This window comes from Enterococcus massiliensis (assembly GCF_001050095.1).
Lineage (GTDB): Bacteria > Bacillota > Bacilli > Lactobacillales > Enterococcaceae > Enterococcus_C > Enterococcus_C songbeiensis.
This window is the reverse complement of record NZ_CVRN01000007.1, coordinates 1,209,492-1,255,494: the sequence shown is the minus strand read 5'-3', so window position 1 is coordinate 1,255,494 and position 46,003 is coordinate 1,209,492. Positions and strand designations below refer to the sequence as shown.

Here is a 46,003-nt window from a genome sequence, read left to right as displayed (position 1 = left end):
AATTTTGCTCATTGAAAACTGGATAATTGAAGTAAAGAATCAAAACAAACCGAGAACACCGCGTTGAAAAGAGTTTTTTAAGAAAGTTTTTTCAAAGCTTTATCTTGAGGACGCCTCTATCGCTAGAGAAACGACTCAAAACCCAACCGTAAGGTTGTAAGGTTAAGTGAATAAGGGCGCACGGTGGATGCCTTGGCACTAGGAGCCGATGAAGGACGGGACTAACTCCGATATGCTTTGGGGAGCTGTAAGTAAGCTATGATCCAGAGATTTCCGAATGGGGAAACCCAGCATCTTTGATAGGATGTTACGATTAGGTGAATACATAGCCTAATCGAGGTAGACGCAGAGAACTGAAACATCTAAGTACCTGCAGGAAGAGAAAGAAAATTCGATTCCCTGAGTAGCGGCGAGCGAAACGGGAAAAGCCCAAACCAAGATGCTTGCATCTTGGGGTTGTAGGACTCCGATCTGGTAGTTCGTTCAGATAGTCGAAGGACTTGGAAAAGTCCGTCAAAGAGGGTAAAAACCCCGTAGACGAAATTTGGACAGCACCTAGGAGGATCCTGAGTACGGCGGAACACGAGGAATTCCGTCGGAATCCGGGAGGACCATCTCCCAAGGCTAAATACTCCCTAGTGACCGATAGTGAACCAGTACCGTGAGGGAAAGGTGAAAAGCACCCCGGAAGGGGAGTGAAATAGAACCTGAAACCGTGTGCCTACAACAAGTTAGAGCCCGTTAATGGGTGATAGCGTGCCTTTTGTAGAATGAACCGGCGAGTTACGATTGCATGCGAGGTTAAGTGGAAGAAACGGAGCCGCAGCGAAAGCGAGTCTGAATAGGGCGAATGAGTATGTAGTCGTAGACCCGAAACCATGTGATCTACCCATGTCCAGGTTGAAGGTGCGGTAAAACGCACTGGAGGACCGAACCCACGTACGTTGAAAAGTGCGGGGATGAGGTGTGGGTAGCGGAGAAATTCCAAACGAACTTGGAGATAGCTGGTTCTCTCCGAAATAGCTTTAGGGCTAGCCTCGGAAAGTAAGAATGATGGAGGTAGAGCACTGTTTGGACTAGGGGCCCATCTCGGGTTACCGAATTCAGATAAACTCCGAATGCCATACATTCATATCCGGGAGTCAGACTGTGAGTGATAAGATCCATAGTCGAAAGGGAAACAGCCCAGACCACCAGCTAAGGTCCCAAAATGTATGTTAAGTGGAAAAGGATGTGGGGTTGCACAGACAACTAGGATGTTGGCTCAGAAGCAGCCACCATTTAAAGAGTGCGTAATAGCTCACTAGTCGAGTGACCCTGCGCCGAAAATGTACCGGGGCTAAACATACTACCGAAGCTGTGGATTGTACCAATAGGTACAATGGTAGGAGAGCGTTCTAAGGGCGTTGAAGGCAGATCGTGAGGACTGCTGGAGCGCTTAGAAGTGAGAATGCCGGTATGAGTAGCGAAAGACAGGTGAGAATCCTGTCCACCGAATGACTAAGGTTTCCTGGGGAAGGCTCGTCCGCCCAGGGTTAGTCGGGACCTAAGCCGAGGCCGAAAGGCGTAGGCGATGGACAACAGGTTGATATTCCTGTACCCGTTGAATTTGTTTGAGCAATGGAGGGACGCAGGAGGCTAAGAAGTGCAGACTGATGGATATGTCTGTTCAAGCAGTGAGTCTGAGGGTGAGTGAAATGCTTACTCTTGTTAAGGACAAGCTGTGATGAGGAGGGAAATTTAAGTACCGAAGCTTCTGATGTCACACTGCCAAGAAAAGCTTCTAGTGAGAATTGAACGGCCCGTACCGCAAACCGACACAGGTAGTCGAGGAGAGAATCCTAAGGTGAGCGAGAGAACTCTCGTTAAGGAACTCGGCAAAATGACCCCGTAACTTCGGGAGAAGGGGTGCTGCTCTAACGAGCAGCCGCAGTGAATAGGCCCAAGCGACTGTTTATCAAAAACACAGGTCTCTGCAAAATCGAAAGATGACGTATAGGGGCTGACGCCTGCCCGGTGCTGGAAGGTTAAGAGGAGTGCTTAGCGTAAGCGAAGGTACGAATTGAAGCCCCAGTAAACGGCGGCCGTAACTATAACGGTCCTAAGGTAGCGAAATTCCTTGTCGGGTAAGTTCCGACCCGCACGAAAGGCGTAACGATTTGGGCACTGTCTCAACGAGAGACTCGGTGAAATTTTAGTACCTGTGAAGATGCAGGTTACCCGCGACAGGACGGAAAGACCCCATGGAGCTTTACTGTAGTTTGATATTGAGTGTCTGTACCGCATGTACAGGATAGGTAGGAGCCGTAGAAGTCGGAACGCTAGTTTCGATGGAGGCGCTGGTGGGATACTACCCCTGCGTTATGGCCACTCTAACCCGCACCACTAAGCGTGGTGGGAGACAGTGTCAGATGGGCAGTTTGACTGGGGCGGTCGCCTCCTAAAGAGTAACGGAGGCGCCCAAAGGTTCCCTCAGAATGGTTGGAAATCATTCGCAGAGTGTAAAGGCAGAAGGGAGCTTGACTGCGAGACTTACAAGTCGAGCAGGGACGAAAGTCGGGCTTAGTGATCCGGTGGTTCCGCATGGAAGGGCCATCGCTCAACGGATAAAAGCTACCCTGGGGATAACAGGCTTATCTCCCCCAAGAGTCCACATCGACGGGGAGGTTTGGCACCTCGATGTCGGCTCGTCGCATCCTGGGGCTGTAGTCGGTCCCAAGGGTTGGGCTGTTCGCCCATTAAAGCGGCACGCGAGCTGGGTTCAGAACGTCGTGAGACAGTTCGGTCCCTATCCGTCGCGGGCGTTGGAAATTTGAGAGGAGCTGTCCTTAGTACGAGAGGACCGGGATGGACTTACCGCTGGTGTACCAGTTGTCTCGCCAGAGGCATCGCTGGGTAGCTATGTAGGGAAGGGATAAACGCTGAAAGCATCTAAGTGTGAAGCCCACCTCAAGATGAGATTTCCCATTTCTAAAAGAAAGTAAGATCCCTGAGAGAAGATCAGGTAGATAGGTCAGAAGTGGAAGACCAGTGATGGTTGGAGCGGACTGATACTAATCGATCGAGGACTTAACCAAAAGAAACTCGGAAGAGTTTTGAGGAATTACTTCAAATCCAGTTTTGAGTGAGCAAGACTTACTCAGAAAAAAATAGTGTGGTGGCGATAGCAGGAAGGATACACCTGTAACCATGCCGAACACAGAAGTTAAGCTTCTTAGCGCCGATTGTAGTGAGGGGTTGCCCCTTGTGAGAGTAGGACGTCGCCACGCGATTAAAAGATCAAGACATTTGTCTTGGTCTTTTTTTATATGTTGGCTTTTCATTTCGATGTTAAAAAGTGCAAATCGGATTGTTGTTTCATACAATTTTGTAATAAGTTAAATTTTTTTGATGTTCTTAAATAAAGTATTAATCTTTTCTTTTTTCTGTTTCAGAGGAGGTGAGAAAGGGTAAAATAAGGATAACAATTGAGCAGGAGGTCGTTATGAAAAAAATAAAATTAGGATTGGCAATAGGTCTTTTATTAGGAATTAGCGGTATATTCCATTCAAATCAAATTGTAAATGCTGCAACATCTTCTGATTCTGAAACGGTCATTAATGAACGTTGGGGAAAGCCGACATTTGTAATGGGGGCAGCTTTGACTGGCGATCAAAAAGCGCAAACGATGGATATTTTAGGAATAAAAGACATCGATAGTGTAAATGTCGAAGTAGCTACTGGAGATGACCTAGTAAAATATTTAGGCTATGGTAGTGGTCAAGATAGCGTGATGTTCAGCTCCGTTGTAGTGAGTCGTGAAAATCAGGGAGAAGGAATCACTGTTGATATTGTAACACCAGAAAATATCACATTGATTACCGCTGATCAATATAAGAATCCACTGGTTACTGCTGGAGTGACAGATGCCACAATTAAAGTCGGTAGTGTGGTGAAAGTAACTGGTGAAAGTGCGCTAACAGGCGTTTATAAGGCTTTTGCGGCAAATGGTGAGGCTGTTGATCCAGAGCGGGCTCAGTTGGCGCAAGAAGAATTGGATACGACTACTGCTGTCGCTGATTCGATTGTCAAAAATGCCAGTGAGAATAATCAAAGCGAGGATTTAAGTGATGCGGATAAAGAAAAGGCCAATGAAACTTACAAAACACAATTAAATCAAACGCTGGTAGATATTAAAAAAGAATTAGCCGAGCTGAAAGAAAAGCAGGGAGAACTGGCTACTAAGGAAGATGTTGAGAAAATCGTCAATGATGCGTTGGCAAAAAATAATCTTGGTGATTATATCTCAAAAGAAGATATTCAAAAGCTGGTTTCTTTAGCAGAAAAGTATCAAGAAACAGATGGGGTTCTGGACAAAGAGTCTTTGGAACAGCTTGATAAAATCAGTGACGGATTCAAGGATACGGTCAATGATTTGACAGATCAGTTGGGGAAATTCGGAGATACGTTAAAAGGAACACTGGAAGAAAATCAAGGCTTTTTTGCTAATCTGTGGCAAAGTGTGAAAGACTTCTTTAGTGGGTTATTTAATTAAAAAGAAAGCTTGAAATTGGATCATGGAGATTCATTTTCAAGCTTTTTCTTTTTATCTAGTTTTACAAAGAGTGAAAATACACATTTAAGCTGTTTAATGATAAAATTAAGGGGAGTCTTACCTTAGGAGGTAAATGTATGGAAGCTGAGAAGCAGAAAACAAATGAAACAAGTTCAGCAACTTTTGCTGAGATCAAAGAGGTTGCTTCAAAAAATATTACACAAATGCTTCAGGATCTTCAGGCGTTTGAAGAGGCAATCAAAGGGGAAAATATTCCAGAAATTTATCGGATATATAATGGCCGATTGCATGAGGAATTGAAAAAAACATCCAATGCCCATCATGAAATCGACCAGCTATTGACGCAAAAAATCCATGACCGTTTTATGGCTGCCTTTCCATTTATGGTGCATTATGAGAAAATTTCCGAGACGATTCATTATTATAAAATCGGTGAATATTATCATGAACGGGCCACGATAGGGATTGATGCCAGTATTCCGGAAATTTTTGTGATTCCGGCGATTGATCAGGAGTGGGAAGCATTTAATGAAGAAAAACAGGATGCACTGACGGCGATTGAACGGCAAATGGATGAGTTAGATGCCAAACGAATTGCGGCACAATCGGAAATTACGAAATTAGAAGAAAAAATTAAAGAATTGAAGCAACAGGAAACAGCCATTGGCAATTCAAAAGGGTTCTTTAATCGTGGAAAAGTTGATGAAGAATTGGCGGAGATTATTGATCAACGGGAAAAATTGGAAGCGAAAAAGGCGGAATGGCTGCCTTTTATTGAAAACCAATCCCAAGCAGGCAGAGAAAAAGAATATCTGCAACAAGAATATATGCGGACACGGCTAAAACGGGCCATCGTTGAGAAAGAAACCCGCTTGATTACCCGTTATTTTGGCGGAATTCTTCCGATGCACCAACAATTGACGACGTTTTTAGAAAATTACCTTGAAGGAGGCAACGCTGATGAGTAACCCTGAAGAAAAAGATGAATTGCTCTCCTCTGAAACAAATATAACTCAAACAAATGAACTGAAAAATCAAGAACTTCCCGAAGAATCTGTTGTCGAAGAGACTGCACCTTTGACTCCTGTAGAAGAATATTACCAGACAAAAGAGACGGATAGGCAGGAAATTGTTCGCCTGATCGAAGCGGCAGAGGAGGAATTGGCGGATCTGCGCTTGCGGAAATCTTTAATGGAGGCAGATTTTGATCAGTTATTGGCAAAATACAAGGAATTACTTTCTACGGATCAAAGAATTTCCCCTATTGCTAAGAAAACCTTGCTGGAATATTTTTCCTACGAGCTGATGAAACCATTGGCGACGGTAGGACTGCAGCCATCTGGAATTGCCTACGATATCTGGGCGACGAAGCATTTCTATTTGCGCTATCAATTAAATGCTGAAGATCAACTATTGTTTAGTTTCAAATTGATTCCCCTCGACCAAAAATTTACGACAGAATTTATGCCGTTGCTTACGATTCAACCAGATTCAATGGAAGTGGCGGTGGATGACGAGCAGCTTTTGGAATTGATCCGACTGTGGCATGCAGAGAAGATTTTCTCTAAAGATCAACTTTCTCTGGTTAATTACGACCTAAATTTGTTATTGAGCCATTTTCGTCAACTGGAGTTCGTTGTTCAACCTAGCTTGTTAGACAACACGCAACCGCTAGCTGTAAGTCTGGAAAGTGAATACCCGCTTCAAGAAAAAATATTGGATGAAATTTTTATTACTGCGATGGAAAATCCGGATTATGATTTTGAGAAGAACTCTGGAGTTTCTTATCAGGTGCTATTGGATCAAAATCAACGATTACTAATCTCCGGTTTTGAAAACGGACATACCAAGCTGTTTATCGATTCAGATCAACGGAAACGGTCGTTGCTTGATTTTTTCACAAGCTATCCATTCCTCGTTCCTTTGATGGTTCGCAGCAATTAATGAAACAGGTGAAAAGATGAAAAATACCGTTTTTTGTAGTAAAACGAATAAAGATGGTGATTTTTCTGCTACTATTCTTTCCGACACACAGGAAGTCAAAGAATTGGCGGCTCATGATTTATTAGTAGAAATCGGGGCTGTGGCAGTAAATCCTATTGATTTGAAGCGGCAACAGCTGATACCAGAAAATCAAACTGAAGTATTAGGGTACGATGCGGTGGGAAAAGTTGTTGCGATGGGCTCCAAAGTGAGTACCGATTTTTTGGGGAAACGTGTTTATTACATGGGAACCACGAAACGAGAGGGCAGCTATCAAAAATATCAATTAGTGGATGAAGAATTGGTTGCCCTTGCGCCCACCACGTTTTCAGATGGTGAAGCGGCGGCATTGCCATTGACAAGTTTGACCGCTTGGGAACTATTGTTTGAAAAATTTCAACTGATTCCTGAAGAAAATACCAATTCCGGCAAAAAGATTTTATTGATCAATGCCGGAGGTGGTGTCGGATCAATCGCGGGCCAATTAGCCAAATGGTGTGGTTTGGAAGTGTATGGAACAGCGAGTCCAAAACATTTTTCTTGGCTCGAAATAAATGGAGTCGACCATTGCTTGGACTATCACCAAGATTTAGCTTCACAATTGCCCGCTCAGCTGAAGTTTGATTTTATTGCTTGCTTCTATGATAGTAGCGAGTATTTACCGCAACTTGCTGCTTTAATTCAACCCTTTGGACGGATTGGATCAATCGTAAATACGGCAGAATCACTGGATCTGAATCCATTAAAAAACCTAAGCGTTTCTTTTGACTGGGTCTATGTTTTTACAAAAACAGATTTCTCTCAAGGAACATCTCAGGGCATCATTCTTAAAAAAATCGCTGATTTGGTGGAAAATGGTAAACTTACGTCTACCATGAGAAAAGAATTTACTGATGGCATCACACAAAAAAATTTAGCAGAAGCTTTTTCGTTGGTTCAAAAAGGACACCCTGGGAAGGTGGTGCTATCTGGTGGAATCATTGCCTGATTTAGAAGAAATCCGAGAATTTTGGGATCAGTTTGCATCAGAATATACTACTATCCAGCAAGAATCAGCATTACCAATTGCAGAAGATATGTACCATTATTTAATAAATACGGGGGTATTTCCGACCAATAGTTTTCTTGATTTGGCCGGGGGTTCCGGTCGATATGTCACCACCTTTTTACCTAGTGTGACGACCTATACTTTAGTCGATATTTCCCCTAAGATGTTAAATTACGCAAGGCAGCAGACTCCAGCAGAAAATTTGCGGTTGGTATGTTCGGATCAGGCCGCTTTTTTTGCTGAAACGCCTGAGAGTTCTTTCTCTGTTGTTTTTTCAGCAATGAATCCTGCACTTTTACAAGTCGAGGACTTGCTAGAAATGAATCGAATCACTGCTAAATGGTGCCTGATTTTACGAATGACTCGCTCAGAAGATTGTTTTACCTCAATTGAAAATTCTGGGATGGCGGAAGAATCCTTGATGAAAAGCTATGAGGAAATGCTCCAACAACAAAAAATCAGTTATTCAAAGCAGTCTTTTCAATATCAAGACGAAGAATCGATTTCTCGAGATTTTTTTCGAGAATACTTTCAAGATCAACTTTCATTTCAAGAGTTAAAAAGCCATGAAGAACGATTTTTTGGTGATTCGGATGAAATGAGCAACCAACGAATCCACGAATTTCAGCTATTGCTTTGGAAAAAACCGGCAATCGATGCGTAAAAAACGTCGACTGCCGGTTTTTTTTATGGAAGTTCTTGTGAGTTTGCTGTTAAGAGGGAATGCTTGCGGGAGATAAAATAAGAACCGACGATCAAGCCATAAATTCCAGCGGTGACTAGTGTAACTGCCGGATTGTTGGAAGAGAAGATTGCCAGAAAAATCCCACCTAAACTGACTAAGGTCAGTAAATTGATTCCGCGTTTGATTTTTGAAGTAGAAAACTTCCGTAAATAGTTAAAATAGGCGATACAAAGAATCAACCAGATCATAAGAACCGTATAGGACAAACTCCCAACAAGATAGGTAAAGAGTTCTTCACCAAAAATATAGGACAACAGGACACCTGCATATAAAGTGGCTGTAGAAACCATCACCGCACGATTTGGCACGCCATGTTTGTTCAGCTTCATGTGTTTGCTGAAACGTTTTGATTTTGAAAGTTGCAGATGCAAAATACGTGAGGAGGCATAGATTCCCGAATTAATCGAGGAAAATAAAGCCAGAACGATCACGAGATTGACTAAATCTGCGGCGAAAGGAATGTTCATTTTTTCAAAAACCATCACAAACGGTGAAACATTAGATTGTGCAAGCTCTTGCCATGGATAGATAATCAATAAGAGAAACATGGGAACGATATAAAAGGCGATGATTCGAAAAATGACGCTGTGGATTGCTTTAGGAATCGAACGCTCAGGATCTTCGGTTTCCCCCATTGCGATAATAATCAACTCAGTACCACCGTAAGAATAGATTACAAGTAACAAGGAGTTGAACAATCCCTGCAGTTTATGAGGGAAGAAACCGCCGTGAGTCGTCATGGATTGCATTGTAGGGAAAAATCCTTCGCCAAAAATTTGCTGAACAACCAAGAAGCCGGCAAAGGCAATCAGCAATAGTACCACGCTGATTTTACCAACCGTCAGCCAAAATTCTGTTTCAGCAAAAATACGGACGGACAAAAAATTGATCAAAGTTGTTATCAAAGAAATTCCCAAGATGAAGATCCAGGCTGGCGTATTGGGAAACCAGAGTTGCATAAAACTTGCTGCTGCAACAGCTTCAGCAATCACATTGATCATCCATAATGTCCAATAGAGCCAATCCGTGAAATAAGCGGAAAATTTTCCGATATAAGGTTCAACGATTTCCGATAAGCTGCGAGCATGGGTATTTTTCATTGCCAAGGCTCCTGCAGAAGACATAATGCTGTAAAGCAGACAGCCGCCTAATAAAAAGGCCAACAAAACAGATGGGCCGGCCAAACCGATCGCCTCGCCACTTCCTTTGAATAATCCGGCGCCGATTGCACCGCCTAAAGCCAACATGGTCACATGTCGGGAATGTAATTTCTTTTGTAATTTATTTTCCATGAAATGCTCCTTTAATTTTAAATAATAGCAGGTGTTTCCTAAGCCAAAATGAATAATACGTGAATTTTCTGAAAATTTCAACTTTTATTGCTCTTCTTTTACTAAATTATCAGAATTATTTCTATTATTTCTCATTCTAGAGTTGTCTCATGAAATAGAAAATGATAGCATGGAACCAGCAAATGGTTGTAGAGAGGCTAACGTGAAGAAGAAAAAAACACTGACATTTGGCGGTATCTTGCTCGTTCTACTGGCTCTCTTTTTTCAATTTTTATTACCGGAACAGGAACCGCAAATTTCTCAAACAAGCGTAGAAAAAAGTGCTGTATCTAGTGAAATTGATGAAGTTGATCTTAGTGATCCTCCACGTTTTGAAAAAATTAAAGTTAATACGATTCGCAATGTGGATGGGGATACCTTTGCTTTCATGGCGAGAGGACAGGAATATAAATTACGGCTGTTAATGATAGATACGCCCGAAAGTGTCAAACGAGGAGTTGCAGTTCAACCTTTCGGAAAGGAAGCTAGCGATTTTACAAAGCAGCAGTTGACCCGCGGCCAAGTAAGTCTTGTTTTCGATAAAGGAGAGGTTCAAGATCAATACCAACGGTTTCTGGCGTACGTGTATGTTGGAGATGAATTGTTGCAGGACAAATTACTTGAAAACGGCTTGGCGGTTGTTCGCTACGTCAATGATGGTGGGAAAACATATGTAACAGAGTTGTTAGCCGCACAACAAAAAGCACAAGATGAAAAACGCGGTGTTTGGTCGCAATCTGGTTACGTGAAAAAGACAGCGAAAGGCTATTATATGTTCGAGGAGCAGTAAGGAGAGAATCATGGACTATACAAAAGAAAATGCGCAGGTAATTAATGGCTGGGTGACTGACGGATGGGAATGGGGAATTCCTATTTCTTCTGAAATTTTTGCCGAGGCAAAACAAGGTCGGTGGGAAATGGTACTGACACCGAATAGACTTGTTCCCAAAGAATGGTTTTTTTCAGATCTGAAGGGAAAGAAAATATTGGGACTTGCTTCCGGCGGTGGACAGCAAATGCCGATTTTTGCCGCCTTGGGAGCAGAATGTACAGTTTTAGATTATTCTGAAAAACAGATTCAGTCAGAAAAAATGGTGGCGGATCGAGAAGGTTATTCGATTGAAATGATTCAGGGGGATATGACGCAACCATTACCTTTTGCGGACGAAACATTTGATTTGATTTTTCATCCGGTATCCAATTGTTATATAGAGGAGGTGCAACCGGTGTGGGAGGAGTGCTTCCGTATTTTGAAACCTGGTGGCCGGTTATTGGCTGGATTGGATAATGGTATGAATTTTATCTTTGATGAAGCAGAAACGACATTGACCCACAAATTACCATTTAATCTTTTAAAAGACCCGGAGCTGCTAAAGACGTGGGATGTAAAAGAATGGGGCTATCAATTTTCTCATACCTTGGACGAACAAATTCGAGGACAATTAAAAGCAGGTTTTAAATTACTTGATCTTTATGAAGATACCAATGGTCAAGGTCGATTACACGACTACAACGTCCCCTCATTTTGGGCAACTTGTGGGGAGAAATAAAAAGATTGGCGGAAAGATTTTTAAAAGTCTTTTCGCCAATCTTTTTTATTCTTCTGATAGAATCACCTTTACCATACGATCAAGGAAGGTTTCTTCTGACAAATCAGGATCGTCTTCGCTTTTTTCCAATTTGACATTTTTCTTTCCATCCGTAAATAGGTAGTGCTCTTTTTCGTTGATGAAAAGGTAATATTCTTGCTCACCTTCAATATAGAGCACTTCTTTAGAATCTGGATATTCTACCGATACGTCCATTACCGTAATTCCTGAAACTTGTGTAGTAAGAAAATCTTCCGTTTGTTTTACTGTTAGAGCCATCGCTCATCGCCTCTTTAAGTTTATCATAGCACTTTTGGAGAAAAAGCGTATGAATAAACACTTTTGAGTGGTTAATCGATAAAGACGTTTAAAAAACTTTGGAAATATAGGACAAAAGTTCGGAAAAGGGTTTTCATAGAACGTTTTTTATTTTATACTAATTCTAAACTAGAAAAGATTATTTCTTTGATTTTATCTAGTTTCTCGAGAAATTTTTTCATTTATGGAGAACTATTCTCAAAAAAATACTGGAGGCGACTTGAGATGTCACTAATTGGAAAAGAAGTTGAAGCGTTTCACGCACAAGCATACCATCAAGGAGAATTTGTTGAAGTCAGTAATGAAGATTTCAAAGGGAAATGGTCGGTTCTTTGTTTTTATCCAGCCGATTTCACATTTGTCTGCCCGACAGAACTAGAAGATTTGCAAGAACAATACGGTAAATTAAAAGAATTGGGTGTGGAGGTTTACTCCTGCTCAACGGATACCCATTTTACACATAAAGCTTGGCATGACCACTCGGATGCCATTGGGAAAATTGAATACACCATGATTGGTGATCCAGCCCACCATATCTCCCGAATTTTTGATGTCTTGGAAGAAGAACAAGGAGCAGCGCAACGGGGTACTTTTATTATTGATCCTGATGGAATCGTTCAAGCATTGGAAATCAATGCGGATGGAATCGGTCGTGATGCAAGTGTTCTGATTGATAAAATTCGGGCGGCTCAATATGTACGTACTCATCCAGGGGAAGTTTGTCCTGCAAAATGGAAAGAAAGTGGCGAAACCCTTAAACCTAGCTTTGATTTAGTTGGGAAAATTTAGGAGGCGAGACGATTGCTGGATAATGAAACGAAAACACAATTGGCACAATATTTGGCGTTGCTTGAATCAGATATCGTTTTTTCTGCAGATTTAGGGAGGGATGCTGATTCACAAAAGGTGGCTGAATTTTTAGAGGAAGTGGCGGCGATGACGCCTCGCATCATGATTGAAAAAACTCACTTGTCACGAACCCCAAGTTTTGAAGTGAATAAATCTGGCGAAAAAAGCGGCATCGCCTTTGCTGGTTTACCCTTGGGACATGAATTCACCTCCTTTATTTTGGCATTGCTTCAAGTCAGTGGTCGACCTCCCAAAATCGATGAGGAAGTGGCCAAACGTATTCGTGAAATCAAGAAAGAATTGCATTTTGTCACTTATGTTAGTCTGACCTGTCATAACTGCCCGGATGTTGTTCAGGCACTAAATATTATGGCGGTACTTAATCCACAGATCACTCATACGATGGTAGAGGGGAGCATGTATCAAGCAGAAGTTGATGAGCAGAAAATCATGGCTGTCCCTACCGTTTATCTCAACGAAAAGGAATTTAGCAGTGGTCGACAATCCATTGAACAATTGCTGGAAAAAGCTGCTGGTCCTGCAGATGCAACGGCATTTGATGAGAAAGGATTGTTTGATGTCTTAATCGTTGGTGGAGGTCCTGCCGGCAGCAGTTCAGCGATTTATGCCGCTCGCAAAGGAATCAAAACTGGTTTAGTGGCGGAAACTTTTGGCGGACAAGTGCTGGAAACTTTGGGTATCGAAAATATGATCGGTACACCTTATGTAGAAGGTCCCCAATTGATGCATCAAGTAGAAGAACATGTACAAAAATATGCAGTGGATATTATGAAGGGGCAACGGGCAAAAGATATCCGTAAGACAGATAGTAATCTTATAGAAGTCGAGCTAGAAAATGGGGCTGTTCTAAAAACAAAGGCTGCGATTTTAGCGACGGGTGCTCATTGGCGAAATATCAATGTTCCCGGCGAAAAAGAGTTGAGAAATAAAGGGGTTGCTTATTGTCCGCATTGTGACGGTCCTTTGTTCGAAGGAAAAGATGTGGCGGTCATCGGTGGAGGAAATTCCGGCATTGAAGCGGCGATTGATTTGGCGGGTTATGCTAAACAGGTTTTTGTTTTAGAGTTTTTGCCAGAGCTTAAAGCAGATCAGGTTCTCCAAAAAAGACTCGCAGACCTTCCCAATGTGACAGTAATCACCAAGGCTGCCACGAAAGAAATTTTGGGGGAGGCACAGGTTTCCGGTTTGGTATACACAGATCGTTTGACGGGAGCAGACAAAAACTTGTCTGTTGACGGTGTCTTTGTCTTAGTCGGACTTGTACCAAACACTAATTGGTTGAAGGCAAACCTGCTGAACGAACGAAAAGAAGTCATTGTTGATAAGCAAGGAGCAACGGCAGTCGATGGTATTTTTGCAGCAGGTGACTGTACCGATAGCCACTATAAGCAAATTATTATTTCTATGGGCTCAGGAGCTACCGCAGCATTAGGTGCTTTTGATTATCTGATTCGTCAGGAAAACTAGATAATGACTGTTTTTACACAAAAAAATCCAGTACCGAAAAAAGGCACCGGATTTTTTTGTGTAGTTCTGAAATTCTCGTCAAAGTTCTTCATAAAAGTTATTTTATCTCAGTAATAATCTTCATTAAATTTACTGATCGTAGGTAAAATTCACGAAAAAATCAAAATAAAATTCTAGATTTCTAGTGATCTTTTTGTTATGATATTACTTGTAGACAATTGAATAATTAAAAAAAGGGTTGAGTGAAATACTTCAAGGATTGCGTTCTTCAAGGGGTGAGAAGAACATTTTTTGAAGTGCCTTTTTATTCCGAACGTGCTTCTTAAAAACAGGAGCACGTTTTTTTGTAAAGGAGGAAAGAAATTGAAGGAAGCTTTGGAGCGGATTCGGCAAGCAGAAATTGAGAACGAAAAAAAATACCAACAAGCAGCTGCAGAAATTAAGCGACACCAACAGCAAAAGGAACAGGAGCTCCAAGAATTGACCGCAGCGCTAAAAATAGCGCGTATCCAGAAAGTCAATCAGGTGGAAACAGAGGAACAGCAACAGCTTCAAAATGAAAAAGAGCTGTTGCTTGCGGATGCCAAACAAAAAAAAGCGGCATACCGAGAGCAATATGAAGCAAAGCACGAGCAAATCGTTGGCGAGATTTTAGAGAGGGTGAAGACAACCTATGGCAGTTAGTCCATTAAAAAAACTTTCCATCATCGCCGAAAAGGAAAAACAAGAAAAAATTCTTCAAATTATTCAAGGAACACAGCAATTAGAGATTGAAGATGTCTTGAATCATGAAGAAAATCAAACTTGGATCAAGGCCTATTTTCCAGAAGGCAGTCTTTTAACAACGGAAGATACACATCGCTATGATCAATTGCTTGCATCGATTCGTGAAGGAATTCAATTTATCAGAAATCATGGAGATGCCAAACAAAAAATCGTGGAATTGAAGCGTTCGGTAACTACTTTGGACTCCTTGGAAGCCACTTTTGATCAGGAAAAAATACTTCACTTGCTAGAAGAAATCAGTTTGTTGAAAGATGCGTGGGAGAACAACCAACAAAAGGAAAAAACGTATTTGGAGGCAGAGGATTGGGGAACTGATTGGCAGAGCTTAGATATTGCCCCAAGTGAATCAACCCTTAAGACGACCACCTATGTCTTTGGGTCAATTGCAAATGAGCAATGGGAAGAATTACGGACCAAGCTATTGGAAAATGAGCGGTTTTATTTGGAGATTATCACGACAAAACCGAAAGAAACCCTGTTTAGCTTGATTTATCTTAAAGAAGAAAAGACCCTTGTTCAGAATATTTTCCAACATTTTGGTGTTAAACTGGAAACCGTTTTTCATGAGGAAGAACCCAAGAAGGTGTTGGCGGAAGCAAAACAGCAGCTGACTGCTCTAGCTAAGGAACGCAAACTACTGACAAAACAGATCGGTGAAAAAAAAGCACAGGTTGCTGACCTGCAATTAGCCGAAGAAGTGCTGTTAGCCAAACAAGCGCGTGAAGTTGCCAAACAAGGCTCTTTACGGTCTCGTTACTTAATAGTGATCCGTGGTTGGATTGCCGCAGCAGACAGTGAAAAAATTACAAAAAAAATCCAGCGAGCCTTTCCTGAAAATGAAGTGTATCTTTCTTTTGAAGATCCAACAAAAAGCGAGATTGCACAAAATCAGGCACCAACGAAATTAACGAATAGCAAGTTGGTAAAGCCTTTTGAGATATTAACGGCGATGTATAGCTTGCCAAAATACGATGAAATCGACCCTACTCCGTGGATGATGCCGTTTTACTTGATTTTCTTCGGCATGATGGTAGCTGATACTGGGTATGGAGCAGTTATGCTTTTGATAACGACACTTGCGATAAAATTTCTGACCCTGCCAAAAGGGACGATGAATTTTATGAAGCTGTTTCAGTTATTGTCTTTTCCGACTATTGCTTGGGGACTGATTTATGGGAGCATCTTTGGGGCGGATTTACCTTTCCATCTGCTTGCACCCTCAAAAGATTTCATGGCAATTTTCGGAATCTCAATGATTTTCGGCGGACTGCAGATTTTTACCGGGCTGTTTTTAGCAGCGAGGGAAAATATCAAGCGCAAGGATTACTTGGCAGCAATCAATGAAGGGTTTTCCTGGCAGGGGATTTTGGCCGGCATCTTAGTGGCGGCAGCTGGTTCGTTAGTTGTTAAATCAAGTCTTATGACAACAATCGGAATTGTTATTGCGGCATTTAGCGCACTATTCGTTATTTTGATTCCGATGATTACATCTAAATCCAAAGTTGGCGGCTTTTTTATGGGACTATATGACTTGTATGGGGTTACCGGCTATATCGGTGATTTTGTCAGCTACAGCCGTTTGATGGCATTGGGAATTTCTGGGGGAAGTATCGCGGCGGCGTTTAATATGCTAGTCGGCTACATGCCGCCAGCAGCACGTTTTTCAATCGGGATTCTTTTATTGATTGCTTTGCAAGGATTAAATATTTTCTTATCTCTGTTGAGCGCCTATGTTCACGCAGCACGTTTACAATATGTAGAATTTTTCGGCAAGTTTTATACTGGTGGCGGGCGACCATTTCAAGCCTTCAAGCCAGAGGAAAAATATATGAATTTTGAAGAAGAAAATGGAGGAAAAGATAAATGATACAGTATTTGATTGAGAACCAAGGTGGAATGATCTTTGCAATTTTAGGTATGGGGATGGCGACGATTTTTTCAGGAATCGGATCATCAAAAGGTGTGGGAATGACCGGGGAAGCAGCCGCGGCATTGACCACCAGCCAACCAGAAAAATTTGGACAAGCATTGATTCTTCAGCTTTTACCAGGTACCCAAGGATTGTATGGTTTCGCGATTGCTGCAATGATTTTCGGGAGTCTTTCTGGAGATATGTCTACAATAGACGGAATTGCTTACTTCGGTGCTTCGCTTCCTGTTGCTTTTACCGGACTATTTTCTGGTATTGCCCAAGGGAAAGTTGCCGCTGCAGGTATTCAAATTTTAGCGAAGAAACCTGAGCATTTCTTTAAAGGTGTTATGTTTGCGGTTATGGTAGAAATGTACGCCATTTTAGGATTCGTTATTTCATTCTTATTATTGGGAAGCATCTAGTACCTACTAGAATGTTCGTTCCACTTTCGTTCATTCCTTTGGTGAACGAATGAGAGATGAGAACCGACAGGGATTTTGAAAAAATTCCAACCAAAAATAAGCTGGGAGGGAATAAAATGGATGCCATTGAAAAAATCATTGAACAAATCAATGAAAAGGCAGTAGAAGAACGAGAAATCTACCGAGAAGAAGCACTGCAGACAATCCAAGCAACAACGGATCAACAAAAAGTAGCGATTGAAACTGAGCATGAAAAACAACTGGATAAGCAGCTGCAAGGAGTAAAAAACAAATACAAACAATTACGATCTCGTCAGCAAGTAGAAGTTCGGCAAGAAACTTTAATCGAAAAACAGCACTATCTAGATAAACTTTTTGAGGAAGCCTACGAAAATATGGGCAATTGGTCAAAAAATGAAATGCAGCAATTTGCCAAAAGTTGCTTACAGGCGTTACCAATCAATGGCGAAGTCATGCTGCTTACAGGTGAAAAAAACCAGCTAGCGTTATCTAGCCACTGGCTGGAAGAAATCAGTAATGAACTGTCCTATATCCTTCATTTAGGCGAGGCAATTCAAAATGAAGGATTTATCGTAGACGACCAGGGAATCCAATACAATTTTTTGTACCGCGATTTGCTGAATGAATTACGATCACAGGCTGGCAGCGAGATTACCCGCGAATTATTTGAGTAGGAGGGGTGACATGAGCAATCCGCTATATCATAAAATAAATCCCTTTATTCGCTTGAAGGAAAATGAATTATTAAAACCCGATTTTTTTGAACAATTAATTGCTGCCGAAAATTTTCAACAAATTAGAGAACTATTGGCACAAACGGTTTACGGAAACAATTTAGGTGAAAATTTTGAATTGACGATCGAACAGACGTTGAATCAGGAATTGCTGACGACTTATGAAGAATTGATTGAAGTAGCGCCCGAACCGAAAGTAATCTGGATGTATACGATGCGCTATACCTTTCATAATTTGAAGGTGTTGACAAAAGCTGAAATCGCTGGTGAAAACTATGATTCCCTCTTTTTGCCAGACGGATTTTATTCATTAGACGAGCTGAAAACGGCGATTCAAACAGGGAAATCAACGGTTTTGCCGACAACAGTCCTTAAAAGTATCCAGGAAGTGAGAGAGCACATCGAAGAATCGACCATTCTTCAAGGAATCGATGTCATCTATGATCGTCGCTTTTTGAAAGAACAGCGGCGCTTGGCAGAGGAGCTGGGGTATCCAGAACTATTGGAGGAAGTCACAGCATCTATTGATTTGAATAATATCATCACCGCTTTGCGTTGTTTGATTCAAAAAAGAACACAGGCCTTTCTGTCAGCGGTTCTTTCCAGTTCAGGCAGTATTTCAAAGGAAACCTATATGAGCTTTGCCGGAAAAGATCTGGATAGCTTTCGAACGTTTTTATTAGAAAGTGCTTATGGTGAGTTGATTCGGCCGGCAATTGAGAAAGAAGAAATCGACTTTGCCCAATTAGATTTGATCAAAGATGATTATTTGACAGAAATCGTTGAAGGCGCACAGACACAAGCCTTTGGTCCATTGCCATTACTAGCATTTTTGAATGCCAAAGATATCGAAGCAAAAAATCTGCGGTTGATTATCGTTGGCAAACGTAGTGGTTTTACGGCAACACAAATTAAAGAAAGGATGCGAAAAACCTATGACGTATAAAATTGGAGTCATCGGCGATAAAGAATCCATCCTGCCTTTCAAATTATTCGGTTTCACCGTTAAATACGGCACGGATAAAAAAACAGTTGAAGAAGCGTTCAACGCAATGATCAAAGAAAAATTTGGTGTAATTTATATCACTGAACCTTGTGCACAATTAATACAGGATCAAATCGACCGTTACGACTCACAACTGACACCTGCTGTGGTATTGATTCCCAATCACGATGGCTCACTTGGCATCGGAACACAGGCAGTGCAGAATAATGTGGAAAAAGCGGTCGGACAAAATATCCTTTAGGGAGGAGCTGAAATCGTGCAAATTGGAACGATAGTTAAAGTTTCAGGTCCATTAGTAATGGCTGAAAATATGGGACATGCAAGTATCCAGGACATCTGTTATGTAGGTGATCTTGGCGTTATTGGAGAAATCATCGAGATGCGTAAAGACGTTGCCTCGATTCAAGTATATGAAGAAACGGCAGGAATTGGACCGGGAGAGCCGGTTCGTTCAACAGGTGAAGCATTATCCGTTGAGTTGGCTCCGGGAATCCTTTCACAAATGTTTGACGGGATTCAACGGCCTCTCGATCGCTTTATGGAGAAAACCAAGAGCAATTATCTTTTGCGGGGAGTACAACTGCCGGCTTTGGATCATGAGAAAAAATGGGATTTCCAACCGTTGGCTCAGATCGGTGATCAGGTTACTGCCGGAGATATCATAGGTACGGTTCAGGAAACAAAACTGATCGTTCACAAAATCATGGTTCCAAATGGAATTAGTGGAAGGATTCAAGACATTCAACCGGGAGCTTTTACAATTGATGAAACAATTTATACTCTTCAAACTGAAGAGGGAGAAAAAACTTTTTCGATGCTGCAAAAATGGCCGGTACGCCGGGCAAGACCGGTAAAAGAAAAGCTGAATCCAGAAGCACCAATGATTACTGGACAGCGGGTCATTGATACGTTCTTTCCGGTGGCTAAAGGCGGTGCGGCCGCAGTTCCCGGACCATTTGGTGCTGGGAAAACAGTCGTACAGCATCAAATCGCCAAATGGGCAGATGTGGATTTAGTGGTTTACGTTGGTTGTGGCGAACGGGGAAATGAAATGACTGACGTGATGAATGAGTTCCCGGAACTGATTGACCCAAATACAGGTGAACCATTGATGGAACGGACGATTTTAATTGCAAACACCTCAAACATGCCGGTAGCGGCTCGTGAAGCGTCGATTTATACCGGTATCACCATTGCGGAATATTTCCGTGATATGGGGTATTCGGTGGCTATCATGGCGGATTCTACCTCTCGTTGGGCAGAAGCGTTACGGGAAATGTCTGGTCGTTTAGAAGAAATGCCCGGAGATGAAGGCTATCCTGCTTATTTAGGCAGCCGATTGGCAGAATACTATGAACGATCAGGGAAAGTTGTTGCTCTTGGGTCAGAGGGACGGGAAGGAAGTATCACCGCAATCAGCGCGGTTTCTCCTTCTGGGGGAGATATTTCCGAACCGGTGACTCAAAATACATTACGGGTAGTAAAAGTTTTCTGGGGCTTAGATTCCACCCTTGCTCAACAGCGCCATTTTCCTGCAATTGATTGGCTGCAAAGCTATTCCTTATACGAAACAGAAATCGGCAATTACCTAGACCAGCAGCTGCAAGTAGAATGGTCCAGCTTGGTGACCGAGGCAATGCGGATGCTGCAAAAAGAATCTGAATTAAATGAAATTGTTCGTTTAGTGGGAATTGATTCGTTATCTGACAAGGACCAACTTCTGCTGAAGGTTACAAAATCGATTCGAGAGGATTATTTACAGCAAAATGCGTTTGATGATGTAGATACCTTTACTTCAAGAGAAAAACAATTTCATATGCTGAACAATATTTTGACCTTCGGAAAAGAAGCGGCGAATGCATTGACTTTAGGTTCTTATCTTTCAGAAATAATGAAGGGCACTGTTTTACTGCGGGATCGATTGGCTCGGATGAAATATGTACCGGAAGAAAATCTAGATCAAATCCTTGCAATGCAACAAGAAATCAAAGAAACGATTAAAGAAATCGTCCAAGAAGGGGGCATGACGAATGATTAAAGAGTACAAAACAATCGGTGAAGTTGTCGGCCCGTTAATGGCGGTAGAAAAGGTTTCTGGTGTGAAGTATGAAGAATTAATCGAGGTTCGCTTACAAACAGGGGAACTACGTAAAGGTCAGGTTTTAGAAGTAGAGGAAGACAAAGCCCTTGTTCAGATTTTTGAAGGCACCAGCGGCATCAATCTGCGGGATTCTGCCGTTCGCTTTTTAGGACATCCTTTGGAACTAGGCGTTTCAGAAGATATGATTGGACGAGTTTTTGACGGATTAGGCAGACCAAAAGACAATGGTCCGGAAATTCTACCGGAAAAAATGTTGGACATCAATGGAGAAGCCATCAATCCAATGGCTCGGGATTATCCAGATGAGTTTATCCAAACAGGGATTTCATCTATCGATCATTTGAATACCTTGGTTCGTGGACAAAAATTGCCGGTATTCTCAGGTTCAGGATTACCTCACAAAGAGTTAGCGGCACAAATTGCTCGTCAAGCAACCGTTTTGAATAAAGATGACGATTTTGCAGTGGTTTTTGCCGGTATCGGCATCACCTTTGAAGAAGCGGAATACTTTATGGAGGACTTTCGTAAAACCGGCGCCATTGATCGCTCAGTTGTATTTATGAACTTGGCGAATGATCCTGCCATCGAACGAATCGCAACCCCAAGAATGGCGCTAACGGCAGCGGAATACCTTGCCTATGAAAAAGGAATGCATGTCTTAGTTATCATGACTGACATGACCAACTATTGTGAAGCTTTGCGGGAAATTTCAGCCGCTCGTCGAGAAGTTCCCGGTCGTCGTGGTTATCCGGGATATCTGTATACCAACTTGGCAACGTTGTATGAACGAGCTGGACGAATTCGTGGATTGAAAGGCTCTGTCACCCAGATTCCGATCTTGACGATGCCCGAAGATGATAAAACTCATCCAATCCCCGATCTAACCGGCTACATCACAGAAGGACAAATTATTTTGTCTCGGGAGTTGTATAAAAATGGTATCCAGCCACCAATCGATGTGTTGCCGTCTTTATCTCGTCTAAAGGACAAGGGGACCGGTGAAGGTAAAACCCGCAAAGATCATGCGGCTACGATGAACCAGTTGTTTTCTGCCTATGCCCAAGGGAAACAAGCCAAAGAATTAGCTGTAGTTTTAGGGGACTCTGCTTTATCGGATGTCGATAAAATTTACGCAAAATTCACTGAACGGTTTGAAGATGAGTATGTCAATCAAGGGTACCAAACCAATCGATCGATAGAAGAAACACTTGATCTTGGTTGGGAGCTGTTGAGTATTTTACCGCGAACGGAGTTAAAACGGATCAAAGATGAAATGATCGATGAGTTTTTGCCTAGTAAAGGGGTCGAATAAAATGGCCAAATTAAACGTCAATCCAACTCGTATGGAACTTGCTCGTTTAAAGAAGCAGTTGACGACAGCAAAAAGAGGGCATAAATTGCTGAAAGACAAGCAAGATGAGTTGATGCGGCAATTTATCCTATTGGTGAAACAAAATGACAAACTGCGAAAAGAAGTCGAAAACCTGATGGAAAGTGCCATGCGTTCGTTTCGACTGGCAAATGTCACGTTGAATGAATCCTTTATCGAAGAATTGTTTATTCTGCCTTCTGCTCGTGTAGAGTTGGATGTTTCACAAAAAAATATCATGAGTGTGGAAGTTCCGGTGATGCATTTTAACTATGATGCCCACACGATCGAAACGCCTTTGGAATATGGGTATTTAAATTCCAATGTTCCTCTGGATAATTCCATTGATCGTTTTACGTCGGTATTGCCAAGTTTATTAAAATTGACGGAAATTGAAAAGACCTGTCAGCTGATGGCCAGTGAAATTGAAAAGACGCGACGACGGGTAAATGCGTTGGAATATATGACGATTCCTGAATTGGAAGAAACAATCTATTACATTCGAATGAAGCTGGAAGAAAATGAGCGTTCGGAAGTCACCCGAATGATCAAAGTCAAAAACATGAATAAATAAGGATTCTTTTGATTCTTTATACTAAAAGCGGGAAAATTTCTGATTAGTATTCTTTACTAAGCGGAGATTTTCCTTTATTCTTAGAGGAGTTAGAGAATAAATGATAAAAGAATGAAGAGGATTTAAGAAATGAAAAGACGTTACAGCAGATATGATCTGACTGCACCACAAATGATCACCTTTGGATTTGCCGGGATCATTTTATTGGGAGCAACACTTCTAAGTCTGCCGATCTCCAGTCAAACTGGAGAATTTACACCCTTTATCGATTCATTGTTCACCGCGACCTCCGCGACGTGTGTTACCGGACTTACGACAGTGAATACTGCGGAACATTGGAATTTATTTGGTCAAGCAGTCATTTTGATTTTGATTGAAATTGGTGGACTTGGTTTCATGTCTCTGCCGGTTCTGTTTTACTTTTTATCCCGCAAAAAAATTAGTCTCAGTACACGGATGCTGCTGCGAGAATCGTTGAATATGGAACAAACCGGTGGTGGCGTCCATTTGATGTGGTCAATTATCAAAATTGCCGGAACGATTCAACTAGCAGGAATGGGGATGCTGATGATTGATTTCATTCCTCGATACGGTGTTGTCAAAGGTACCTGGTTCAGCCTATTTCATGCTGTTTCAAGTTTTTGTAATGCAGGCTTTGATTTATTCGGGGATAGTCTGGTCGGATTTCAAAAGGACCCTTGGGTGTTAAGCGTGGTTATGTTTTTGATTGTCTCTGGGGGTCTTGGTTTTCTTGTGTGGTCAGATTTGCTCGGCTATCGCAAAAGAAAAAAAATCAGTTTGCACAGCCAAATCGCAATTTCTGTGACGATGAGCTTACTTGTGTTTGGTACGCTGGGGTTCATGCTGACCGAAAGCAATGCTGAAGTTTTGGCACAAGGAAATTTTGCTGAGCGCTTCTTCAATACGATGTTCATGGCTGTCACCCCAAGAACGGCGGGTTATTTTTCTATAGATTATTTCAGTATGACTCATGCCGGGTTGATTTTAACCATCATTCTAATGTTCATTGGTGGTACGTCAGGCTCAACAGCCGGTGGATTGAAAACCACGACCTTTGGGGTTTTGCTGATTAAGGTCAAAAGTATTTTCAAAGGACGGACGGAAGCCGAATTTGGCGGCAGAACGATTCGAAATGCGGCGGTGTCACGTGCGCTAACACTGTTTTTCATCACCTTGACACTATGTATCGTAAGCACCATGATCTTATCCGTGACCGAAACGATTCCAGATGTCAATCAACTAGGTTTGGAATATATTGTTTTTGAAGTCGTTTCTGCCTTCGGAACAGTTGGTTTAACAATGGGCTTGACGCCAAGCCTAACTTTGATCGGAAAGCTGATTATTATTAGTTTGATGTTTATCGGCCGTGTGGGAATCATGACAGTCGTCTTTTCATTGCTGACAAAAAATAGACAAGAATCACCAATCAAATATCCAGAAGAATCGGTGATGATTGGGTAAAAATTGAAGTCCGGCTTGTTCTTCCTGGTAATTGTGGAAGATTAAGCTGGACTTTTTCTGGTAATAGAATTTTTTTCTTTTCATTTTTGAAAAACTCCGGTATACTACCTTATGAAGACTCGTTAGAGAAAGAGGAATGTTTTGTGAGTGTGCTAGGTATCTAATCAAGCAATTGAATCCAGATAGACAAATTTCGATGTTTATTTGGCATGCCTATAGATACCTGTCAATGAAGATAAGCTGACTACGGTGATAGGTGAATCCTATCGCCTTTTTTAATTTAACGAGTTTTAGCAGCCCTGGCAGGTGTTCATGGGGGAAAGGAATCAAACATGGACACAAAAGTATACAAAGAGACTGAATTTACAAAAATCAAAGAAGAAGTAATCAAATTCGCTATCAGTGATGAAGCGAAATCGTTGTTGATAGATAAGCAACCGTCTACCGTTCTGACTACCGTCGAGAAACGTTTAATAGAAACAAAAGAGGCCATGTTGCTGTTGGCTTCTGGTCAACACGTTCCTTTCATGGGAATGAAACAGATCCGTCAAATGACGAACAAGATTGAGAAGGGCATGATTTTAGAAGCCAATGAATTGGTGGAGTACAGTGATTTTTTGCGCTCCTTTCGTCTAATCAGACAGCTTTTTGAAAAGAATCAATTTCAATTGCCAACGCTTTTTAAATATAGCAGCATGCTGACAGACTTTGAAAAAATTACCGAGAATATTACCGGAATGATTGCCGGTAATCGCGTGAAATCAGAAAGCTCCCGAGCTTTACGAAAAATTCGGGGAAGAATCCAAAAGCTTGAAGGAGACATTGAAAAAGCCTTCAATAAATTTTTAAAGAGTGGCACGACCCAAGCTTATTTGCAGGAACGAATGGTTTTAGTTAAAAATGATCGCTACACATTACCTGTAAAAAGTGAATTTCAATCAAAAATCAAAGGACAGATCATTGAACGGTCAAATAAGGGAACGACAGTCTTTATTGAACCAGAGGCGGTAAGAAAGTTAAATGATGAACTCCTGTTGGCAAAGGCAGAAGAAGTTGCTGAAGTGTACCAAATTTTGGCATTCCTGACAGGGTTGATCGCAGAAGAAATGCCGCAGATTAGTGCCTGCAAAGAAATCGTGATGGAATTAGATTTGATTTTTGCCCGTGGAAAGTTCAGCCGTTCCATCAATGGTGCGCCGGTCACGGTGAATGATGAGGATTTTCTTTTCTTGGATCAGGTAAAACACCCACTGTTAGGAACAGAGGCGGTTCCTTTGTCAGTCACGATTGGAAAAGATGCTCGCGGATTGATTATCACCGGACCGAATGCCGGTGGAAAAACAATTGTCTTAAAAACAATTGCCTTAACTTCTCTGATGACGATGTTTGGTTTGTTCGTAGAAAATAGTGGTAAATCATCGATTCCAATCTTTAGTGATCTCTTTATCGATATTGGCGATCAACAAAGTCTTGAAAATGCATTGAGTACTTTTTCTGGGCATATGCAAAATGTTTCGCATATTTTGGCTCATACTAAGAAACACGCCTTGATTTTATTGGATGAGATTGGGAGTGGAACAGAGCCGAAAGAAGGGGCTGCTTTGGGAATCGCCTTGATGGAAGCTATGTATCAAAAAGGGGCTATTGTCATTGCAACGACCCATTATGGCGAGATTAAGGATTTTGCATTGGCCCACGAAGACTTTATCACCGCAGCAATGGCGTTCGACGCTGCGACTTTGACACCGAAATATCAATTGATGATGAATCAAGTCGGAGACAGTAATGCCTTTTGGATTGCAGAGAAGATGAGAATCGAGCCAGAGGTCATCACAAAAGCGAAAGACTATTTATCGGGAAAAGAGTATGGTACTCAGAAGCACCGTTTTACTTCTTCAAAAAAAGTGTCATTCGCTAAAAAGGAAACACCCAAATTTCATAAAGGCGATCGGGTATTTACTACAGATCACGGCTATGGCATTTTTTATGACTATCAGGATCAAAATGCTTTGATGTACAATGGTGAAATGTTAGAATTACCACTCCAACGCCTAAAGCTGATTACTTCTTACGATAAGTTGTATCCTGAAAACTATGATCTCGACAGTTTGTTTACCGATTATCATGAACAAAAATTTATTCGTGATATTGAACGTGGTTCAAAAAAAGCCCACAAGAAGTTGAGAAAACTCGCTGAAAAACGCCAGCAGAAATAGCAAGGAATCGGGAATTTTCCCGGTTCTTTTTCTTTTGGACTTCACAAAAACGAACATATGTTTTATAGTAGAACAAAAGGTAGGGAAGAATATGAAAACACCATTAACTCTGCAAATGGAAGAAACATTGTATTATTATTGTCGTGAAAATGGCGAAGTCGTGGTTGAAGAAGTGACGATGCCGGAAGATCAAGGAATCGTGGATACTCTAAGCTGTCGTTTAGTAGAAGAAAATTTCGAATGGCGGTGTTTTGAATTGAAAGTATCAAAAGCCGATTTTCGTTCCAAAGCAAAATTATCCTTTATTGGTCATTATAATTATTTTGTTTTGCCAGAAGCTCTTTATGCAGCTGTTCAAGAGGAGATACCGCCTGCTATCGGTGTGATGGTTTATCACGCATACATCGATCAAGAAGAGGTTCCTGGCTATTTTACGATTGAAAAGAAACCTCGACGTCAAGAGTTGACGGTTGCTGAGAATGCCTTGTTGTATCGTTTGATTTCGTCACAGGCAAGGGAAGTAGGGAAGGCAAAGCGCACTGCTCGTGGTTTGCGTGTTTTTTCCACCGACCAGCTCTATGAAGAATTAAAAAAACGCCAACCAGAATATGATCTCTTTGGCGGCGGTGTCAATTACTACGACCGTTTTATTGAAGAAACTCAGGCACAGGCAATTGAAGCCCTGAAAGAAGAATTAGAAGCAACGAGGCAGGCGTATTTTGATTTAGAAGCCCGCTTATTAGAAAAGGACTGAAACACTATGTATTATCCTTACTTTCGTGGAAAACAATTTGATCTGATTGCTTTACGTGAGTTGTCAGAACAAAATTTATTATCAGAAAAAATCCATCCAATTATTGAACCGGTTAAAAATTCAGCTGCGCTAAAAATGGTGATTCTGCAATTTGAAGCTGTCAACCAACCATTTACATTGATTGAGAATCCGCAAGCGGGGGATTTTTTGACCGCTTCTGGCTATGAAACATTGCAGATGATGACCACGCATCGGGGCCAAATTTTAGATCAACCTTTAGAAACATTAGAAAAGAGAGCTGGAATGTTAGTGCTCCAACGGGCAATGCCGGCGCTGGAAAGCGATTGGAAATCCAATCAAAGAGCTGTTTTAGTGCCTCCGGAATTTCGCTTATTACAAAAGGTAACTGGCGATTTGATTCTTTCAGAGGACGTCTTTACTCGTTTGCCGCGAAATCAGTTTTATGGGGAATGTTCAGATGAAATTTTCTCTACGACACATTTGAACTATAAAAAAAGAGGCTTCAGCGGGTTTAGTGATTTTTCTTTGGATAGTCGCATTTACTATGAAAAGAGCTATCCATCACCGGAAATTTGTATTCATTTGGTCTATTTTTCTAATGAAGCATTGCGGATTCACCATTTTCTTTCACCGGCAGAATTGCCTAGTCAAAAAGAAAAATTCCTAGCAATCATGGAAGAAATTGCTCATTGGTCCACGATTAAACAAACAACCGGGTTGCAACTTTTGCTTACTGCTGCTGCACAACGTAAATTTCCTGGAATGGGAATTATCCGTAAAGCATCAATCATGCATCATTTAGAAGTGATGAATCAGTTTTTAAAGGAGGAATAAGTATGAAAGCACTGAAAGTAACAATCGGTGGAATTACCAAAGAAGACTTGTTGCAACAATTGAAGGAAAGACATATCCTGATCAATCCGATTGGTGAGAAATTGCTGAATAGTGACTTATTTGAAGTTACTAAAGAAGCTCAAATTGTTGATTTAACTGAAATTACTTTGTTTGAGTTGGGTTTTGAACATGGTGCAACCTTATCAGAAATGATTGACGGAGCGAAAAAATTTGGATTAAAAGTCTGTTCTGTTGATGTAGCACCGTTTTTACGTCTGACAGATTTTATCCAAACAAACAGTCACGGGCTGAAAACAACCCACAAAACACCAGACGCTGCGGTGACAGTAGTATCCGAGATTTTGAATGATGCTGTTGAATTTCCCAAAGGATTTTATCTTCGCAAAGTTGATGGTATCAATTGGCTTAGAGGCTATATTTGTGATGACAAACACATTTTTGATTCACAAGAACGTTTTATTTTAGCTGGAACATTTAAGAAAAGCTAATTTGTTTGAAAAAAATATTTTTTGGATAAAAATAGGATTATCGTCTATCAATGAAGATAATTACGGTTTAAAAGAGGGGGAAACGAGTAAAAAGCTGAATCTAAGTGAGGGCTGTTAAATTTTTATATTTTAGTTTACATAATATATATTATACAAAGTTCTAAGTAGATTTTTTAAAAGTAAAAGGTCTTTTTTTGACCAAATTTAGTAATGATTTACCCCCTACCAAGCTCTACATTGGAACTATATAATGTTATTTAATGTAAAACTTATTAAGTTATAATCAAATATTTACTTATCGGTCAATTAGTGCATTACATATCTTTAGAAAAATTTTTCATTTTTGGGATATGGTATAAATTTTTCCAGAGTTCTTTTTAGACATACTTACGAAGCAATTGTATTTTAGTTGCGGTTATCAATCACTCAAAGATAGCCAACAACATTTTAGATATTTTCTTTCGCCGTTTTCTCTTCCTTTTTTAGTTGCTGCTGCCCATCTTCCATCACTATAAAATGTCACAACAACCTGCTCCATCCCGTTATCATCTACACACCAATATATTTATACAAGCTTAGATATCTCTTCTATATTAGTCAACTTCATGATTTTAAAACTAGACAAAAGTGTGTCTGTATTTACATTTCACTCTGTATCTACTATAATTATGTATATACTATCGGAGGTGTATATACTATGAAAAATGAAACTAAGAAGTATAAAGTTCGGAAATCTGGAAATAGTGATGTAACAACCGTACCACCAGAAGTTAAAAACTGGCTACAAGTAAATACTGGAGGATCAATTAGTTATATTTTTGAAAGCGATGGTTCCGTTAGAATGGTAAAAGCCGCTGAGGAAGTGAATGTTGACGCCATCGTTGATTCCGTGATGGAACAATACAACCAAGCAATCAAGGATTTAGTTGATCTATGAGATTTTTAACAGTCAAAGACATTGTAAAAATTAATGCAAAAGTGATCACCGAAGTTTCAAAAGGTGAAATGATAGGAATTAAGGATGCAGCTGCATTAGATATGGCGGTAAATCAGCCACAACAAGTCGTATTCGGAGAAGAATTATATCCCACCCTCTATGATAAGGCGGCAATATTAGCGATAAACTTGGCAAAAAAGCATCCTTTTCATAACGGGAATAAACGAACAGCCCTTGTTGCAATGATCACTTTTTTGATGATTAATGATTGCTCCACTTCTTTCACACAAAAAGAGGCTGTAGACTTCATAGTAAACATTACTACCAGCAATCAGAATTTCGATGAACTCAAGATGTCCGTTTCAAATTACCTTGAAACATCTGGTAAAGTGAAACGAGGATAAAGAATCAACTTAGCAAACCGTCACTCTTGAAATGGCAGAGTTGTTGATGCAGCTCTCTTTCTTTTTTTATATAATCTTCCGTCTCAAACCCCAATCCATCAAAACCTAATCGAAAATCCATTAAACACATGAATTCCTGTACCAAAATGATCCAAGTGATGATTTCTCAAATATTTAGCAGCGTGTCCGGCTTCAATCAATAGCGTTGGATTTAATCCCAATGTATTGTGAGAACCAAAAACTTTGCTGATGTTAGTCAGCTTCGAAATTCTGGCAAGTGAATCTACTAGGTCTGCAGGATTTGTCGAAGGATAAAATGCATAAATCGGTGTTTGATCGTACAATAAATCACCAGTGAATAAAAAGCGATGCTTCTCGTCCAAAATAGAAATGTGTCCTGGTGAATGTCCCGGCGTATGCAGAATTCGCAACTCTCGATCTCCAAGAGAAATGACATCATTATCTTTTAGCAAAATGCTTGGTTTTCCTGTAAACGGGCGGTAATTTTTCGGATCAAAGTTTTTAGGCGTTGGTTTTGTAATATCTCTGGCAATATCTTTTCTGATTTGTTCGATGGTTAGTCCTTGTATCCCATGAACCATCCAATCAGCATCTTTTTCGTGAACAGCAATTTCACTGAATTCACCGTGGGAGCCAATATGATCGGTGTGAACATGAGTTGTCAGTACGAGAATTTCTTTATCAGTCAGTGTGGAGACTACTTCCTTTATGTTGCTGATTCCAAGTCCGGTATCGATCAGTACAGCGCTTGTTTTTCCAATCAGCAAAAATGAGTGAACCTTTTCCCAGTGCCCATACTCACTAATAGCAAAAGTATCCTCATTTAATTTGGTAACAGTAAACCAATCCTCTTGATGCATGCTCCTTCTCCTCCTTTTAACTAAAGTATAACGTTAGTACCAGTCAGATTATATAAAATTTCCTGTTAAATTCATTTTTTTGGATAAATAAAAAATACATTGGACTCCTGAAAGTTGTTATTCACTCCTACTGGTAGTATAATAGCACTACGAGGTGATTGATATGGAAACAAAAGAGCGGAAAAAGAAAATTCAAGTAAATATCGATCGAAATCTTGCGAACAATGTAGAGGCCGTTTTGGATTCGTTAGGCTTGAATCAAACGACCTTGATTACAGCACTCTACAAACGGGTTGAAGCGCAAGGTGAAGTCCCCTTTTCTCTTGCTTTGACGAAAGAAGAAAAAATCAATCTTGAGCTGATGAATGCGGCTGAAAGTGAAAAAAGCCGGTCAATTGACATTGAGAGATAAGCAAGCATTGACTCGCTTTATCAAAAATTATTATAAATATGACTAAAAGCGACCCTCATCACACATGAGAGTCGCTTTTTTAGTCTTAATGTCCGCCTGGTCCGCCGCCCATTTGGCTACCAGAAACCATTTCACCTGATTGGGAAACGTTTGTTACGATATCAGATAATTCAAAGGAGCCCAGTTCATCTCCGTTGGTTTCCGTTCCTGTTTCATACAGCCCATTTGTATCCTGTGCATCCGTGGAGCCACCGCTAACGATGGTATAGGTTTTTCCTTGCGTCATTTCAGGTGTTGAAATGGCCACGAATTGATAAGTTTTACTTGGTTTAAATGTTACAACGGTATTTCCATCACTGTCAACAATACTTACAAGGGTGTTAGCAGCTTGTGAACTGTCAAAATAAATTCCGACTGCTGCTTGGGTGGAGCTGTCACTGATATTTTGTGCCATACCTGAACTGCCGGCAGCAATCAACGTACCTCCTGACAAATCAAAGGTTCCACCATAATCCAATGCGCCATTTCCGCCGTTGGTTGGTCCGTCAACAGTGACTGTTCCTCCAGACATGGTGATATTTCCATTGCTATCAAGACCATCTCCTTCTGCATTGACGGCTAAGGTTCCACCACTGATGGTCAGACTCTTGCTGTCATCTGCTTGATCCCCACCAGCACCGCCACCGCCAAAGGAATCCGCACCGAATTGTCCGGTTCCTTCATCCGTATCACTACCACCACCTGCGTTCAAGCCATCATCACTGGCAGTGACTTGAATATCTCCGCCGCTGATTGCGATCACACTGGCTTCGATTCCTTCGTAGGATTCGCTGATTGCGAGGGTTCCATCACTAATGGTTAATTCATTGTCCGCATGGATACCGTCATCACCGGTTGCAATCGTGAATTCGCCCCCGGTGATTTCTGCTGTATCATTACTGTGAAGGGCATCATCTGCACTGTCAATCGTGTACGTACCACTGGATACGAGAATCTTACTGCCGGCTTTGAGGCCTTTATAGCTTTCTTCTGTTGAAAGAGATTGGCTTGCTGCACCATCTGCTGTTTTGATGGACATCTCGGCATTTTGGATGCTGACATTGGTTTCTGCTTGAATGCCATCACGACCACTGGAAATCGTAAAGGTTCCACCATCAATGGCAATGTAACCCTTCGAGGTATCTTCCGTGTTGTTGGCTTGGATAGCGTCTCCTTCTGTAGTCGTTAAAGTATATTCCCCGTCACGAATGGAGACCGCATCTTTTCCTTTCAACGCATTATTTTTTGCAGTAATCGTATAGGTACCGGAAATTAAAACAAGATCATCCTTGCTGCGAATGCCATTGCTGTAATTACCTTCAACGTTTAATGTTCCTTCACCATTGATTACTAAATCTTCTTTACTGTAAAAAGTAGCATCCGGTTCTGTTTCATCTGCTGCTAATTGATAGTCAGATCCATCTTTTAAAGTAGTTGTAGTACCTTTGACCAATGTAGTGATAACTTTTTCCGCACTTTGAATAGTTACTGCCGGTCCGCCGCTATTGGTGATTGAGACATCCTCGAAAATCAAACGAACCTTGTCTTCTTTTCCGGCACTGACAACCAACTGACCATTGCTTAAAGAGCCGCTGATTACGTAGGTACCGGCTTTGGTAATGGTTACGGTTTGATCCTCAACTGTTACGCCTTCTCCGTCAACCGTCGAATCGTCGGATAAAGTGATCTTGGTTGCGGAAGCTTCATCATAGTCGGTAACGAGATCCTCTTCTTCGTAATTGCCGTAATACTCTGTTGTTTTTGTACTGACCGCAGCTGTCGTTGAAGAACTATTGCTGGTAGAAGTGATTTCTGTTGCCGAACTGTCTGAAGTAGATTGTTGCGAGCAAGCCGTCAAAATCAAACTTGAAAGCAGTAAGGAATAAATTAGTTTCTTTTTCATAGTGGCTCCTTTCTACAATTCATCGCGATTTGTCGCAACTTTTCCCAGTACTACTGGTAGATTACCATTGCGAATCCGAACTGCATCAATTAATTCTTTTTCTTTTTTTTCATCTTTTAACAGTAAGATATAGCGTAATTCATAAAGACTGCCCATGGTGGTTGTCCGAACTGAATTTAATTTATTGCTGTAAGTATAGGTTTCAAAAATATCATTGAATAAATCAGGATAATCCAAATCTTCCGGAATGGTTACTTTTAATTCTCGTTCTGCAACTTTTGAACGATCTCCAAAAGGAAAGAGATGCAAAAGAATCAAGAATACAGCAACGATACAAGAAAAAATCACACTATAGATGACATACCCCATCCCGGTGGCAATCCCAATTCCCATTGACCAGAAAATACTGGTGATCTCCCTGGACCCGCCGGCAACGGAACGAAAGCGAATCAGACTGAAGGCTCCGACAACTGCCAGACCGGTTCCTAGATTCCCGTTGACCAGCATAATCACGGATTGTACTAAAACCGGCAAAACTGCCAGTGTTACGACAAAGCTTTTGGTATAAACATTGCGGACCATATGCACGCGAGCCACTAACAGGCCTAAGGCAAGTGAGACAAGAATACAAATCAGCAGATCACTCCACTGGATACTGGTACCGGATTCGAATAAACTAGACAACATGTGTGATTTCCTCCTTGTTTCTTACAAATAAATGACGTTTAAAGGTCTCTGCGTATTTTGAAAAACTCCCTTTGCGAACTCCGTAGTTGTTCAACAATTCCACAAACCAGATTGGGTAAGCTCCTAGCGCTTTTACTTCCATCAAAACATCGATTTCTGGTGCAACCAATTCACCGTTGCTGCCTTTTTCTAAAACTAATTCCTGTGTGCGGTAGCGGATGTTTTGATCAAAAGTTACCCGAAAATCTTCCTCTTCTTTTCCAAAAAGTGACAGTCGATCGTAGGCTATCAAGGTTTTTGGTTGTAAATCAGCGTGGCGGGAAAACAGCCACGTAATTTCTTGTGCAATTTGTGAGGCGCCATTTGTAGTAAATTTGCCGGTAGCCAACCACTGGCAATACTCGCTGTAGGAAATGGGCAAGCGCCGTTTGTACACAATGCCTTTGACCTTTTTCTTGATTTCCAGAAAGACGAGGCAGTCTTCCTGAGGTACGCCATAACTGCGGACTCGGAATTTTTCTTTGTATTTAGGTTTTTCCATTGATTTTTGAATAAATTGAAAATCTGTCGTATCAAAATATAAAGATAAAATTGTGTGTTTGCCGAATTCGTCCACTTCCATTTGTTTAGTCAATTCTTGAAAAAATGGTTCAAATTGTCCACGAGTCAATAAATATTTGGTTTCTTTACGTTGGAACACCTTTTTTAATTTCATAGCTGTCTCCTCCTGATTCTTGAGATTTTTCACCGTCAGTCAAAAAGCTGATTGCTTTGTTCTTACGATGGGATAACTTTAACGAAGCTAACTTAAAGCTAGCTTAATAGGAGGATAAACTTAAAATTCTGTGTTCATTAGTCGATTACCAATAAAAAGAAAAAGGCTGATTCCCAGTAGCACCGTTCCTACTGCGGTGTAAAGAAAAAGGTAGTTAGAAGTTGCACCGGAGATTTCCAAAATGCCTTTTAGAATCATCCCAACAACGTAACTGGCTAAACCAGAATTATACAGATTAAACGCAAAGCGATTTTTTAAGGTTCCTAAAATTTTTGAAAAAAGAATCACTCCACTCCCACCGATAAGAGGTACCAGCCAGACCCATTGCAACGAGGATGAGATGATGCCGTGACCAAAGGAATGGTAAATAAGTTGAAAAAGAAAAAGAAAGCCGGTGATTGCAAGGTAGGTGTAAATTGTTTTTTTTCGATTCATGTTGTTCCTCCTAACCGATATACAAAATATCGCTGACAGAACGTTCCGAGTTACCAGTGCCGCCAACGGTTTGATTGACAACTTCTCCGTTGAAATACATGGTGGTCGACCCACCGCCATCAAGGTTATAAGCAGTCTGTGCACCATGCTTTTGCAAGACTTCAGCCAATTGGCTTAAACTCAGTCCGGCACTGTCATCGGTTCGTCCTTCTGAAACTACCAATAAATAATGATTTTCTCCCACTTGAGCGATAGCAGTTCTGGGATTGCTGCCCATAGATTGAGAAACTTCATCGTTTTCATCCACAACAACTTCCCCGCTTTCTACCAAGGAAGGGCCAAAAGACAATACTTGTTGCGCTCCTGCATCGACCAATTCTTGAGCAGTCGTATCGGCTTCTTTGATGATTGAAAAATTCCCGTTTTCATCAATTACCAGATCTTGTTTGTCGGCATCCTCACTTTGAGTGTCTCGATAAAGCGTACCGTTGCGTAAAACATAGCCGGTGTCTCGAAAACCATAGTAATCCCCATTGATTGCCAAAATCGCTTGATTTTCCTCAGCCATCGCCGAAGTTGTTTCCTTGATGTTGCGGCCATAGGCATTATTGGCCAGAGCAGTTTTGAGATAGCTGGAATCACTGACTTGTACATCTGCCAAGTAGACGGTTGTGTCATTTACCCGTTCGGAAGTAATGGTTATTTGAATATTTTCGTCTTGATAACTTGTATCAGTGATCGTTGCTTCACGACTGGAGTCCGTTGTGCTTTCTGTGTTACTGGTGCTAGTACTGGAACTTTCAGTTGTGACGGTCACCGCAATGACTTCCGGTAAGACGAAAGTTTTTAATAAAATATAGGCGGCACTGCCGGAAAGAAGTAAGCCATAGATACTCGCCCACAAAAATGGTTTTTTGAAAAAATGCTTCATTCCCTTTCCCCTCCTTTAAAAACTAAGCGGCGTTGAATAGCAAAACTGGCAAAAAACAGGGTGATATCGACAATTAATTTGCAAAATAAAATTGATCCAATAAAAATAGACAAGGTGGATACCCCTAACCAGCTAAAAAAGAGCTGTGCGGTAAATAAAATTCCATATTTAAAGAAGGAATGCGTGTCTTTTTGTTTTTGGAAAACGAATTGTCGATTAATCCGGTAGTTATACAGTCCTGATAATAAGCGGGCAATCAAGGTTGCAACTAACAGCGTTTGTGGATTCTCACTGCCAAATAGTAGCACTAATCCGTAAAAGAGACTTAGGTCAACAAAAGATGACGTAACAGATGAAAAAAGAAACCTCAGTAAAGGTTGATAAACGAGAAACGAATCCTGCAACGGACGAAAATGAGATTGCTTGTTCTTGTCTTCATAAATCGTTTCGATGGACAGTGTTTTAATTTGGTAGTTTTCCATAGGTAATTCCAAAAGTTGGTTAATCTCATATTCAAAGCGTTCACCGGAAATTCTTACGAGATCCGGGATACTGGCAAAAGAAAAGCCCCGTAAACCAGTTTGAGTGTCCTGCAGACGAATTCCGGATGCAAGAAAATAAAAGCCGCTGGTCAGCCGATTGCCGAAAAAACTACGAAAAGGTGTTTCCTTATATGAAAAAGTGCGAACGCCCAATAAAATTTCGCGGGGTCTCAATTGAGGTACTTCTTTCAATAGGCGCTGAATGTCGGCAATACTGTGCTGTCCGTCTCCATCCGCTGTAACGATACCGACAGCCTCTGGAAAGGAACCAAAAATATAGCGTAAGCCGGTTTTAAGTGCGTGTCCTTTGCCCTTGTTGTAAGGATAACTGATAAAATGAATCCGCGGGTGACGCATTTGATCAAAAACCATCCTGTATGCCCCGCCGCTACCATCGTCAACAATGACCAGCTCACTGGAAATTTCTCGAATCAATTCGTTGATAAAAAGGACGGTTTTTTTCGTCGGTTCATAGATTGGTATTAATAGAATCGGTTTCATGGTTCTTCACCTGCGCTTTTCTTAGATTGTCTTTTATTTTACGCAGCAACCTTAAGAAGCCCTTAAAAGCAAAAAAAGCCGCGGATTATTTCACCCGCGACCTTTTTGCTTTTTGTTTATCCAATCGTTTGTTCAAAGGTTCCCCAAACTTTGACCGTTTGGTTTTCTACCATTACTTGTCCTTTAGCGATAACCGTTTCAACGGCTAATGTTTCTTCGTCCAACAGACAAATATCTCCGTCAAATCCTTCTTGAAGCTGTCCTTTATCAGTCAATTTCAATAGGTTTGCCGGATTGATGGTAATTGCTCTCAGTGCGGTCTCCAACGGAATATTTTCCACTTGCACCGCTTCTTTGATTCCTACCATAAGCGCCTTCGAACTACCAATTCCCAAGCCAATCAATTCATTTTTTTCATTGAAATACGGCAAGCTTCCTTGACCGTCAGAGGTCATTGTAAAGTTGTCTAAAGAAATTCCTTCTGCCAGTAACCGTTTCAGACCTTTACTAAAACGAATCTCACCATCGGTTTTCTCCCAGAAATCAGGATCTTCACTGGCGGTAAAATCAATCACGCCACCTTTTTTGGCGAATTGCAGACAAGCTTCAAAGAGTTCCTCCGTCCGATTCGCATGGGTGGGTAAAAATTGAGTAATGGGAATTTCTGTTTCCGCAATTGTGCGTTCAATCAATTCCAATTTTCGTTTACCGCCTCCTAGATGAACATTGATGATTCCGGCTTTTCCTGATAACATGCCCCCTACTCGGGCGTCCGCCACAGCACGGGTGAATTCCTCAAAGGAAGGTTGTGAGGAACGATGATCAGAAATGGCGATTTCACCAATCCCGATGACTTTATCAATAGTCAAAAAGTCACGAATGAGAGAATTACTGACAGTTTTGACCGGCAAACGATAGGAGCCTTCATAGACGAAGGTTGTGATACCTTCTGCTTCCAAGCCTCTTGCTTTGCTGATCAAGGCTACCATGTCACGTCCTTCTCCATCGGTGCCTAAACACCCAACGACCGTCGTCACGCCGGCTGTTGTCAATTGACTAAGGGTAACTTCCGGTGTTCGGTTTTGAAAACCGCCTTCTCCGCCCCCGCCAAGAATATGGAAATGACAATCGATAAATCCGGGAACAGCGGCTTTTCCTCTTCCGTCGATTTCCGTGACAGCAAATTCTGATAAATCCGTTGTGATCTGGTCTGCAATTTTGATGATTTTTTGATTGCTGACCAAAAGATCTTTTTTACCGATAAAATCTGGGGTGTAAACATTTGCCTGACGTATTAATAACATATTTGACCTCCGTCTTAATTAATGATTGCTTAGCTCACGATCTTTTGCTGCGGCAATATGAACCGCATTGATGACTGCTGAACGCAGTTGTTTATCTTCTAATTCCTTGACCGCAGCAATCGTTGTTCCACCGGGAGAAGTAACCATATCTTTAAGTTCTCCAGGATGCTTGCGGGTATCCAGCAACATCTTTGCCGCCCCAAAAACTGCCTGTGCTGCTAATTCGTAGGCAACCGATCGAGGCAAGCCTTCCAGCACACCGCCATCTGCCAAAGCCTCGATAAACATGTAGGTATAGGCGGGTGAAGAACCACTGACACCGATAACTGCTGGAATCAAAGATTCATCCAGTAATTCTGCGCGCCCAAAACTAGAAAATAGTGTCAAAATTTCCTGTGCATCTTGTTCTGTGACCAAACCGTTGACTGAAACGGAGGACATACCTGCTCCAACTAAAGCAGGTGTATTTGGCATGACCCGTACGATTTTTTGTTCCTTTCCGAGTACATCTTCCATTTGTTTAATGGTCACACCCGCCGCAATCGAAACAATAATTTTTTCTGCGACCTCTTTTTTGATGGCAGTTAATTGTTCCAAAATCAAATGTGGCTTAACTGCTAGTACTATGATTTCTGCCTGTTTTGCTAAATCTTCCCGCTGTTTTATCGGGGTAATTTGTAAATCTGTTACTAGCTTGGCTAAAGTCGGTTCATAGCGATGGTTATAGACTAAAATTTCATTTGCAGAATAAAGCTTCGCTTGAATCAAGCCTTCGATGATTGCTCGTGCCATATTTCCGGCGCCAATAAAACCGATTTTTTTCATAATGATCCACTCCTCTTCTCTATTAAAAGCCTACCATAAAATTTTCTACTTGATAATCAATGTCTGCGTCTTTTTTGATGGAAAAAACTGCATTTTTACTTCTCCGGTAAGTTCAGCCAAACCAACGGCAGCTAAAAGCAGCCAATCTGGAAAATTATTGAGGGGATAAGCCAGCACTGCATCTTTTAAATTGGTCAAATTTCCCAGATTGGTTAAGAATCGTTGCGTCAGAAGTTGTGCTAGAAAAATTGCCAATCCACCCAGCAACAATGAACGGATAAAAATAAAAAACAAGGAAAGATAGGGAAATTTTTGACTAACCTCGAAGAATTCCAGTCGTTGTTGCTGACGGAATAGGACGCGGTATCCTTCAAAAAACAAAATTCCAAGAAAAAAGGCAAACAATAAAATATATGCCCCTCCCCGCAGCAAATCAATAAAGAGCAAATAGGATGCTGCCCCAGTTTGGTTGGGACTAAATAAACCCAGCGTTTCTTCCAACCCTTGCCAAGTAGTGAGAAAGCCGGCACTGCGACGGAACAAAAACAACATAAGATACAAAAAACCAAGAGTTAGATCTCGTGTAAACCAAGTTTGTTCCAAAGAAAGCAGTTGTTTTACATCTACGAGAATCTTTTTCACAGGATTCAGCCTTTCTTAATTAGTAAACGCATTTTTAGTTTACATAAAATAAATATCGTTAAATATATCGAGCAATCAATTGAATCAACTGTTCAGGAAAAGACTTAAGATCAGAAATATCTAGGAAACGATGTTCACCATAAATTTCTTTGATTTTTTCTTTGTCTTCGCCGATTGCCGCTGCAAGATATCGGATTCCCTGCCGCTCATATTCTTTGACGACGTTTTGGATATCAAGAATTGCTTTTTTACCGGTATAATCCGGCAGAGCTTTTGGCTGCCCATCACTGATGGAAATGACCAACTTGGTTGTCGCTGTTTGTTGGACCAGCTTGTCGCTCAACAATTTTAGTGGTACACCATCGCGATTGTTCTGGCGAGCCTTCATGCTAACTAATTTTCCTGCAACGCCATCAAAGGAATCCTCAAATTCTTTATAAGAATATATGGACGTTTTTTCTCGTGCAGAAAGATCCGCCGTATCACCATAAATCATTAATGGAAGTTTCAACTGTCGTGCGAATTCTGTTACTGCAATTGCAGCGGTCAGTGCAGTGGTTATTCGATCTTCGCGAATCATAGAACCGGACTCGTCAATACGCAGAGCTAAAGCTAATGAGGGAACCTCATGAGGGGGTTGCTTTTTGTCGAATGTCCGATAATCACCATAAGCAACGCGGCTTGCATCAAACCGGGTACCCATATATTTCCCCTTTTGGTAAGTTGTAGTTTCTTCATTTTCCAGTATTTCTTGAATTTGTTTTACAAGGGGCTCTACAATCGACAACACGCTGCCGGTTAATTGGCGGGCTTTTTCTTGATTGTGGATCGAACTTTTAGGACGATGGATGATTAACCCTTCTTTTCCGTGGCTCGTTTCTTTTAAAAGACTCCGAGCTTCCTTGTTCAGTGTTTTTTGAAATTGCTTTTCATCAATTTTATCCACGGAACTGGTGCTTTCGGAAAATGATTCTTCGCTACTTTCGCTTCCTGACTCACTTTTTCCATCGGTATCTGTTCGCTTCGTATCATCAGCAAGATTCGGTTGTTTTTCCGGAGTCGACAAATTTTTTTCGTCTTCTGTTTCTGTCAAAGGTGTTGAAGTAAGTTGAGACGCTGCTTCAGTTTCTTCAGATTCTGGAATATTTCGTTGATCGGCTTCTTCTTGAGAAATTTTCCGTCCCCGAACGGCTTCTTTTTTATACTTTATTAACGGTTGACTCGTGAGTAATTGTCTTAGCTGATCCAATAATTCGCTTTCTGCTAACGCATTTTGCAAAAGAGTCAACTCATTTGGGTCTGTCGTTACTTTATACAGTACTTTCGGATAAATGGTTTGTAAGGGATCTTGGTCTTGAACAAGGGTATGCACCCAGTAAAAATAAGAACGCATTCCGGCCACCCCTTTGATGGCATTCGCTTTTGCTGTCGTATCTAATAACCGAACGATTTCTGCCATTTTAGTTAATATCGCTTCATCTCCATATCCGGTTTTTGCTTTGCCGCGTTGAACCATAACCTCGATTGCTGGTAAATCCATTTTTTCAGCGTGCTGCATCCGATCTCGCAAAGATTCATTCAAAGGTCGATTTCCCTGATAATTGCGATTTGTAGTAATCACGATAACACAGTCCTCATGGCGACGAACCATACCTGTTGGCAGATTCAGCATACCGTGGTGTTCCAATGCGGAATTTAAAGCGACCAAAACCGAAGCATCACGAATCACAGTCGGTTCTTGAATTTCCAGCAAATAGCCTTTTTCTAGGGCACGCACAATTTCTGAAGGATAGAATTTATAGTGAACCACTTCTTGGCTGTCTTGCTTATCTATTCGTTCAATCAATGCAGCCAACTTTTCTCGTGCAGCGCTGGGAGTTAATTGATAATAGGTTTGAATCAGCTGCAATAAATCTTCCAGACGTTCCGTTTGATAAATTGCTTCCAACAGTTCACCATCTAACGCATCATCTGTCGCCACAATCGGCAGTAAAGCCCCAAAAACATCGGATTTATCCATATCCGCAAAACAAGTGACCTTGGTATAGGGAAGTTGTAAATCAAAAGACAGAGCCTTTGCTAGTTGGGTTTTTCCAGAACCGGCATCGCCTTCCAACAATACGTTGAAAATTTTCATTTCGGGATCGTGCCAATTTTCTTTGATTTCAGAAGCAATCCGTAATTCCTCTTCACTATCCTGATGACTTTCAGGTTTCTGCCAAATCATTTGTTTTTCTAACTTTGAAAAGAGCCGGTCCGCTGTTACTTCGTAGGGACTATTCATTTTTTTCACCCCTTAATAACCTAAATCATCTAATAACCGTTTTAAAATTTTGAAACGCTCACCGATTAATTCGCCGTCTTTTTGTAAAGTATCATAATATAAAAGAATATCTTCATCAATCATTGGATTGTCAGTATCCACCTCGACTGTCATTCGGTTGCCTTGCAGACCGATGATATCAATCAGTGGATTTTCGGGATCGTAAAATTTTTCATGACGATACGCATCTTGAAAATAAAGACTTGCTTGACTGACTAAAATCGCTAAATCCAGAATTCGCGTGATAGGCAATTCTTCGGATTGTCGCGACCATTTTTCACCGGTATGACGCCAAACTTTTCCAGAAATTTCGACCTTTCCTCGATCATTCCATTGTGCTAAGCCAAGAGAAAGACCTTTTGCATCGGTATTTAGGGCATTTTTCCCATCTACCTTATCGTAGTCTTCCACCACGATCACGGGTTTATGTTTTAAATTTGTTGGTATTTTCATTTTTTTCACTCCTTCTATCCTTCCGCTAATTTTTTTTGAAAACGAAGGAAGGACAGTTTTTAGTAATTTACTAAATTACTGCTTTACTAGAGTATAAAAGAAGCCTGTCCACCTTACAACTAATCTGTTCAAAAAAAACAGCACCCCTCATTACGAGGCGGTGCTGCCGGTTACTTTCACTTCATAAATTAAAAAAATTATTGCGCAGAAATTGCGATTCCAATCGCTTTTTCACCTAGATGGGTGCCGATGACCGGACCAAAATGACCGATTTCAATCGTAGCTTCTGGATATTTTTCCTGTAGCCGTTTTTTCTCTTCTTCGGCAACCGTTAAATTGTTGGCATGAATCACGTAAAATTTAGTGGTGCCAGTGATTTCCTGATCTCGTTGTCCAATAATTTCTTCTGCCCGATTAAAAGCTTTTTTACTAGAACGGATTTTTTCAAACAAGACGATTTTTCCTTGATCAAAGGTCAGGACTGGTTTGATTTTCAAGAGTCCACCGATCAATGCCGCCCCGTTGGTTAAACGTCCCCCGCGAACGAGATTATTTAAATCATCAACGATCATGTAGGCATAGGTATTGTCACGAATCAAATCCAAATGCGCGACGATTTCTTCTAATGATTTTTGTTCCTCATTCATTTGCAAGGCAGATTCTACCATGTGACCCATCGGCATACTGGTAATTTTTGAATCATAAGGGAGGATCGTGACCCCTTCAATGTCTTCTTTGATTCCATGAAGAGTAGAAACAAAACCTGAGATTCCACCGGACAAATGAATACTTAAAATCGTATCATAGCCCTTGTCTTTCAGGGATTCATACAAACCCATCACCTCACCTAAAGCTGGCTGAGAGGTAGTGGGAAATTCTTTGCTGTTTTTCAATAAATCATAATAAGCATCTGCTTCAATATCGATTCCTTCGTTATAAATCTTACCATCGATGATTACGGGAATCGGAATGATGTACAGGTCTTGGTGACTACGGACCGGCTCAGGCAGATAGGCTGAACTGTCAGTTACAATTGCTAACTTCATCTAACTTCCTCGTTTCAAGAATTTTCAAGCGACATAATAAATATAGCATAAATGAAAGTTCATTCAAACTAGAAATCGGTACTTATTTCGCTAAAAACTCTGTGATTGCTTTTTTATTCATGTCTTGGTCGATAACTAAGACACTGCCGGCTTCCCAAGTATTACCATAACTCCAAGAATCATCAACAGGAACGGTCAAACGATCGATTCCGCCGGCTCCTTTTGCCATGGATAACGTATTTTTTAGTAAAAAGCTCATCGGCAGATCAGTTGCCGCATACCCCATAACTTTTCCTGCGGCGTAAGGCAGTTTTGCAATCGCCAAAGGATTTTTCAATTCACTAAAGATGCCGTTCATCACCTGTTGCTGTCTGCGAACACGACCGAAATCTCCTTCTTCATCCATTCGGAAACGTGCGTATTGCAGCAAGGTCAGACCATCCATTTTTTGAGGTCCTTTTTTGATGGCAACTTCGATATTTTTGCTCATATCTTTTTCTGCATCAATTTGAACACCGCTAGGAAATAACGTATCGATTACTTTTTCAAAGGTTTTGAAATCGACCATCGTGTAATATTTACAGTCAATTCCAAAATTTTGAGAAAGTGTTTTACGCACGAGCTCTGCCCCGCCATAGGCATAGGCGGCATTCAATTTATTCTGCCCAACGCCGGGAATATCGACATAGGTATCCCGCATAAAGGAAAGGAGTTTTGGTTTTTTGCTGGGACCATCCAATTGCAGTACCATGATGGAGTCCGAACGAGCGTTTTCCCCCTCACGGCTATCACTACCTAGCAGTAAAATATTATTTGATCCGTCAGAAGAAGCAAAACCGTTAAAGGTCTCGGTTTCTTGTGTAACAGAATCGTCGTTGCTGGCAACCATCTTCCCCGCAGCAAAAGCAACCCCTGAATAAATGGCTAGAATTAAAATAAGTTTCAATAAAAAACTAAGAATGGGGTGCTTGCGCTTGCGTTTTGGTTTTTTACCCTGTTTTGGTGCTTTGGGTAATTTGGTTTTCTTTTTGTTTTTGTCTTTAGCAAAGGAAGGCTGGGTTTGAGGTCTTTCTTGGTAAACCGGCTCCTCCCATTCCTCTTGTTCAGGGGGGAATACCTGCTCCGTTTCTTGATGATGAATCTCTTTTCGGGCAAAAATATTTTTCTTTTCTTCTGATTCTTCATGAATATGCTTGTAGCGGTCCATTCGACTCATAAACGATCCTCCAAATTTCTTCACTCTCGTTTTAAGGATACCTTAGCATAAAAATAAAGAAAGAACTTCCTAAAAAATTTAAGAAGTTCTTAGCCTTTTTAGCCTAATCAAAACATTTTACGGGATAGCCGCCCAGATTTTGGACTTTGCCCCCTAACAATTCGATTTCGGTGATGGCGTTGTCGATCAGTTCATAGGGGCGATCCAACAGTAAATCAATCACGAAGAAATATTCTCCCAAACTGGTTTTTAATGGTCGGGATTCGATTTTACTTAAATTGATTTCCCGCCAGCCGAAAGCCGCCAACATTTTATGGAGCATTCCCGGCTGATTCGCAGGCAAGGTTAAGACCAAACTCATCTTTGAAGGTGTTTCTTCTAAAAAGTGAGTGGTCGGTTTTCCCAACAGCCAAAATCGCGTTTGATTGAGATCGTTGTCTTGGATATTTCCATAAAGAATCTTCAAGTTAAAATAAGCGGCCGTTTCTTCCGAGGCGATTGCCGCAACGCTTTCTTTGGGATGATTTGCTACATATTCTGCTGCAGCCGTAGTGGAAGGCATGGGAACCAACTCAACCTCCGGATAGTTCTCTTCTAAAAAAAGTTGTGACTGAGCTAACGCTTGAGGATGAGACAAGATTTTTTTGATTTCTTTGCCATCAAGAAAAGGATGAATCAGAAATTGCTGCTTGATTGGCAAAACGACTTCATTTTTCACCTGCAGCTCTGGTTCATGGGAAAGCAGATCAATCGTATGATGGACCGAACCTTCCAAAGAATTTTCGATAGGAACAATGGCTAAATCTACTTCATCCTTCAACAAGGCCTTCAAACACGCAGGAATTGAGGCATAGGCAAATAAATTCGTTGAAAATTGTTTTCTTGCGGCTTGATGTGTAAAGGAGCTTTCTGGTCCTAAATAACCGACTTTCATAGGTCACCCAGCCTTTCAATAATCTCTGAAACGATTTCCTCTGGTGTCTTATTTGTCGTATCGAGAATATGCCCGGCACTTTCTTCGTAAAAAGCAATCCGCTGGTCTAAAATTGCCGCGATTTCTGCAGGTTGTTTATTTTCTGCTAACGGTCGAATATTTTCTG

The 46,003-nt window shown here is 41.1% G+C and carries 44 protein-coding genes and 2 rRNA genes (1 of these 46 running past the window's edge); 28 read left to right on the top strand and 18 right to left on the bottom strand.

The annotated features are described in order from the left end of the window. The first annotated feature begins 160 nt into the window (after positions 1-160). From BN1875_RS13295 to BN1875_RS13265, 7 genes are all read left to right on the top strand, one after another. Positions 161-3,077, top strand: a 23S ribosomal RNA gene (locus BN1875_RS13295). 76 nt (positions 3,078-3,153) lie between these two features. After that, positions 3,154-3,269 (top strand): 5S ribosomal RNA (gene rrf / locus BN1875_RS13290). A 215-nt stretch (positions 3,270-3,484) separates the two neighbouring features. Next, positions 3,485-4,534: a DUF1002 domain-containing protein gene (locus BN1875_RS13285; protein WP_048605294.1), complete on the top strand. Its 1,050-nt coding sequence runs from the start codon at positions 3,485-3,487 to the stop codon at positions 4,532-4,534. 137 nt (positions 4,535-4,671) lie between these two features. Continuing rightward, positions 4,672-5,523, top strand: a complete 852-nt coding sequence (locus BN1875_RS13280) for a hypothetical protein (RefSeq protein ID WP_048605293.1) — start codon at positions 4,672-4,674, stop codon at positions 5,521-5,523. After that, positions 5,516-6,499: a hypothetical protein gene (locus BN1875_RS13275; RefSeq protein ID WP_048605292.1), complete on the top strand. Its 984-nt coding sequence runs from the start codon at positions 5,516-5,518 to the stop codon at positions 6,497-6,499. The genes BN1875_RS13280 and BN1875_RS13275 overlap by 8 nt, the downstream gene beginning before the upstream one ends. A gap of 16 nt (positions 6,500-6,515) precedes the next feature. Further along, complete coding sequence (locus BN1875_RS13270) at positions 6,516-7,526, top strand: zinc-binding alcohol dehydrogenase family protein (protein ID WP_053082164.1); 1,011 nt, start codon at positions 6,516-6,518, stop codon at positions 7,524-7,526. Next, complete coding sequence (locus BN1875_RS13265; protein WP_048605291.1) at positions 7,510-8,250, top strand: class I SAM-dependent methyltransferase; 741 nt, start codon at positions 7,510-7,512, stop codon at positions 8,248-8,250. Before BN1875_RS13270 ends, BN1875_RS13265 begins: the two co-directional genes overlap by 17 nt. A 23-nt stretch (positions 8,251-8,273) precedes the next feature. On the opposite strand, the gene BN1875_RS13260 is transcribed toward BN1875_RS13265, so the two are convergent. Continuing rightward, positions 8,274-9,623, bottom strand: a complete 1,350-nt coding sequence (locus tag BN1875_RS13260) for an amino acid permease (protein WP_048605356.1) — start codon at positions 9,621-9,623, stop codon at positions 8,274-8,276. Positions 9,624-9,825: 202 nt separating this feature from the next. Between BN1875_RS13260 and BN1875_RS13255 the strand changes: the two genes are divergently transcribed. Together BN1875_RS13255 and BN1875_RS13250 are read left to right on the top strand one after the other, a co-directional pair. Then, positions 9,826-10,452 carry a thermonuclease family protein gene (locus tag BN1875_RS13255; protein ID WP_231586088.1) on the top strand — a complete coding sequence of 209 codons (627 nt, stop codon included), beginning with the start codon at positions 9,826-9,828 and terminating at the stop codon, positions 10,450-10,452. A 10-nt stretch (positions 10,453-10,462) separates the two neighbouring features. Then, on the top strand, positions 10,463-11,212 hold the full coding sequence (locus BN1875_RS13250; RefSeq protein WP_048605289.1) for a class I SAM-dependent methyltransferase: 750 nt from the start codon (positions 10,463-10,465) through the stop codon (positions 11,210-11,212). A gap of 45 nt (positions 11,213-11,257) precedes the next feature. On the opposite strand, the gene BN1875_RS13245 is transcribed toward BN1875_RS13250, so the two are convergent. Continuing rightward, positions 11,258-11,530 carry a hypothetical protein gene (locus BN1875_RS13245; protein WP_048605288.1) on the bottom strand — a complete coding sequence of 91 codons (273 nt, stop codon included), beginning with the start codon at positions 11,528-11,530 and terminating at the stop codon, positions 11,258-11,260. Between the two features lie 264 nt (positions 11,531-11,794). Here BN1875_RS13245 and ahpC point away from each other — a divergent pair, with 264 nt between their 5' ends. From ahpC to BN1875_RS13155, 18 genes are all read left to right on the top strand, one after another. Continuing rightward, positions 11,795-12,358, top strand: a complete 564-nt coding sequence (gene ahpC / locus BN1875_RS13240; RefSeq protein ID WP_048605287.1) for an alkyl hydroperoxide reductase subunit C — start codon at positions 11,795-11,797, stop codon at positions 12,356-12,358. 12 nt (positions 12,359-12,370) lie between these two features. Further along, positions 12,371-13,906, top strand: coding sequence for an alkyl hydroperoxide reductase subunit F (ahpF, locus tag BN1875_RS13235; RefSeq protein WP_048605286.1), 1,536 nt, complete (start codon positions 12,371-12,373; stop codon positions 13,904-13,906). Between the two features lie 363 nt (positions 13,907-14,269). Then, a complete protein-coding gene (locus tag BN1875_RS13230; protein ID WP_048605285.1) occupies positions 14,270-14,590 on the top strand; it encodes a hypothetical protein in 321 nt (106 codons plus the stop codon). Further along, entirely contained in the window at positions 14,580-16,559 is a 1,980-nt protein-coding gene (locus BN1875_RS13225; protein ID WP_048605284.1) for a V-type ATP synthase subunit I, read from the top strand. The genes BN1875_RS13230 and BN1875_RS13225 overlap by 11 nt, the downstream gene beginning before the upstream one ends. Next, positions 16,556-17,026 carry a V-type ATP synthase subunit K gene (locus tag BN1875_RS13220; protein ID WP_048605283.1) on the top strand — a complete coding sequence of 157 codons (471 nt, stop codon included), beginning with the start codon at positions 16,556-16,558 and terminating at the stop codon, positions 17,024-17,026. The genes BN1875_RS13225 and BN1875_RS13220 overlap by 4 nt, the downstream gene beginning before the upstream one ends. Before the next feature lie 116 nt (positions 17,027-17,142). Beyond that, a complete protein-coding gene (locus BN1875_RS13215; RefSeq protein WP_048605282.1) occupies positions 17,143-17,721 on the top strand; it encodes a V-type ATP synthase subunit E in 579 nt (192 codons plus the stop codon). 10 nt (positions 17,722-17,731) lie between these two features. Beyond that, positions 17,732-18,727: a V-type ATPase subunit gene (locus tag BN1875_RS13210; protein ID WP_048605281.1), complete on the top strand. Its 996-nt coding sequence runs from the start codon at positions 17,732-17,734 to the stop codon at positions 18,725-18,727. Then, positions 18,717-19,028, top strand: a complete 312-nt coding sequence (locus BN1875_RS13205; RefSeq protein WP_048605280.1) for a V-type ATP synthase subunit F — start codon at positions 18,717-18,719, stop codon at positions 19,026-19,028. Before BN1875_RS13210 ends, BN1875_RS13205 begins: the two co-directional genes overlap by 11 nt. 15 nt (positions 19,029-19,043) lie before the next feature. Next, positions 19,044-20,825: a V-type ATP synthase subunit A gene (locus BN1875_RS13200; protein ID WP_048605279.1), complete on the top strand. Its 1,782-nt coding sequence runs from the start codon at positions 19,044-19,046 to the stop codon at positions 20,823-20,825. Next, on the top strand, positions 20,818-22,200 hold the full coding sequence (locus BN1875_RS13195; RefSeq protein ID WP_048605278.1) for a V-type ATP synthase subunit B: 1,383 nt from the start codon (positions 20,818-20,820) through the stop codon (positions 22,198-22,200). The genes BN1875_RS13200 and BN1875_RS13195 overlap by 8 nt, the downstream gene beginning before the upstream one ends. Position 22,201: 1 nt before the next feature. Continuing rightward, the gene (locus BN1875_RS13190; protein WP_048605277.1) at positions 22,202-22,831 is read left to right on the top strand and encodes a V-type ATP synthase subunit D; all 630 of its coding nucleotides are present in this window, start codon (positions 22,202-22,204) and stop codon (positions 22,829-22,831) included. A 129-nt stretch (positions 22,832-22,960) separates the two neighbouring features. After that, the gene (locus BN1875_RS13185) at positions 22,961-24,313 is read left to right on the top strand and encodes a TrkH family potassium uptake protein (protein WP_048605276.1); all 1,353 of its coding nucleotides are present in this window, start codon (positions 22,961-22,963) and stop codon (positions 24,311-24,313) included. A gap of 332 nt (positions 24,314-24,645) precedes the next feature. After that, complete coding sequence (locus tag BN1875_RS13180) at positions 24,646-26,529, top strand: endonuclease MutS2 (protein WP_048605275.1); 1,884 nt, start codon at positions 24,646-24,648, stop codon at positions 26,527-26,529. 91 nt (positions 26,530-26,620) lie between these two features. Continuing rightward, positions 26,621-27,283, top strand: a complete 663-nt coding sequence (locus BN1875_RS13175) for a hypothetical protein (protein ID WP_048605274.1) — start codon at positions 26,621-26,623, stop codon at positions 27,281-27,283. Between the two features lie 6 nt (positions 27,284-27,289). After that, positions 27,290-28,138, top strand: a complete 849-nt coding sequence (locus BN1875_RS13170) for a sce7725 family protein (protein ID WP_048605273.1) — start codon at positions 27,290-27,292, stop codon at positions 28,136-28,138. 2 nt (positions 28,139-28,140) lie between these two features. Beyond that, positions 28,141-28,647 carry a hypothetical protein gene (locus tag BN1875_RS13165; RefSeq protein WP_048605272.1) on the top strand — a complete coding sequence of 169 codons (507 nt, stop codon included), beginning with the start codon at positions 28,141-28,143 and terminating at the stop codon, positions 28,645-28,647. Positions 28,648-29,344: 697 nt separating this feature from the next. Continuing rightward, positions 29,345-29,584, top strand: coding sequence for an AbrB/MazE/SpoVT family DNA-binding domain-containing protein (locus tag BN1875_RS13160; protein WP_048605271.1), 240 nt, complete (start codon positions 29,345-29,347; stop codon positions 29,582-29,584). After that, positions 29,581-29,988 carry a type II toxin-antitoxin system death-on-curing family toxin gene (locus tag BN1875_RS13155; protein WP_048605270.1) on the top strand — a complete coding sequence of 136 codons (408 nt, stop codon included), beginning with the start codon at positions 29,581-29,583 and terminating at the stop codon, positions 29,986-29,988. Before BN1875_RS13160 ends, BN1875_RS13155 begins: the two co-directional genes overlap by 4 nt. A gap of 98 nt (positions 29,989-30,086) precedes the next feature. Here BN1875_RS13155 and BN1875_RS13150 read toward each other — a convergent pair whose 3' ends face one another. Next, on the bottom strand, positions 30,087-30,869 hold the full coding sequence (locus tag BN1875_RS13150) for an MBL fold metallo-hydrolase (protein ID WP_048605269.1): 783 nt from the start codon (positions 30,867-30,869) through the stop codon (positions 30,087-30,089). Positions 30,870-31,032: 163 nt separating this feature from the next. On the opposite strand from BN1875_RS13150, the gene BN1875_RS13145 reads away from it, so the two are divergent. Next, positions 31,033-31,281, top strand: coding sequence for a type II toxin-antitoxin system RelB/DinJ family antitoxin (locus tag BN1875_RS13145; protein ID WP_048605268.1), 249 nt, complete (start codon positions 31,033-31,035; stop codon positions 31,279-31,281). Between the two features lie 85 nt (positions 31,282-31,366). Here the strand turns inward: BN1875_RS13145 and BN1875_RS13140 are convergent, their stop codons facing one another. From BN1875_RS13140 to BN1875_RS13070, 15 genes are all read right to left on the bottom strand, one after another. Beyond that, positions 31,367-33,223, bottom strand: a complete 1,857-nt coding sequence (locus BN1875_RS13140) for a carbohydrate-binding domain-containing protein (RefSeq protein ID WP_048605267.1) — start codon at positions 33,221-33,223, stop codon at positions 31,367-31,369. A gap of 12 nt (positions 33,224-33,235) precedes the next feature. Continuing rightward, positions 33,236-33,910, bottom strand: a complete 675-nt coding sequence (locus BN1875_RS13135) for a DUF4956 domain-containing protein (RefSeq protein ID WP_048605266.1) — start codon at positions 33,908-33,910, stop codon at positions 33,236-33,238. Continuing rightward, positions 33,900-34,625 (bottom strand): polyphosphate polymerase domain-containing protein, encoded by a 726-nt coding sequence (locus BN1875_RS13130; protein ID WP_048605265.1) that lies wholly within the window; start codon positions 34,623-34,625, stop codon positions 33,900-33,902. The genes BN1875_RS13135 and BN1875_RS13130 overlap by 11 nt, the downstream gene beginning before the upstream one ends. 120 nt (positions 34,626-34,745) lie before the next feature. After that, entirely contained in the window at positions 34,746-35,120 is a 375-nt protein-coding gene (locus BN1875_RS13125; protein WP_048605264.1) for a hypothetical protein, read from the bottom strand. Between the two features lie 10 nt (positions 35,121-35,130). After that, positions 35,131-36,051 (bottom strand): phosphodiester glycosidase family protein, encoded by a 921-nt coding sequence (locus BN1875_RS13120; RefSeq protein ID WP_048605263.1) that lies wholly within the window; start codon positions 36,049-36,051, stop codon positions 35,131-35,133. Further along, positions 36,048-37,094 carry a bifunctional glycosyltransferase family 2/GtrA family protein gene (locus BN1875_RS13115; protein WP_048605262.1) on the bottom strand — a complete coding sequence of 349 codons (1,047 nt, stop codon included), beginning with the start codon at positions 37,092-37,094 and terminating at the stop codon, positions 36,048-36,050. The genes BN1875_RS13120 and BN1875_RS13115 overlap by 4 nt, the downstream gene beginning before the upstream one ends. A gap of 116 nt (positions 37,095-37,210) precedes the next feature. After that, positions 37,211-38,398, bottom strand: coding sequence for a beta-aspartyl-peptidase (gene iadA, locus BN1875_RS13110; RefSeq protein WP_048605261.1), 1,188 nt, complete (start codon positions 38,396-38,398; stop codon positions 37,211-37,213). Positions 38,399-38,416: 18 nt separating this feature from the next. After that, positions 38,417-39,223: a pyrroline-5-carboxylate reductase gene (gene proC, locus BN1875_RS13105; RefSeq protein WP_048605260.1), complete on the bottom strand. Its 807-nt coding sequence runs from the start codon at positions 39,221-39,223 to the stop codon at positions 38,417-38,419. A 45-nt stretch (positions 39,224-39,268) separates the two neighbouring features. Continuing rightward, positions 39,269-39,865, bottom strand: coding sequence for a hypothetical protein (locus BN1875_RS13100; RefSeq protein ID WP_048605259.1), 597 nt, complete (start codon positions 39,863-39,865; stop codon positions 39,269-39,271). 58 nt (positions 39,866-39,923) lie between these two features. Continuing rightward, a complete protein-coding gene (locus tag BN1875_RS13095) occupies positions 39,924-42,149 on the bottom strand; it encodes an AAA family ATPase (RefSeq protein ID WP_048605258.1) in 2,226 nt (741 codons plus the stop codon). Positions 42,150-42,161: 12 nt separating this feature from the next. Continuing rightward, positions 42,162-42,641, bottom strand: a complete 480-nt coding sequence (locus BN1875_RS13090) for a DUF6530 family protein (RefSeq protein ID WP_048605257.1) — start codon at positions 42,639-42,641, stop codon at positions 42,162-42,164. A 197-nt stretch (positions 42,642-42,838) separates the two neighbouring features. Next, complete coding sequence (locus tag BN1875_RS13085; protein ID WP_048605256.1) at positions 42,839-43,687, bottom strand: DegV family protein; 849 nt, start codon at positions 43,685-43,687, stop codon at positions 42,839-42,841. Positions 43,688-43,769: 82 nt separating this feature from the next. After that, the gene (locus BN1875_RS13080) at positions 43,770-44,903 is read right to left on the bottom strand and encodes an LCP family protein (RefSeq protein WP_048605255.1); all 1,134 of its coding nucleotides are present in this window, start codon (positions 44,901-44,903) and stop codon (positions 43,770-43,772) included. 103 nt (positions 44,904-45,006) lie between these two features. Further along, entirely contained in the window at positions 45,007-45,837 is an 831-nt protein-coding gene (gene pheA / locus BN1875_RS13075; protein WP_048605254.1) for a prephenate dehydratase, read from the bottom strand. Beyond that, positions 45,834-46,003: the final stretch of a shikimate kinase gene (locus BN1875_RS13070; RefSeq protein ID WP_048605253.1), read on the bottom strand. Its footprint extends 340 nt past the window's final position; the window shows 170 of its 510 coding nt (coding positions 341-510); its start codon lies beyond the right edge, outside the window; its stop codon occupies positions 45,834-45,836. The genes pheA and BN1875_RS13070 overlap by 4 nt, the downstream gene beginning before the upstream one ends.

What these genes read in the sequence shown, in the direction of transcription:
- BN1875_RS13285 (WP_048605294.1), top strand. Translation starts at nt 3,485, where the DNA reads ATGAAAAAAATAAAATTAGGATTGGCAATAGGTCTTTTATTAGGAATT.
- BN1875_RS13280 (WP_048605293.1), top strand. Translation starts at nt 4,672, where the DNA reads ATGGAAGCTGAGAAGCAGAAAACAAATGAAACAAGTTCAGCAACTTTT.
- BN1875_RS13275 (WP_048605292.1), top strand. Translation starts at nt 5,516, where the DNA reads ATGAGTAACCCTGAAGAAAAAGATGAATTGCTCTCCTCTGAAACAAAT.
- BN1875_RS13270 (WP_053082164.1), top strand. Translation starts at nt 6,516, where the DNA reads ATGAAAAATACCGTTTTTTGTAGTAAAACGAATAAAGATGGTGATTTT.
- BN1875_RS13260 (WP_048605356.1), bottom strand. Translation starts at nt 9,623, where the DNA reads ATGGAAAATAAATTACAAAAGAAATTACATTCCCGACATGTGACCATG.
- BN1875_RS13250 (WP_048605289.1), top strand. Translation starts at nt 10,463, where the DNA reads ATGGACTATACAAAAGAAAATGCGCAGGTAATTAATGGCTGGGTGACT.
- BN1875_RS13245 (WP_048605288.1), bottom strand. Translation starts at nt 11,530, where the DNA reads ATGGCTCTAACAGTAAAACAAACGGAAGATTTTCTTACTACACAAGTT.
- ahpC (WP_048605287.1), top strand. Translation starts at nt 11,795, where the DNA reads ATGTCACTAATTGGAAAAGAAGTTGAAGCGTTTCACGCACAAGCATAC.
- BN1875_RS13225 (WP_048605284.1), top strand. Translation starts at nt 14,580, where the DNA reads ATGGCAGTTAGTCCATTAAAAAAACTTTCCATCATCGCCGAAAAGGAA.
- BN1875_RS13220 (WP_048605283.1), top strand. Translation starts at nt 16,556, where the DNA reads ATGATACAGTATTTGATTGAGAACCAAGGTGGAATGATCTTTGCAATT.
- BN1875_RS13215 (WP_048605282.1), top strand. Translation starts at nt 17,143, where the DNA reads ATGGATGCCATTGAAAAAATCATTGAACAAATCAATGAAAAGGCAGTA.
- BN1875_RS13210 (WP_048605281.1), top strand. Translation starts at nt 17,732, where the DNA reads ATGAGCAATCCGCTATATCATAAAATAAATCCCTTTATTCGCTTGAAG.
- BN1875_RS13205 (WP_048605280.1), top strand. Translation starts at nt 18,717, where the DNA reads ATGACGTATAAAATTGGAGTCATCGGCGATAAAGAATCCATCCTGCCT.
- BN1875_RS13195 (WP_048605278.1), top strand. Translation starts at nt 20,818, where the DNA reads ATGATTAAAGAGTACAAAACAATCGGTGAAGTTGTCGGCCCGTTAATG.
- BN1875_RS13190 (WP_048605277.1), top strand. Translation starts at nt 22,202, where the DNA reads ATGGCCAAATTAAACGTCAATCCAACTCGTATGGAACTTGCTCGTTTA.
- BN1875_RS13185 (WP_048605276.1), top strand. Translation starts at nt 22,961, where the DNA reads ATGAAAAGACGTTACAGCAGATATGATCTGACTGCACCACAAATGATC.
- BN1875_RS13180 (WP_048605275.1), top strand. Translation starts at nt 24,646, where the DNA reads ATGGACACAAAAGTATACAAAGAGACTGAATTTACAAAAATCAAAGAA.
- BN1875_RS13175 (WP_048605274.1), top strand. Translation starts at nt 26,621, where the DNA reads ATGAAAACACCATTAACTCTGCAAATGGAAGAAACATTGTATTATTAT.
- BN1875_RS13170 (WP_048605273.1), top strand. Translation starts at nt 27,290, where the DNA reads ATGTATTATCCTTACTTTCGTGGAAAACAATTTGATCTGATTGCTTTA.
- BN1875_RS13165 (WP_048605272.1), top strand. Translation starts at nt 28,141, where the DNA reads ATGAAAGCACTGAAAGTAACAATCGGTGGAATTACCAAAGAAGACTTG.
- BN1875_RS13160 (WP_048605271.1), top strand. Translation starts at nt 29,345, where the DNA reads ATGAAAAATGAAACTAAGAAGTATAAAGTTCGGAAATCTGGAAATAGT.
- BN1875_RS13155 (WP_048605270.1), top strand. Translation starts at nt 29,581, where the DNA reads ATGAGATTTTTAACAGTCAAAGACATTGTAAAAATTAATGCAAAAGTG.
- BN1875_RS13150 (WP_048605269.1), bottom strand. Translation starts at nt 30,869, where the DNA reads ATGCATCAAGAGGATTGGTTTACTGTTACCAAATTAAATGAGGATACT.
- BN1875_RS13145 (WP_048605268.1), top strand. Translation starts at nt 31,033, where the DNA reads ATGGAAACAAAAGAGCGGAAAAAGAAAATTCAAGTAAATATCGATCGA.
- BN1875_RS13140 (WP_048605267.1), bottom strand. Translation starts at nt 33,223, where the DNA reads ATGAAAAAGAAACTAATTTATTCCTTACTGCTTTCAAGTTTGATTTTG.
- BN1875_RS13135 (WP_048605266.1), bottom strand. Translation starts at nt 33,910, where the DNA reads ATGTTGTCTAGTTTATTCGAATCCGGTACCAGTATCCAGTGGAGTGAT.
- BN1875_RS13130 (WP_048605265.1), bottom strand. Translation starts at nt 34,625, where the DNA reads ATGAAATTAAAAAAGGTGTTCCAACGTAAAGAAACCAAATATTTATTG.
- BN1875_RS13125 (WP_048605264.1), bottom strand. Translation starts at nt 35,120, where the DNA reads ATGAATCGAAAAAAAACAATTTACACCTACCTTGCAATCACCGGCTTT.
- BN1875_RS13120 (WP_048605263.1), bottom strand. Translation starts at nt 36,051, where the DNA reads ATGAAGCATTTTTTCAAAAAACCATTTTTGTGGGCGAGTATCTATGGC.
- BN1875_RS13115 (WP_048605262.1), bottom strand. Translation starts at nt 37,094, where the DNA reads ATGAAACCGATTCTATTAATACCAATCTATGAACCGACGAAAAAAACC.
- iadA (WP_048605261.1), bottom strand. Translation starts at nt 38,398, where the DNA reads ATGTTATTAATACGTCAGGCAAATGTTTACACCCCAGATTTTATCGGT.
- proC (WP_048605260.1), bottom strand. Translation starts at nt 39,223, where the DNA reads ATGAAAAAAATCGGTTTTATTGGCGCCGGAAATATGGCACGAGCAATC.
- BN1875_RS13095 (WP_048605258.1), bottom strand. Translation starts at nt 42,149, where the DNA reads ATGAATAGTCCCTACGAAGTAACAGCGGACCGGCTCTTTTCAAAGTTA.
- BN1875_RS13090 (WP_048605257.1), bottom strand. Translation starts at nt 42,641, where the DNA reads ATGAAAATACCAACAAATTTAAAACATAAACCCGTGATCGTGGTGGAA.
- BN1875_RS13085 (WP_048605256.1), bottom strand. Translation starts at nt 43,687, where the DNA reads ATGAAGTTAGCAATTGTAACTGACAGTTCAGCCTATCTGCCTGAGCCG.
- BN1875_RS13080 (WP_048605255.1), bottom strand. Translation starts at nt 44,903, where the DNA reads ATGAGTCGAATGGACCGCTACAAGCATATTCATGAAGAATCAGAAGAA.
- pheA (WP_048605254.1), bottom strand. Translation starts at nt 45,837, where the DNA reads ATGAAAGTCGGTTATTTAGGACCAGAAAGCTCCTTTACACATCAAGCC.